This window comes from Rhizobium sp. 01T437, assembly GCF_056398505.1.
This window is the reverse complement of sequence record NZ_JBFTPM010000013.1, coordinates 1-56,749: the sequence shown is the minus strand read 5'-3', so window position 1 is coordinate 56,749 and position 56,749 is coordinate 1. Positions and strand designations below refer to the sequence as shown.

Here is a 56,749-nt window from a genome sequence, read left to right as displayed (position 1 = left end):
AGCGGCTCTGGCAAACTTCCTACCAAATCCGCTCATGCAAGACGGCATCGAATGCCTGGTCGAGGGAAACGAAGGCACAGTGTTCCAGTCGTGCCTGGGCAGCGAGGATGCGATCCCACGGGTCGCGGTGATCCCAGTCAAAACTTGCTGCGAGTTCGGCGTGCAAATCGCTGATGGCAATAGTCTGCATGCCGCTGCTCGTGACGGCCGCCCGCAGTTCTTGAGGTTCGAGATCCAGTTTCTTAAGCCGCATCTTGCTGTTGAGCTCATAGAATGACACGGCGCTGACCAGTACGGTGTTTGCCTTGTCTTCGATCAAGGAGCGTGCAGTAACTGACAGGCGTTCGCTCCCGATTGTCCACCAATAGACAGCGCGACTATCGAGCAGAAGTTTCATTGCGACCGGCCACCGTCGTTCGGCTTGCCTTGCCATATGCCGATATCGTCACTGAAATCGCCGGCATCGATTGCGGCTTGTGCGTCATCGGTTTCGTTGAAGATATTGTCAGGTAGATTGCGGTGACGCAGGAGGCCAAATGGGCGACGGCCGCCCGTGTCGGCGGGGCCGATACGGGCATAGACCTGATTGCCACGCATGATGATGATTTCTTGGCCTTGATTGGCGCGTTCGAGCACCTCGGCGAAATTCTTGCGGGCTTCGCTGATCTTGTACGTCGACTGGGGCATTCAAAGCGCTCCGAAAATCGATCATGATGCCAATATATAGGCGAGATACCCATTAGTACAAACTATTTGTACAAATTTAGTCAGGCTTGCGCCACACGTGTTGTTGTCCGCGATCCTGAAGCTTCCTTCCGGCCCGTCCTCAGTTCACTTGCGCCCTCAAATCCCTCACTATCGATACCTGACTGGGCGAGGGGCGTCTCAAGAGGCTCGATATGTGAGCATGCCGTCAAAGCCGCGACGCTCATGGCCGAGATGAAGTGCTTCGGGTTCATCGCCCGGATAAAGCGCTCTGCGCTTTGTATTTCAAGTTACTAATAGTTCACATTCTGGCGATGGCGAAATAACCCAGTCGCGTGGAACCAGCTCGAACGTATTCACCAAAGTGTGGTCAACGGCCTTCAATGAGCGGGGCCGGACAACGATCTCGACGCGTTTCAACTGTTCGCTTAACAAGAGCAAAGAAATTGCAAAGAGCGTTTGGACGCGGTATCGCATGCCAAACCGCGGTAACTAAAGGCTGACCACATTCCATGAGAGGACGTGGAACGTCAACGGCCAAGCTTGCGTGGTGTTTGCGCCAAACACTATTGCCGGTCCGAGCTTGTTCAGGTTGACGAGGGCAGAACTCGCCGCAATCGAATAGGCTGGTATGAAGAATTCACCGTCGCGCGAGAAGGACCAGATCAGGTTCGTTCCGTCATAGGTGAGGCGCTGCCAGATCGGCTGTGCGGGGTGAGGAAATCCAATGTCCACGATCTCGACATCAGTGACACGCGTGTTCAACCCGATCCCGCCATTCAGAACGAAATAATCGAAACGGTAAGCGCCTTGGCGGCCGCCTATTCCGAATTCGACGCTTCTGTTGTTCGCGACATCCCTGACGGCGATCGATGGAAGGTTGTAATTGGAAATGCTGCCGGTATAGACCCCGAGCATCGTCGCCTGCCAACGTCCTGCAGGCGCATCCATTTCCGCCATCATCGCCGTGCCATTGACGATCGCCGTCGCTGACAGGACCATTCCCCGCGCTGTTGCCGCAATAGCCGCACCTGTCGGCGGAGTCGTCGATGTCCGCAAGGTAAAGTTGGCCGCCGTCGGCTTAACGACCGCTGCGCCATTCAGCCAGTCGGCACCACCACCGCCCAGCGTTCCCGTTGTCGAAATCGTAACGCCGCCCGGGGAGTTGGCAATTGCAATGCCCGCTCCCGCAGTCAGGTTCGCGGCGGCAGGCACGCCTGAGGATCCGATCAGAACCTGACCATTGGTCAGAGGGCCCACGGAGGAAAACCCGCCGCTGCCGTTGTTCAACTGCAGGCTATTGGCCGAACCTCCAGGGGCAACGGCGTTGAGGCAGCCGACGATCGCATTGAAGTCGGCCGTCACCGGCGCACTATCAACGATGCCACCGTTGACGATCTGGTTTGGTACCGTGCAGGCCGCCTCCGCAGCGCCGGTGCTAACCGCAAAGAGAAGCCCGATAGACATCAGAGAAAGGCTCTTGGACATGACAACGCTCCTGCAGCAGGGGTCAGTTCGCGACGAGGTTCCAGGACAGCACATGGTAACCGGAATTCCAGGTTGGATGGGTTGGCTGGTAGAAGGTGACTGAAGGACCGATGGTGCTGAGGTTGGTGAGGTAGTCGGTCGCCGAAATTGTGTAGACCGGTGTGAAATTCTCGCCATCGCGGGAAAATGACCAGGTCAGATTGGTGCCATTGCGTGCCAATCTCACCCAGGCCGGCTCGCTTGGGGTCGAGAAACCCGCATCTTGAATCACCACGTCGCTGACATAGGCATTGAGCCCTATGCCACCCGTCGAACGATTGTAGTCAAATCGGTAGCCGCTACCATTACCGTCGACGGTAAAGGACACGGCCCGGTTCAAGACAGAATCGCGGATCGTTATGCCCGGCGAGATATACGACGAAATCGGCCCGGTATAGACGGCCAGCATGGTCGCCTGCCAATTGCCAGTGGGAAGGGGCACTTCCGCCATCATCGCCCTGTTGTCGGCGATAGTGCCGGCCGACAGCAGCATACCGCGCGTGGTCGCGCTGACGGCGGCGCCCGATGGAGGTGTCGTCGACGTTTGAAGGGTAAACGCCGAGGCGGTTGGCTTGACGACCGCGGCCTTATTGAGCCAGTCGACGCTGGAGCCTGTCCCACTACCGGTTGCCGTGACTGTGATCGAGGCGGGACCGTTGGTGATCGCTATTCCAGCGCCGGCAGTCAGCGAGCCGGCCTGCGGCGGATTGCCCGTCGACCCGATGATAGTCTGACCATCGCCGAGCGCAACGCCACCAAGAGTGCCGCTTCCGGAATTAAATTGAACTGCGTTGGCGGGGCCGGCCGGCGCCTGGTCATCCGCGCAGCCTGCAAGCGCGGAAAAGTTCGCCATCACCTTCGCTGCATCGGCAACGTCCCCGGCGACAAGCTGATTGGGCAGGGTGCATTGCGCGTAGGCCGCAGTGGATCCGGTGCCAAGCAATGCGATGAGGGTAGATGCGGTGAACAAAGCCTTATGCATGGAAAATCCTCGCGTCCGTATGGCGTGCCCGGATCAAAGACTGACGAGCTGCCAGGAGAGAATGTGATAGGCCGATGGCCAGCCCGCCTGAGTGGGCTGTTGGAACAGGGTCGCGGGGCCGACACGATCAAGGTTCGTCAAACTGTCGTTGGCAAGGACGGTAAAGGCGGTGCTGAACACCTCGCCGTCGCGGGAGAAGGACCATGATAAATTGGTCCCGTCATAGGTCAGGCGCGACCATATTGGTTGAGATGGCGGCGGAAGACCGACATCCGTGGTGGTCGTCTGTCCGAGTACGGTATCGAGGCCTTGTCCTCCGATCGTGCGCGTATAGGCGAAGAGGTAGCTTGTCGTACTGGCCCCGCCAATCCCGAATTCGACTGCACGGTGATTGATCGAGTCGCGAACCGCAATGGTCGGCAGGTTGAACGTTGTGAGCGGTCCGGAATAGACCGCAAGCATGGTGGCCTGCCAGCGGCCGGCCGGTGTCGGCGTTTCGCCCATCAAGGACGTGCCGTTCGCATTCGAGCTTGTACGCAGCGCCATTCCGCGGCTGGTTGAAACGAGCGATGCACCAGCCGGGGCAGTCGTTGAGGTGAGAAACGAAAATGCGCTGACGCTGGGGCGAATGACAGCCGCTTCATTCAGCCAATCAACGCTGTTTGCAGAACCACTACTCGTTGCGGTGATCGTTATGTTGCCCGGCCCATCCGTAATGGCGATACCAGGCCCGGCCGTCAGCGCCTTGGCTTGAGGCGCGCCGCCGGTCGTTCCGATCGGTAGCTGCCCGTTAGTGAAAGACAGTCCGCTAAGGCTCCCGGCGGGCGTCTTATACTGCAGCGAGTTCGCCGTGCCGGCGGGTGCTGCTGCGTCCGCGCAGCCGGCAACAGCAGAAAAATCCTGCATCAGCTGGGTCGCGTCGGCGGTCTGACCGTTGGAGAGGACGTTGGGAACAGTGCAGGCGGCGCCGGCCGGCGACGCGCTTAGCCCCAGAACGGCGGCCAGAGCGATACACAGCGCAAAGTTGCATTCCGGGCGCATCGGGTTTTGTCCTTGTCGAGGAGGATGAAAGCAAAACTACAGGCAAAAGCTGCATTTTTCTTTGCACGGTTAAAGCAATCTGGTCAACTGCGGAAACGTAGCATCAGTAACAAAAATTCGTTTCAATGCTGTTGATCTAACGATATAGGGATCAGCACTCCAGAAATCCGAGAATTTCCAGATTTTAACGCGCAATAATGTTTCGAAAACGCCGATTTTTTCGGGTTGTAATTGTATTTATTCTGTGAGAATGCTGACTGCACGCAGAAATACTGAAATGTTGTCGCCCAAAGCAGGGAAGAAAGTCCTCTGCAGTGACCTGTATCGCCGCGGAAGCTAGTACTTGAAACTCAAATACTCAAGATGCAGGTCGGCAGGCAGTAAACAAATTTTCACAGGAATGCCCCCTATGATTGTACGGTTCTCCCTGCAGGTCATTGTAATGTTTGCACTTTTAGCGAGCGCTCTGCCGGCGCTCGCCGATACCAAATCAACGCAGTTCGGTTACGACGCGAATGGGCGGCTGACGACTGGCCGCTACGAGGGTTCCAAATGCGTCCTGTGGGCCTACGACCCTAACGGCAATCGCACCTCCCAGCAGACCGTCACGACAGCGGCATCCCCGCCGATCTGGGGACAGGTCAATTGGGGAGGGGTGAACTGGACCAGCGGTGCGTCGAACGCGATCTGGGGTTCCGGTTCGTGGGGCTGCATTCTTTGGACGCCGCCCTGATCAGGTCTCACCCCTTTTCCTCTGATGCCTTCCGACGTCTCACGAGAGAGCTGATCGATGTCTGTATTCAAATCCGTCACCGTTGGGCTATTTATCGCGGGGTTGATCGCCGCTGGAACCGGGGCGACCGCCGCGCCTTTGTCGTCGATCGCCATGCCGACAATTGCTGGGCTGCATGAGCCGCTGGTCGTCACGAAGGCCACGAGTGCGACGGAAGACACGGCGCTTTCCGCGGCACTGGATGCGTTCAAAAATCGAAGCGATCCGTCCGACCTCTCAAGCCTAACCGAATTTCTTGCGCGATATCCCCACAGTGGCTGGGCGAGCGGCTTATGGACAAATATCGGCTTGTCCTATCTGCACGACGGCTATTTTTCGCGCGCGATCGAGGCCTGGCAAAACGCTTGGACCGAGGGCGCTGATGCCGCTTCACCCGAGGCGCGCGTTTTGGTCGATAGGGCGATCGGCGAGCTTGCAGGACTTGAAGCCAATCTTGGAAAGTCCGATGACCTGACAGCACTCTTCGACCGCTTGGGTCAGAGGAAAGTCTCCGGCCCTGCGACGGAGTCGATCCAGTCCGCACGCGAAATGCTGACGCTCGTGAAGTCCGATCCGCGCCACCTGTTCAATTGCGGCCCGCTCGCGTTGCGGGCATTGATGCTGGCGGTGAATGCGGACCCGAATACGCTGAACTTTTTGCAGTTCTACAATGCCGGCCCGGAAGGAACGACGCTCTCCGAACTCGGCGGTCTCGCAGACCGCCTGAAGCTCAACTATCGTTTCGTCGAGCGCGCGCCGGGTGAGCCCGTCCCTTTCCCGTCCATCGTTCATTGGAAAGTCGGTCACTTTGCCGCGATCGTCGGTAAGGAGAACGGACGCTATCATGTCCGGGACGCTGTCTTCCCGAGTGCCGATATCTGGGTGACGCCGCAAGCGCTGGACGCCGAGGCGAGCGGCTATTTCATGGTGCCCAAGACGGCCGCCTCAGACGCGAGCTGGAAAACGTTGACGTTCGCCGAAGCCGGCACGGTCCGCGGGAAGGGTCCGACAAACGGGACGCGACCCGGCGGTGCCGGCGATCCTGAAGCGGGCGGCGGCGGCCCGAACCCGCCTGATCCTGGTCTACCCGGCAATCCTCCGGGGCCTCCGGCTTTTGGTGGCGGCGCTGGAGGAGGTGCGGGGGGCGTAGGTGGATCTGGCGGCTCGGGTGGAGCCGGCGGGCCGGGTGGCCAATGCCGTGCGCCTCTCTGCGTGGTGAACATCAAGGAGTCGAGCGTCAGCGTAGCGTTGTCGGATCAGCCAGTAGGCTATGTGCCGCCGATTGGCCCTTCGATGAAAGTCAACATCAGCTACAACCAGCGTGAGGACAGCCAGCCGGCGAACTTTGATTACTTCAACATCGGACAGAAGTGGTCGATGAACTGGTCGAGCTACGTCATCGATGATCCGGCCAATCCAGGCGCGAACGTCTCGCGCGTCATGGGTGAGGGCGGCGCGTTCTATTACAGCGGCTATGACGCGGTTCGAAGGACCTTTGCCGCGCAGGACACCGACGGCTCGATCCTCTCCATAGTGTCCCAGTCGCCGGTCCGTTATCGTCGCCAGCTACGCGATGGTGGAATGGAAATCTATGAGCAGGCGGATGCCACCACCGCTTACCCTCGAAAGGTCTTTCTCAGCCAGGTCATAGATCCGCAAGGCAACGCGGCGACGCTTCACTATGACAGCCAGAAGCGGCTGACCTCGATCACCGACGCTGTCGGACGGGAGACGACCTTCAGCTATGAGGTGCCGGGCAGGCCGCTGCTCGTCAGCAAGATCTCCGATCCCTTTAAGCGTAGCGCCACGCTGGCCTACGATGGGATGGGCCGTCTGATCTCGCTCACCGACATCATCGGCCTGACGTCGAGCTTCACCTACGACGCCAATTCGTTGATCGACAGCCTCACCACCCCATATGGCACGACCCGGTTCAGCTATACCGCTCCTGGAACCGCAAGCCCGCCCCGTTTCGTGCAGATCACCGATCCACTCGGCAACAAGGAGCGCGAGGAGTGGCTTGAGCCGGCGCCGATCCCGGCAAGCGATCCAGCCGGGACCGTCCCGGTCGGCATGCCGCTTCCGCTGACGAATGCCTATTTGACTTACCGCAACAGTTTCCATTGGGACAAAAGCGCCTATGTGGCAGCGGGATGCACGGATACAGGCGGCTGCGACTACACGAAGGCCAGAATACGGCATTTCGTCCATATGCCGGGGACGTCGATCAAAGGCACCGCAATTGAGAGCCAGAAATATCCGCTGGAGAACCGGGTCTGGTACACATATCCTGGCCAATCCGGTTCCACGGGAACCCTCTATGGCGGCACCTACGATCGACCGACGGCAATCGGACGGGTTCTGGATAACGGCACGTCGCAGATCAGCACGTTCGACTACGATAGCAGCGGGAATATCACCCGGGCGACAGACCCATACGGTCGCACGACCTACTACGCCTACACAAATGGCATCGATATTGCCGCCGTCAGTCAGGCAAGCGAATTCGGAACTCGGGCGACGCTTGCCCAATATCTCTACAACAAGCAGCATCGACCGATCTACTATGCGGATGCGGCCGGTCGCGCGACGACCTACGCCTATAACAGCGTTGGCCAGATTACATCGCTAACGAACGCTCTCGGCGAGCAGACGACCTATCAATACGACGCAAATGCGAACCCTGCTTCGACGGTCAATGCCAATGGCGCAACGGCCGCAAGCTACACCTATGATGCCTTTGCTCGTGTGAGGACTTACACCGATTCCGAAGGCTGGACCGTCACCTTCGATTATGACGCTGCCGATCGTCTGACGCGGATCACCTATCCCGATGGGACATCGGCGCGCTATACCTATCAGCGCCTGGAGCTTGTTGCGTACAAGGATCGCGAGGGACGCTCCTGGCAATATCAATATGACGCCAATCGACGCCTCATCGCCGTCATCGATCCACTGCGTCAGACCACCAAAACCGGTTATGATCCGTCCGGCAATCTGACGTCGCTCACCGATCCCAAAGGAAATGTGACGTCGTGGTTTTACGACGTCCAGGATCGGCAGACGTCGAAAAAATATGCCGACAACAGCACGGTCACGTACACTTACGAGACGACGACCAGCCGCCTGAAGAGCGCACTCGATGCGCTCGGCCAGACGAAGCAATATTCATATGCCATCGACGACAATTTGAGTGGGCTCACCTACTTCACTGCCGTCAATTCGACGCCGAACGTCACGTTCACCTACGATCCTTATTTCGCGCGGCTTGCGACGATGACCGATGGCGTCGGCGTCACCAGCTACGCTTACAATCCGTCGTTCGTCGACGGTGCTGAGCAGCTTGCCCAGGAGTGCTTCACGGCGAACGGAGCGACAGGTTGCTCGCATACGATCAGCTATGGCTATGATGCCTTGAGGCGTTCGGTGAGCCGGCAGATTTCCGGCAGCGGACCAGAGACCTTTCAGCATGATGCGATTGGACGTGTCACCAACCACTCCAGCGATCTTGGCGCCTTCGAGCTCAGCTATCTTGGACAGACGCAGCAGCTGACGGTTCGTCAGCTACTCCCCGCCACCTCCCCCCTGAAGACGACTTGGAGCTACCTTGATAATGTCCACGACCGGCGGCTTGCGGGGATCGCCAATACCGGCTTAACCGCTGGGCAGTTCACGAATTTCACGTTCGAAACAACACCGGAAAATTTCATCTCAGGTATAACCCAAGCAAGTGACACCGTCGTCGCCGAGCCGAGTCCCCCTGCGCAAAATGTCTCCTTCAACACACTGAATGAGATTACCGAAGTTTCCGGGCAGACGTACAATTACGACCCTAACGGTAATCTGCTGGCTGACAGCGAGCACACTTATTCCTGGGATGCGGATAATCGGCTTGTCGGCATTGAATACGCCTCGCAACCAGGCAGGCAGACGCGCTTTTCGTATGACGGATTTGGCCGTCGCGTTACAATCGAGGACCTTCCGACGACAGGTGGCAACGCGATCACTTCGAAATACGCTTGGTGCGGCAGTGAGCTTTGCCAATCGCGCAACGCCGCTTACGCCGTCACACGGAGCTATGTGGCCGAGGGCGAATATAAGTATGGCACCGTAGATCCCACCCTTTTCTATGGTCTCGACCAGATAGGGTCAGTTCGTCGCGTATTTGAGAGTTCCACGAGCGCTCCGGTGTTTGACTACGATCCTTATGGGGTGCCGCTTCCAAAAGCGGCGCAATTGACGGACTTCGGTTTCGCACACACAATGGACAGCATTGACAGTGGCATTCGGCTAACACTTTTTCGTGCTTACGATCCAAGTGTCGGACGGTGGGTTTCACGCGACCCGGCTGGCGAACTTTATTCTGGCGTCAATCTCTTCGCCTATGTGGAGAATGAACCGCTCAATCGTGTTGATCCTTTCGGCCTCTGCAGTCCGGGTGAGGGACGTTGGGGCCCCCGCTGCGATGGACCCAACTCTACGTGTAAGGACAGCCCAGGTTATCGATTCCAAAGTGGACAATTTCCTGATCCCAAAGCCCCTGGTAGATTCATATGTGCTAACTGCTTCTTCAAAAGCAATGGATATAGGCCAACAGCTGATGACGCCGAGTAATACTCAATTTGACCCGAATGTATTGTTCGCGGATGACGGTGAAGCACCATCACGGGCGTCAGGTCGCTCCGAAGATGAATTTGGGATGATTCGAGACGGGCGGAAGGCGATGGCAGTTTACACCTTCCCATACGCGCAAAAGTTCGAGGGTGAAGAGAAAGAAATATCAAACGCCGCATTATCAATGGGCTTAACGGTGTCGCGAGAGACATTTACAAATCCGCTCGGGCCGCCCAATACAAATCTAATTTTTGTTGCCCGTCCGGAGCAGACTTGGCGGTTTGACGTATATATGAAGCTTCAAAAGGTTCTATACGAATACGGATGGTCTAATGGTGCGGAATACCTAGAAAGTTACATTTTGGGATATTCTGCAGATGAAACTACGGCTTGGATGGAGAGGACAATTGAAAGAAGACTGAGCTGGAAGGGAACAACGACGTATATATTACTTCCTGAAGATTCCATTGATAAAATCGATGCACTTGGCAGGAGAGCCTTTCCTCCGGGCGAAATAGAATACACGCTATTTTTTTCTCGAAGCTATAGAAGATTGAAGAAAGATGCGCTCGGCCGGGTTCCAAGTGGGATGACAGTTGCAAGAGTAGCGTTAGAGAATAAGTTCTTTAATAGGATTTTTCGCAACGCGCTTTCCACCACAGATGACATAGTTTCATGCCGCATCGCTGTCGACGAGGGCAAAATTATTAATGCGAGTGTGGTATCTAAGATTGAAATACTGACTAAAGACCGCTGGCGGTAGAGATGGGTGGTTTCAGGTACGCCATCTCTTGTAGGCGCAACAAGTCACGGCTCGACAGTCACTGCAGGATCTCTGCGGTCGGAGTTGTCGTGGAAACAACTTTGATCAGTCTCTCTGCATTGCGAATACCAGCTGCCAAGTCGAAGAAAGTGAAGAACGCCGGCCCCGGTAACGGGCCAGCTAGGTCTCTTTGAGCAGCTTTTCGCTCAAGAAACCTTCCGGGTCGGATAAAAACGCGCTCATTAACGAGAAATGATCCGTCATCCGGTAGTCAATTTCTGACAAACCTTTATCCGTCATGTGCAACAGCCGTGCATTCGGATATGCCATGATAATAGGTGAGTGGGTCGCGATGATAAACTGCGCTTCGTCGGCCACCTCCGCTTCCTGCAATATTCTCAGAAGTTCTATTTGGCGACGCGGCGATAGGGCGGACTCGGGTTCGTCCAAGATGAAGACTCCTCGCCGCCGGCACCTCTCGTGGAAGAACCTCAAGAAACCTTCGCCATGCGAGTAGGAAAGAAAGTCCGGGCCAACTTCATGGCTCTCCCTTGCCGCTTGATCCAGATAGCGAGCGACAGAGAAGAAGGTCTCGGCCTTGAAGAACCAACCGGCAGAGGTTTTAGGAAGCCAACCGCCCACAAGACTTTCGGCCAGAACGCCGCCTGACGTTTCCGCAGCCATTGAATGATCAACAGGACGATACCCATTGCCTCCTCCCGCGTCATCGAATCCAGCCAAAACAGCGATGCCTTCCAGCAGAGTGGATTTGCCCACTCCGTTCTCTCCGACGATGATCGTAATTTGATGGTCAAATTTGAGGCTGAAATCACCTTGCTTGAACAGGGGAAGCGAGAACGGATATGAACCAAATTCGTTCCATGCGCTTTTCATCGATACGGTTCGAAGGTAGGGCGGCCGAGCGCGGCTCGTGCGAGTCATGAGGTGAGGTCTTTACACATTGGAGGCGACGAACAACAACGTGCGGGGAGAGCGACACGCCAAAATGTTAGTAAAGCGTGTAAAGTGTACAGGATCGATCCGCAATCGGCTTCCAAGGCGTTGCATGACTATGAATCCTCTCATGACATTGTTGTCTGGATAGGAGAAGTAATAAGTCGCATAAAGGGTAATCTCCAGTTAAAAGAAGACTTTCGGGCAGGCCGGATTGCAGGGGTCTTGTGGATTTCATGTTTCCCGTCGTCGTCCCGATTACGTTTTCCGCTTCTGTCTGCTGACTTGTCATAAAGGGTGAAGAGACTGGGCGTTGCTTTGAGTGGCGAGAGTATCGCATTGCGATCCCAGCGGAAGCGTCATCAACGCGTCATACGCACGGTGGTGTGAGAATATTATTTTTGTCTATGGACGCTTCTGTCCTGGGTCACAGGAATAAATGCTGGTCACAGCACGGCGACGCGAAGTGGAAACGCTGGCCGGACGAAAAGTCGTGGGAAAAAGGGCGAGGCAGAGAATCTGTCCGCCCGGATGGCTCTACGCGTTGAGGTTCGACATGAATGATTTAAATTTCAGGAATATATGGAGAGATCGCAAATTAGCGTTGCACCATTTTTTTCGAAATGATCCGCCCCTTGGCTGGCGGATCCGAGGAGCGCACGCGTCCAGGTGGCTTCGGTTCTATGGCCTTCTCGGTGGCGGTCTGCCAGACGCCAAGAGTGCGGAATCTCACATATATTAGATCGGTTTGCGAGACCATCGCAGGCTCTCTACAAGGATCGCGATATCTCAGTGTGCGTCATCGTCGCAACGCTGCGAATAACTGGTCCGAATATGTCGAAAATGTCAGCCAGCCCTCCCGCGGCTTGTCGGAGCGAATGAGTGGCAGGACACCGGCGCGGCGCGCCGCAAGGCCATCCCGCTCTGGCCTGTCCCCAATCAGAACTGTTTGCGCCGGCCCCACGCCAGCGCGTTGCATCAGCATCTGCAAGCCGCGCGGATCCGGCTTCAGGATGCCGACGTCGGGATCGCTTGAGGCCAATACGTAATCGGCCGACAGTGTCATCTTCTGCAACTTCTGGTCGGCGGGATAGTCAGAATAGATTCCGATCGCCTTGTTCTGCCGTCTGAGCGCTGCAAACAGCTCCACCACTCCTTCATACCGGCAGGATGCGATATGGGCGAGCGGACGACGTTCGATCCACTCGCTGACGATTGCCTCTATCCTTTCGGTTGGCTGGCCGGTTCGCGCGACGGTTCGCGCCATCAGGCTCGCCTGAAAATCGTCGATCTCCTCCTCTCCGACGGTTTCGCGCAAGGAGCGGTATGCGCGCAGCACACACAGATTGGTTAGGCTGCCGCTCGCCACCGCATCAGCAATCATTTCGCCGGCCATCCGAAGGCGTAGCCTGCGCTGGTTGTAGAGTGTCCCATCGACGTCGAAGGCGACGAAGCGGATACTGCCCCAGTCGACATTCCCCGCGATCATCGGATGGTAATGTAGTGCTGCTCGGTCAGCGTCACCAGAAGCGGGATATCGACAAGTGTCGTGAAGATGAAGGCCACCACCAGGGCCGCGACGATCGCGATCAGGCCAGGCTCGCGGAACAGCTTTTCCGGTTTCTGCGCCGTAGAACCCGGTTTCGTCGCCATCACGAAATAGGCCGTGAATAGGGCAACGACGAAGGGCAGGACGAGCATATACTCGATGCGATACTTGACCAAGAAGACAGACAGAAAGGCAATCGAAAACAGCGAATAGGCAATGCAGGAGGCGGTTAGCGAGACCTGCGTATATTGGGCGAAACTCGCCCGGTAGCGCGACAGTAGCTCCTTTCCATGCGAAGCGACTATCTCGTCATATTCCGACAAGCGCTTGGCCGCCATCAGGAACGCGCCGCCGAACCAGTATGCCAGTATGATCGATCCCGGCGGGAGGCTCGTGGAGTCGATCATTGACCAGCCGATCACCAGGCGGATCGGATTGTTGATCGATTCCGAGATGACGTCGAGATAGACCTTGTCCTTGCTTCTGATCGGGTCAAGATTGTAGAGGATTCCCTGAATCGCGAACAAGCAGGCGGCGAAGAACAGAAGTTTGCTCGAAAGGATGGCGCAGCCGAGGCCGACGATGAGCAGCAGGGTCCATTCGAGCTGAACCAGTCTGCCGTTCATTGCGCTTTGTACGGCGGACCGCTGCGATTTCGTCGGATGATGTCGGTCAAACTCGCGGTCGAACCACTCGTTAATGCAGTAGTTCGCGGATGCGATGCAGAGCGCGGTCACAAGTCCGAGCAGGATCGAGGGCGCCAGGTCGTCGTTTCTGACCCCTCGGAGAAGATAGGCGAGGATGATGCCGGGAACGATGAAGACATGCTTCGTGCTGTGATCGAGCCGTGCAATGGCGATATAGTCGCGCAAACCCGCTCGGCCTGATGCGGTCACCCTGCGGTCACCCAAGCTTGTGTTCATGCCCGACGCCTCCTTCATCATCAGACGGTCTATTTCCGATCACCGTCCAATAGATACACATCATAGGTTTCGAAATAATTCGCAGGGCCGAATTCGGCGAGCAGCGTTGTCGTGGACAGAAAATCGTCGATCTGCTGACGCGAGGCATGGAAGGTCCAGTTGTAACCCTCCCGGTAGACCTGGTCCGGAACTATTTTCTTCAGCTTGTGCTGCATCAGGATTATCACCGGAGACCCGGTGTCGGCGCGCAGGTCCTGGCTGGTTTTCAGCGTCTCTCCGAGATCCACGTCGAGCTTACCCTTCTTCGTGAAGCGGACGTACGTCCCGAATTTGCGCTCGCGGGTCAGATATAGTGGATTGTCGATGTAATATGGCAGAGCTTCGGCGAGATAGTCCGGCTCGGCAACAATGGTTGCCTTGGCGAGTTCCGGCCGGGAGCCGATGAGACGGGCAAGATCCGCACTGCGGCTCTCGACCCTGCTGCCACCAATTGCATCGGTCACCTTGTTGAACCCTAACGATACCTGCAGCCCCGCCATTATCACCAACAGCCCGCAGCCGAAGCGAACCACCGCATTCGAACGGAGCGCCTGTTCTCCTGAAAAGCAATCCGCGATCCGATCCCAACTAATCCAGTAAAGCGACAGGCAGAAGCAGAACCAAACGAGCGCATGCCTTTCACCGCCGGCCGATGCCAGGTTGGAAAAGAGCGAGAAGACGAGAAGCGAGACAACGGCCCCGACGAAAGCGGCGGGTTTCGCCAGAAGGCCGAGCGTGGCACCGAAGAGGATTAGTGATCCGATCGGGATCGGCACGGCCGGGAATAGGGCGCCCGGTGTCGTGCTTGCTGGGTTTAAGAGCGCACTCACGGCCAGTTCGACTGGTGAAGTCATCGAGAGATCGACAACCGCGGCATCGTTGAACGTCGGCAGGATGGTGATGCCGCAGACCACCAGTCCGGCCGTCGCGATCACCGCATTGACGAAGAAGTTGGTCAATGACGGCAACGAGCGCATGGCGCGGTCTTCGAGGAGGTCTAGGAACCAGAAGAGCAGGAAGCCGCCGGTCATGATGGCGGCAATGACATTGGTGTTGGCGAGGAGAAAGAGCAGCCCGCCGATTAGATATCCTCGCGTCCGCCAGGCCTGGTAATTTGCGGCGATGACGAAGAGCAGCAACGCCGATATGCCGTAGTTCCTGGCCATGACGGAATATTCATAGGCGAAAGCGTCGCTTCCTATGATCAAGACGACCAGAATGAGGGGGAATGGTGAGCGGAAGAGAAGCAAGATCACTGCGGCAGTGGCGACCAGCAGGGCAAGGCCGGGGAGAACCTCTACGCTTCCGAATATCAGATGTGCAACACGCAGAAGCAGATACCAGGCCGCCGGATGACCCTCACCATGGATTGTCCGCAGCATAGCCCATATGCTGTCGCCGGAAAGAGCCAGTGTCAGGGCACGGACCTCATCGCGAAACATCACATGATGGAATACCTGAAGGCCGACCGCGACGAGCCAGACAGCCAGAATGACACACTCGACGATCCGGCGGGACCGGGTTCGCGGCTGCGCAAGGCGCTCCAGCAGGCCGATCGAGTGTGCTGTTTCAGTAGACATGATCCTCGAACTACCATCCAGACGAAACAGGCGGCCTGCCTCGAAACCGATGCTGCCGGCACCTTGCCCGGCAGCGCTCTTCGGAACGTCGTTGCGAGACCTTCCAGAGCACGATCACCTTCTCTAGCGGCTGAATGCTAAGATAAGCTTTAGTGTCGCGTATCTAAAGTTGGTGGCAACTGGTTCGAATCCGGTCAAGGCGTTCATCGGTGAAACTTGCCGTCTCGAAGAAACGAAAGGGCTTGCGCCCACATGACTTTGTTCGATGGAATGAATGTGTGGTTGGCAGCGATCGCGATATGGTCGGCAGCTCCGGCTAGTCGCGTGCTTTCTACCGTTACCTTACCGTCGTTGGTGATTTGATAGCCGATGATCAATGACGAGACGGGATCGATGGTTCGGGTTCCGGCGACGATACCCAGTTCGAAATCCACCTGACCGAAAATATGGGCGAACGTGCTCTGATCGGTGACGAGCTGCTGGCCGGCAGGGCCGAAAGCTGCTTTATACAGCGGCACCTTCTTCAAGAAATCTGCGACCTGACTGCCATTATTTGGAGTGCCGATCATCACCACTCGCCCGAGATTTGATGGTCGGTAGTTCTTCAACATGGCCCTGATGACCAATCCACCCATGGAATGTCCTACCAGGTGAAGACGGCCTTCTCGGTTGCTCTCAGACGCATCTTCGACTTCCTCAGTAACGATCTCCGCCAGCCGTTCAATGGGGTAGCGGGTCGAAGGATAGTTGACGTTGCGCGTAATGTAGCCTTGGGCTTGCAGGTACTTTTCAAACTTGCGCATGGAAGCGCTGGTCCTCCTGATGCCGTGGAGAAGAACAACGGTGTCGGTCATGTCAAATGCCGTCTCTCGGTCAAAAGGAAATCAGGGATTCCCGGGAAGCCGGGTCTGCTTCGTGGCTGGTGTGAGTTCGTGGTTGGCCGCCAAAGGACGGTTCCAAGAAAGCGAACTCTATAGCCGAATGATCATACTCAGCGCTGCCTCGGTTGAAGGCCTGGCAGTGACGATAACCCTTCCACGAACACCACCGCTATCTGCCGGGCAGCATAGTCTCGAGGACCCCATCGCGACGGACGAGCCCGTGAAAAAGCGCCGCCGCAAGATGCATCAACACAAGAGCGAAGAACGCGAAGGCAAGATAGTAATGCGCGCTCCAGAGGAGTGCGTGCAGGGTGTCGCTCTGCGGCAGTATCGGGGGGAGCCTTATGCCGCCATAGAGCACGACTGGGTAAGCGGCGGCGGACAACATCGCCCACCCGATCAAGGGCATCCCTATCATCAGCACGTACAAACCTACGTGGGACAGATGGGCGGCAAGCTTCATCGGTTCCGGAAGGTCTGCGGGCAACGGTGGAGCGCCGGATATGAAGCGAATCACGAGGCGAACCAGGGCAAGGACAAGAATGGCGATCCCGAGCGTCTTGTGCGTCAGCAAGAGCGGCACATACTGACGTCCGATGGTGGAAACCATTCCGACGCCGATGAAGAGCATTGCCAGGATGCCTATCGCCATCAGCCAGTGCAACAAGCGCTGGATGGTTGAGAATCGTGTCTTGATTCCGTCCGTCATGGCCTCGCGCTCGCTCCTGTTCGAGGATAACTGCTCGCTTCCGATGTCCGCAGATCATAGGATTTGGCATAGGCTGCCGAGCGGGCCGCGGGGAACGGATCGTCGGAAACCTTGATTCCGTCAGGCAGGATGGTCGGGTCGAAATTGATGTCACGGCACGGGCCGTCCGCCTCCGGCTCTATTTTCTGCACGACCAGAGTTCCAGCTTCGATAGTACGTCGCCCCGGCGGCCAGGCCTTGGTAGGATCTGATATCGGATCGGAGGGATCGGCCACCGTCAGCAGGAGCGTCCAACGCTGAGGCGACCTCGCAACGCGTTCGGTGATATCTTGCTCAAGATGATTGGCGCCGAGCTTGGCGAAGTCTTCGGCCGTGATCGGCGCGGCCTGCGCCTCCGGACGCAAAGACCAACGAACGGCGTGCTCTGCGCCCGACCCATCCTTGAAAATGAATGCATTGAGGCTGTTGAACGCCACCTCGGCGTAGCTGGCCGTCCAGGGAGCCTTGGTCGCCCACTCGCCGAACGCAGCGAATTCTGGATGCGCTGCCACAAAGCCTTTCATCGCTTCCGGATTCGTGCTCGCGGACGCATTAAGCAAATCGTAGAAACCTTGCGGCGTGGAGACCGCGAAAACAGGCGGATCGATCAGAGCCATCCGCCAGACGTTGCCGTCAGGCGCCGAGATCTGTACGCCAATGCCCCGAACTCGAACTGTCGGATCGGCAGCATTCGGGTCCGGCGTTGCAAGGTTGAAGCGGCCAAGGACGGGGTACTGTCCGGCGGCAAGCATTGACGCCCGTGAAATCGCACTACCGTTCCCGTTCGCTTCGAATGTGCCAGTGAAGCAGACGCCCTTTGCGTGGTTTCTCCGATGTCCGAGAGCAGGTCCGCCAGGAGGCGCCAACGCACTTACTAGCTTCGTCGACGTAAGGCGGTCAGGGCTGAGCCATCCCGCAGTGTAGGCAAACGCGCCGACACCGAAACCTACGACGGCCGCTATCAATACGAAGGATCCTAGGGCGGAACGCTGCGGGCCAGGCATCCAAGACTCTCCCTTCGTGCCAGTTTAACGCGGTGCGGGGGCTTCGATTTCAGTACACAATGAGAAGTAGCCGGGTTCTATGCGCAGGGCGCACAGGGAAGATGCCACCGTCGAGCTGCCAGGTCAAACCCTTGCCGCGAACAGTCCAGGAGCTCGGCCGGCGTGCCGAGGGTTTGCATCAAGATTGCGGTGCATCTTCGGCAACCATTGAGGCTTTCGCGTCGAACTGGCTGCCGACAATGCCTTTCGAACCCCTTGGAGATCGAGATTTGTCCCGTATACAGATGTATCTGGCTGCTGTCGCCAGGATTCGGACAGATTGCCCGCGCCTAACCCAGGAGAACGCGCCCCATATTGTCCAGTCCGTCAATGTCGGGTCCGTACCCGGTGACATCGGGACGGAGTTCGGGGTGGCATGCCATGAGATCACTCGCTCTCCTCCTGTCTCGACTAACGATGAGCCGTTGACGTTCGCCTGCCCACATGCACGGTGCGCAGGAACCATAGACGTTGCGCGACGTTCGCTGCACGTACGCACACACGACGTACAAAGATCCGTATACCAACTTGCCGGGTACGTCATTTTGACGTACACATAGCCACACTGTTGCACCCGAATAGGAGGCGACTATGGTTGCTTTCAAAGACATGACTACCGAAATCGATGAACCAAACGACGCACGTATGGGCTTCCGTATGAAGGCGCGCATCAAGACGGCAATTCAACGCGCTGCTGCGCTGTCGGGTGTAGACGACTCCGCTTTCACGATCAACGCTGCTTATCAAGCCGCCATGACGACGATTGCCGTTCATGAACGGACCCTTTTGCAGCCAGCCGATCATGCTGCGTTTTTTGCTGCACTGGACAACCCGCCAGAGCCGACAGATAGACTTAAGGCTGCTTTCAAGCGTCACAGCGAGACCGTCGTTTCAAAATAATGCCGCAAAACGAAGCGCCAAAGCCAATCATCGAGCCGCTCGATCCCTCAAAACATGATCGGGCGGCTTTTTCGTGCGGCATTGAGCAGGTCGACAATTTCTTTCAGAAGACCGCAAACAAGCTTCAGAAGAGCGACAATCTTCGTGTTTTCGTGATGACGCAAGACGGAGGCCCGGTGATGGGCTTCCACGCCATCAACAGCCACGCTGTTGATTATACGGAGCTTCCGAAAAGGTTCGCCCGCGACCGGCCCGGACATGGGTCAATTCCCGCGGCCTACATCTCAATGATCGGTCGTGACTTGAAATTCGCTGGCAGCGGATACGGCGGCGACCTGCTGATCGATTGCTTGACGCGAATAGCGCGTATCTCGGATGACATAGGTACGGCAATCGTCATGCTCGATGTCCTCGATTGCGGTGATGCAGAGCGGACCGAGAGACGAGTAAAGCTTTACAAGGAATACGGCTTCCAGCCTCTGCCAACAAACGCGATGCGGATATTCATCCCAATCGCGACGATCAAAAAGATGTTCGACTAAACCCTGCCGCTCATGGAGTTCTCGACGGGTCTGTCGTAAGGATTTCGTCATGAGTTTAGAAGGTGAGGTCTCGTCGACTTCAATGTGCAAATCTCCTGCACGAAGCCAAGCCATCCCGGATTGAATAACTCGGTACATGAACCATGGCTGACAGTGCAGCCTTGTTCATCCCGAGCTTGATTTCTAACAGCGTAAACCGCACTTGCGTGGGAGTCGCACCAAATAGAGTCTTCTCCATGCCGGCAACGCTGATTCGTCCGCGCAACGTCTCAAAGTTATGGACAATGCAGGAGAGCAAGAACTTCGGCGGAGCAGCCAGAATATAGCTCGCGTCGTAAGAGCTGGTATTCTCAATATCTTGACAAAATGAGATGTGGTTTTTTGGTTCGTATCCCATCAAGGCCCACCGTTAGATATTGCTTCACTGCAAATGATACCCTCCATGTAGGTACGTTCCTACATGGAGACGTTCTATGACCATCACGAGTTTATCGAGCCGGGAGCTGAACCACGACGTCGGCAGGGCAAAGAAGGCTGCCAAAAACGGACCTGTCGTTATCACAGATCGCGGGAAGCCGTCCCATGTGTTGATGGCCTACAGCGAGTTCGAGCGCCTGACTGGTAAGCGCCGCAATCTGGTCGAAGCTCTTTCAATGCCTGGTTTGTCGTCCATTGATTTCGATCTACCTCGAGCCGAAATCGCGCCTCGCGGGGTCGATCTGTCTTGAAGTATCTGCTGGATACAAATGTCGTCTCAGAGTTGCGCAAAGTTGGCGACGGTAATGCCGATCCGAATGTGACGAAGTGGGTCGGTGCGCAAGATTCCAACGACCTGTTCATTTCCGCGATCACGATCCTAGAACTTGAGCGTGGGATATTAGGCATCCAGCGTCGCACCGCTGACCAGGGTTCTCGTTTGCGGCGATGGATGGATAGCCGGGTTCGCCCTGAATTCGCTGAGCGAGTTCTGCCAATCGATGACGCGGTAGCTACGCGTTGTGCCCACCTACATATTCCAGACCGCCGCAACGAGGCTGATGCTCTGATAGCGGCAACTGCGCTGGTTCATGGTCTAACTGTGGTCACACGGAATGTTCAGGGTTTCGATGGTACAAACTTGATCATAATCGACCCATGGCTAGACTGAAATCGGCGCGGACAGGCGCGAGGGGCTTTCGCAAAGTCCTAGGATTTCTTCAGACTTGTGCTGGATTTAAGGGCTGGCGGTTCGTATCCGTTCAAGACCTCCAACACGCCTCAAACTTTGGCTGAGTCAAATAGATCAGGGAGTGCAGACCTTGCAATGCTTCGCAACCTCACGGCTTCCGCGGCGTCGATCGATCGGTAAGGAAACCGCAGACGTGTCCCCACGGGACCCCAATTGCCGATCGCACTGAGCAATTTGTCGAGAGCAGCGTTCGAAAAACCCATGTTTTGGCGGAAGGGGACAATGTGATTGTCCATGAATGCGCATATGCGTCGCTCGAGATCTAGTGCGGCATCGATATTGCTCCGCATCGATGCCGTCCACATTTGAGCGCCGCGGGGGCTGAGACAAGCAACATTGGAAAACGAGCCTGCCGCTATACCCTCCTTCGTGCCGGTCGCGAGATGATGGCCGGGAACGAAGAGAGACTGGCCTGAAAGGTGGCGACGAGCCTCTTCATACCAGGAGCTGTCGCCGTCGGCGAGCTTGATGCCTGTCACACCAGGCACTGACGCGCAGACCAGGCCGAGGTCCCTGGGCGTCAGTACGCGTTTTGCATGTGGCGGATTGTAAAGAATGAGCGGAATTCCACTGGCCGTTTCCGCAGCACGGTTCAGGAAGTCGATCGCTTCGGCATCGGTTAGCGGCCACCAGTCTGGTAGTATCACCTGAATGGCGGCGGGATCGAGTGCGCTGGCCCGGCGGACGCGGTCGAGCATGATCAGCGGGTCCGGCTGGCAAGCGCCAATTACGAATGGTGTCGAGGATGCGGTGCAACGCTCGGCCAGCAACGCTTGTATCCTGTCGAACTCCTCCTCGGTCTGATTGTGGAACTCGCCGGCGGTCCCGTTCGAATAAATGCCATCGACTTTGGCGTCGATGAGGATATCGATCTCCTCGCCGAGCTTATCGAACTCGATGCTGTCGTCGGGCGCAATCGGCAGCAGCAGGCTCGCCCAATTGCCGCAGATGACTGGATGCTGCTCCTTCGCGTCCATCTATCGTTTTCCCTGAGGTTTCAGTTCAGTTGAGATCGTCGCGAATGCAGGCCTTGAATCGGCCGGGTGCGATTTCCCGCAGTGGGGGAATTGTAGCGGCGCAGGCATCGAGCGCACTCGGACAGCGCGTGCGAAAGACGCAACCGCTCGGTGGGTTGGCCGGACTTGGAATATCGCCTTTCAGAATCTGCCGGTCGCGCCGGGCATCCGGATCCGCCGATGGAATGGCCGAGAGCAGCGCGCGCGTATAAGGATGCTGCGGTCTTGCATAGAGGTCGGCGCTTGGCGCGATCTCCATGATACGGCCGAGATAGAGCACGATCACCCGGTCGCAGATATATTCGACGACGGCAAGGTCGTGCGAGATGAACAGCATGGTCAGGCCGAGCCGCTGCTGCAGTTCGCGCAACAGGTTGATCACTTGCGCCTGGATCGACACGTCGAGCGCGGAGACCGGCTCGTCGGCGACGATGAATTCTGGCGACAAGGTCAAGGCGCGAGCGATGCCGATGCGCTGGCGCTGTCCTCCTGAAAACTCATGCGCGTATCGATTGATCGTGTCGGCCGGCAACTCGACCTGCGCCAGGGCGGCTTGCGCCCGTTCAAGCCTTTCGCGTGCCGATCCGATCCCCTGGATCTTCAAACCTTCCGTGAGGATTTCGCCGATCGTCATACGCGGCGACAGGCTGGCGAAGGGGTCCTGGAAAATATACTGCATGCGCGGCCGTTGTCGTCTGAGCGCCGAGGCGGAAAGCGCGGTGAGCTCATTCCCGTCGAAGCGGATGCTGCCCGAAGAGGGTTCGACGAGGCGAAGGACGGAACGCCCGATCGTGGTCTTTCCGCTGCCGGATTCGCCGACGAGCCCGACGACTTCACCCTTGCCGATATCAAAGGAGATACCCTGAAGTATATTCAGCCGCGTACCGCGAGAAGTGTAATGTTTCGAAAGGTCGCGGACGGAGAGCAGTGGTGCGCTCATCTAGATCTCCTGCCATCTGATGCAGCGGCTGCGATGCTGCGAATTGATCTCTTCAAGCGCGGGAACCGCGGCGCGACAGGCATCGATCGCGAATTTGCAGCGCGGGGAAAAGGCGCAGCCGCTCGGCATGTTCATCAGGCTCGGAACCATGCCGGGAATGGCGGAGAGCTTTTCACCGGCCTGTTTCATCCGCGACGCGTCGCCAAGGCGCGGCATGGAGGCGAGCAGGCCCATCGTATAGGGATGCTTCGGATTGCGGAAAACCTCACCGACCGGCCCTTCTTCGACGATCCTTCCAGCATACATCACCGCCACGCGATGGGCGATTTCGGCGACTACACCAAGATTATGGGTGACGAAAAGCATCGCCATGCCGCGCTCGCGCTGCAGCTTGAGAAGCAGATCGAGGATCTGCGCCTGGATTGTCACGTCGAGTGCCGTGGTCGGCTCGTCGGCAATCAACAGTGCCGGATCGCAGGCCAGCGCCATGGCGATCGTGGCGCGTTGCCGCATGCCGCCAGAAAGTTCGTGCGGATATTGGCCGGCGCGGCGCCTGGCGTCCGGTATGCCGACGCTTTCAAGCAGCGCGACGGCAGCATCCATCGCGGCCTTGCGCTTCGCACCGCGATGGATGCGGATCGGTTCGGCAATCTGGTCGCCGATCGTGAAAACGGGATTGAGGCTCGACATCGGCTCCTGGAAGACCATGCCGATGTCGTCGCCCCTGATCCTGCGCATGCTCTCTTCGTCGAGGGAGACGAGATCGCGGACCGCACCGCCCCTCGTAGCAAGGCGGACGCTGCCTGCCGCGATTACGCCGATGTTACGAGTGAGCAGCCGCATGACCGACAGGCTGGTGACCGACTTGCCGGAGCCGGATTCGCCGACGAGCGCAAGCGTCTCGCCGGCGGCAACGGTAAGGTCGATATCGTTGACCGCCGTGATCTCGCAGCCACGGACGCGGAAGATCGTTCGCAATCCCTTGATGTCGAGTACGGGTTCGGCGGTCTGTTCCATCGGCCGACTCAGTTCAGCAGGCCGGTTGCACGCAAGATCTCGTCGATCCGTGCCGTTTCCGCATCGTTTAAGAAGGCACGCGGCCGTGGCATGACGGCGGAATCGATGATGCCGAGGCTGCGCATGGCAGTCTTGAAGGCGCCGATGCCCGATGCGCCTCCGCTGACACGGCCCTGTGCGACCCAAACGATTTCGAACAGGCGGCAGAGGCGCTCCTGCTCTTTCTTCGCGGCGACCCAGTCGCCGCGCTGTGCGGCATCCCAAAGGCGCACATAGCCGTGCGGATCGACATTGGCGATACCGGGAACGACGCCGTGGGCGCCCATCAGCAGGGCGTTGTCGACGACGATCTCGGAGCCGGTCATCAGGAAGACGTCCTTGTGTTCGGCAAGGTCGAGGAGCGCATAGCGGAAATTACCGTCGTCACCGCTGGAATCCTTGAGGCCGATGATGGCGCCTTCCCTGGCAAGGGTGACGACGGTCTGGCGCTGCAGCTTGATGTGAACGCAGACGGGAATGTCGTAGGCAACCAGCGGAACGTCCACCGCGTCGCGAATATAACGGAAGTGATCGAGGATCTCGGACTGGCTGGTGACGGTATAGAAGGGTGCAGTCACCACCACCGCATCCGCGCCGGCCGCCTTTGCCACTTTCGAATGAGCGATGACGCGATCGGTGGTCGGATCGATGACGCCGACGATCAGCGGCACTCGGCCATTCACCACCTTGGCCGAATGCTCGATGATTTCCCGCCGGGTCTTTTCGTCATGGAAGACCACCTCGCTCGTCGAGCCGAGCACGAATACGCCATGGCAACCGGCATCGATCAGGTGCTCGAGCACCCGCGTATAGGAGGGATAGTCGACGGTGAAATCCGGATTGAGCGGTGTTACGACGGGAGGGACAACACCCTTGAATTTGGTCATTTTCGCTTCTTTCGATTGTCAGTTCAGTTCGGCACGCGGGTCGAAGGCATCTCTGAGGCCATCGCCAATGAAGTTGATTGCAAGTACGGCAAGGATGAGCGCGGCGCCGGGGAAGAGCCACTGCCACGGATATTGCTCGAGCACGGCGGTCGAGCGTGCCGCATTCAGCATATTGCCCCAACTGGCCGCCGGCGGCGCGATGCCGAGACCGAGGAAGGACAGGCCCGCCTCGAGCAGGATGGCATTGGCGATCTGGAGCGTCGCATAGACCACGAGGATATCGATCGAGTTCGGCAGTCCGTGGCGAAAGAGCAGATGTCCTATGCCGGCGCCCATGCCGCGGGCTGCCATGACGAAGTCGCGCTCACGCAATTCCAAAAGCCGGGAGCGGATCATGCGTGCAAGCAGCGGCCAGGAAAGCAGCGAGATGACGAGCACGGTCGGCCAGATACCGGTACCGGCAATCGAGGCAAGCACGAGTAGAAAGATGACGGGCGGGAGGGTCATAACCAGATCGACGAAACGCATCGAGACCGCGTCGGTCCAACGTCCTGCCAACGCCGAGATGGCCCCGAAGAGAAAGCCGATAACAGCGGAAAGGGCGGTCGATGCGACGGCGACCAGGAGCGAAATGCGGCCGCCTTCGAGCACGCGCGCAAAGACATCGCGGCCGACGCCGTCGGTTCCGAACCAGTGCGTTGCGGTCGGGCCACTATTCATCGCCAGAAGATCGATGTCGTTCGGCTGGAAAGCCCACCACAGCGGATAGGAAAGGATCAGCAGTAGCATCGGAACGGCAATGCAGACGCCGGCAACGGCTGCGCGGTTGAGCAGGAAGCGGCCGAAGGCGCGGGCAAGTGGCCCTGGGCTGCGGCGTTCAGGGGAGCGTGCGAGCATGCTCAGCCCACCTTGATGCGCGGATCGACGACCGCATAGGTGATGTCGGTCAAGAGATTGATGACGATAACGCAGGTGCCGATGACGAGCGTCGCTCCCATGATGACGGGGTAGTCGCGGGTCTGCACGGCATCAACGAGCAACAGACCCATGCCCGGCCAGTTGAAGACGCTCTCGATGAAGATGGCGCCGCCGATTGCAAGACCGATGGTGGAGCCGATCAGGGTGACAATCGGAAGAAGCGCATTACGCAACGCGTGCTTGGATATGACCCAGAATTCGAGAACGCCCTTGGCGCGGGCCGTGCGTACGTAATCCTGGTTCAGGACTTCGAGCAACGAAGCGCGCATATAGCGCATGATCAATGCGGCTTGCGCGACAGACAGAAGTGCGGCCGGCAGGATCAGATGATGGAGGAGGTCGCCCACCGAGAATTCCTCGCCCGGCGTCAGCATGCCACCGGATGGCATCCAGTGCAGGCGGACGGAAAAAACATAAAGGCCGATCAGTGCGCTGAGGAATGCCGGGCTCGAAATGCCGGCAAGCGCAGCCACCGATAAGGAGAGATCGGCAAGTGAATTGCGGCGAACCGCGCCGATCACCCCGCAGGCGATGCCGAAGACGATGGCGAAGACAAGAGCGGTGCCCATTAACAGCACTGTCGGGCCGATCCGTGACAGCACCAGACCGAGAACCGGCTGGTCGAGACGCTTGATCGAATAGCCGAGATTGCCCATTACCGCCTGCTGCAGCCAGCCCAGATACTGGATGGGCAGGGGCTGGTCGAGCCCGAGCTTTCTGCGCAGATCGGCGAGATCTGACGGTGACATCGGCAGGTTCGGATCGATATAGGCATCGATCGGATCGCCGGGTGTCAGGCGCAGCAGCAGGAAGATCAGCATGCTCAGGGCGACGAGCATGCCTATTCCTATGATCAGGCGTCTAAGACTGTATCGGAGCATCGTCAATCCGTCTTGTCAGGGTGGCCGAGGCCACCCTCAAGGCTTTGCGGAAAACGCCTATTCGGCGATCGACCATTTCTGCGGATCGGCCTGGTACGGGCCACCGCCCGGTGCCGGCGTCCAGACGAAATCCTTCACCTTGGTCGAGACGATGCCGTAGCGGTTTGCCACCCAGAGCGTCCCCCAGGGCAGGTTTGTGTTCATCACCTTGCAGACGTCCTGGTAGGCTGCATCCCGCTTGGCACTATCCGGCTCGGCAAGCGCGCTATCGAGTGCCTTGGTCAGATCAGGCATGCGAACCCTGGCGACGTTCGGGCCGGCCGGAGGGATCTGTTTCTCGTTGAGGCCGACATTGATGCTTCCGGCATCCGGACCATTCTGCAGCCCGGCATAGACCATCTGGAACTGGGCAATATCCGGCGTCGCATTGAGCACGATGCTGTTATAGGTCGGCGCATCGACGGCGCGCGGGACGACATTGATGCCGACCTGGGCAAGCATCGCCTGGACCGCGGCAAGGACGTTGGTCGCAAGTGGCGTGGTATAATAGGTCAGAAGCGTGATCGGCTTGCCGCCGTTGATCTGGTCCCAGCCGGCTTCCGTCAGTAGTTGTTTCGCCTTTTCCGGATCGTAGGCATAGGTGTCGATGCCCTGCGGTACCAGCTGTTCGGCGACATAGGCACAGTTGGCGGGCTTGGCCGCGCCGCCATAAAGGGTTTTGATGATGGCCTCACGATTGATCGCGTACATCACCGCCTTGCGGACGCGCGCATCCTTCCAGATCGGGGAATCGTGGTTGAAGCCCAGATAGTTGACGACGAAAGAGTCACCTTCGATGACCTTGAAGTCCTTGTTGTCCTTGAAGGTCGGCACGTCGTTGGAATCGACATAGGTGAACTGGATTTCGCCGGATCTCAGCGCCGCGATCGCTGCCGCCGGATTGGCGAAATAGCGATTGATGACGCGTTCCAGGGCGGGCTTACCGCCGCGATAATCGGTGTTTGCGGCAAGTTCGACATACTGATCCGAGACGTATTTGGTGAACTTGAACGGACCGGTGCCGATCGGGGCGGTAGACCACCATGTGCTCTTCGCCAGCTGATCGGCCGGTATCGAGGAGAGTGCATGCTCGGGCAACATCATCACCTTGGTCATCGTGTCGAGAAAACTGCTGCTGGGTGCGCTGAGCTTGATGACGACGGTCTGATCGTTCGGTGCCTCGATGGACGATATACCCTTCAGCCGGGCAGCGAGTACCGAACCGGTTTTCGCATCCATCGCAAGGCCCATGGTGAACTTCGCGTCCTTGGCGGTGAACGGCTTGCCGTCATGCCATTTGGCGTCCGCCAGCTTGAGCGTGTAGGTCATCTGGTCCGGGCTGACCTCGTAGGAGCTTGCCAGCGCGCCAACGACCTTCTGCAGCTTCTCGTCATAGGTGACCAGCGGTTCGTAGTAGACGCTGAGCCAGGTGAAACCGGCAGTCGCGGCAAGCGGATTGAAATTGCCCTGGAAGCCGCCGGGGCCGACATCGAAGCCGCCGGACAGAGTGGCAGCCTGCGCCTCTGTCGCAACGCCCGAAGCGACAAGAGCCGGCACGGCAACCGTCGACAGCATGGCGCCAAGGGCGATAACGGATAATCTAGACAGTCTTTTCATGTGTTCCTCCCACGTTTGAACTTGTCTTGTTGTTGGCAATCACCCGGGCAATGCCCTCGTAGTGACGATCCAGGCGCCTGCGCGCCTCCTCCAGATCCTTTGCTTCGATTGCATCGACGATCGCGGCGTGATCGCGCCAGGTTGCCATCGGATCGACATTTTCGAGGTTGACGAAATCCGATGCCTTGTAGAAGGCGAGCCAGAAGACATCGATCAGCCGCACGAGCGTTTCATTGTCCTGGCAGCGAAACAGCAGCCGGTGGAACAGCTGGTCGTCCTTGGCAAAGGTTTCGCCGCGCTCTGCATGGGTGCGCATACGATTGACGGTGGCGCGCAGCTCGGCGATGTCTTCCTCACTGATCACCTCGATCGTCTTGCCGATCAATCCCACCTCAAGAGTCCGGCGGATTTCGATGACTTCTTCGATCTGCCGCAGGGCGCCGCCAAGGCCGTAAGCGAGGTTGTCGAGAAGCGGCTCGAACGAAAAGGCCTTCACGAAGATGCCGACACCGCGCCGCGTCTCCAACACGCCGAGCGATTCCAGCGCCTTGATGCCTTCCCGCAGCGAATTGCGGCTGACGCCGAGTTGGGTGGCGAGCTCTCCCTCGGCCGGCAGCAGAGTTCCCGGCGCGAGGTCGTTCTCATCGATATAAGCACGCAGGCTTTCCTGCACGGATACATGCAGCAGCGGGGCGCGTGTCAGCGGCTTCATCGATTTCATTGCCATACCCGATCTTCTTCTCACATCGCCATAAGCGTGAAAACTTACATATCCACTTGTAGGATATCTGTCAAATGGGCAGGTTTGATTTCTCGGTGCTGGCTGCCTGCCGTCGAGGCAATTGCCCTTTCACTCTAATACCAGTATAGATCCAGACGTGCCCCGCGGAAAAAAATCGAGGTACCGCGAACGGTTCGGGGAGAATTCATGGCGACGGATGAGCTGATCGACGTGATCGGTAAGGAATTGCAGGCATCGGCGTCCGGCCTGCCGCTATACAAGCAACTGAAAACAGCGATCGAAACCGCAATCCTTTCGAATGCGCTGAAGGCTGGTGCCGTTCTGCCGGGGGAACGCGTGCTTGCCGAGACGCTGTCGCTCTCCCGGGTGACCGTGCGCAAGGCGCTTGCGTTGCTCGATGAAGAGGGCCTCCTCAATCGCCGTCACGGCTTCAAGACCGAAGTCGGATCACGTGTCGAAAAGTCCCTCTCCACGCTCACCAGCTTTTCGGAGGACATTCTCGCACGTGGGCTCGTTCCGGGATGTGTATGGCTTTCCAAGCAGATAAGTCGCCCCTCTCCAACCGAGATGATGGCGCTCGGCGTTGCCGGAAACAGCAACATCCTGCGCATGAAGCGTATCCGAACGGCCGATGGCGTGGCGATTGCTGTCGAGACCTCAAGCGTGCCGGTTCGATTCATCCCTTCGGCGGACATGGTTGGCGACTCACTCTACCAGGCGCTGGAGGCGCGTGGCTTCCTGCCGCAACGCGCCGTCCAGCGCATGCGCTCGCGCCCGGCCTCCGCGGAGGATGCGCAGCATCTCCATTGTGAGGCAGGAGCGCCGCTGCTGATGACGGAGCGCCGCTGTTTCCTTGGCGATGGCCAGATCGTCGAATACTGCGAGAGCCGTTACAAGGGCGACGTCTATGACTTCGTGTTTGAACTGACGAGATGATACCAGTTATAAACTGGTTGTAATCTGGTACTTTCCCATTATCGTGATGCCGAAATGGAGTGTCACGATTGCAGCGCGACGACATCAAGAAGAGTCTTATCGTTTCCTGTCAGCCGGTTCCCGGCGGGCCAACGGACACGGCCGAATTCGTGACCGGGTTCGCAAGAGCCGCCATCGATGCCGGCGCAACGGCGTTGCGGATCGAATCCATCGCCTATGTAAAAGCCGTTCGTCCTGCCGTGAGCGTACCGATCATCGGCATCGTCAAGCGCGATCTCGATGACAGTCCGGTGCGGATCACACCATTCGTTGCCGATGCCGAAGCGCTGATGGATGCCGGCGCCGACATCGTCGCCTTCGACGCCACGGATCGTGTGCGCCCGGCTCCCGTCGGGGCGCTTGTGACGGCGGTCAAGGCGCGGGGCAAGCTGACGATGGCCGACTGCTCGAGCCTCGAAGACGCGAGGAGCGCATTGGCGGCCGGGGTCGATTTCGTCGGCACCACGCTCTCCGGTTATGTCGGCGGCCCCGAGCCGGTCGATCCGGATATTTCCCTGATCACGGCCATGCGTGCGCTCACCCCTTATGTCATCGCCGAGGGGCGCATCCGCACGCCGGAGCAGGCTGCAGGCGCAGCCAAGGCTGGGGCTTTTGCTGTTGTCGTGGGCTCGGCGATCACGCGGACCGAACACGTGACATCGTGGTTTCGCGATGCCGTCACCTTGGCCTACGAGGCCGACAGTCCGCAGACAGCGCTTGCCATCGATATCGGCGGCACGAAGACGATGGCCGCGCTGGTCAGAGGCAGCGAAGTGCTGGACGAAATAACAGTGCCGACGGCGCGGGAAGTAGGTCCTGATGCGTGGCTTGCCGCCATCGCCGACTCTGTTCGTTCATGGATGGATCGCTATTCCCGCGTCGGCATCGCGGTAACGGGGTTCATTCAGGACGGATGCTGGTCGGCGCTCAATCCGGCAACGCTCGGCATTCCCGACCGATACCCGTTGGTCGACAAGGCAACCGCGGTGTTCGGCAAACCGACGTTGGCCATCAACGATGCGCAAGCTGCAGCCTGGGGCGAGTACAGGTTCGGCGCCGGCGATGGCGGGGATCTGGTGTTCCTCACCATCTCGACCGGCATCGGTGGCGGCATCATCGTCAATGGTCGTCCTCTTGGAGGGCTCGCCGGTCATTTCGGGCTGATCCGCGGGCCGTCTTCAGGGCAGTCGCCTCTGGAAGATCAGACATCGGGCCGTTGGATGGCCGCCGAAGCCGCCAAGGCTGGGCATCCGGCAACGGCCGCCGAGGTGTTCGGGCATGCCAATAGAGGCGAGGCCTGGGCTGCGGCCCTCGTCTCGCAATCGGCATTCCGCGCGGCCACGCTCTGCCGCGACATCCAGATGATGCTCGACCCGAAGCATATCGTCATCGGCGGCGGGATCGGTCTTGCCGCGGGCTATCTCGATCGGATGCGCGATTGCCTCGCAGGTGTCGATAGCAGGCTGGCGCCCGTTCTCCTGCCCGCCAAGCTCGGCAGCCGTGCCGGTATTATCGGTGTGGCCAGCCTTGCAGTTCAACGTGACTGACTACTCCAGAAGACATGCATCCAGACCTAACAATAAAAGAAAGGGAACTACGATGACATTGAACAGGACGTCCTTATCCGCTCTTGCCTTGCTTCTCGCAAGCGTTGCGCTGCCGGGTACCTCGAATGCGACCGTCACCGTTCTCGGCTGGCCGGGCGGGTCGGAAGAAACGGCGCTCCGCGCGACCGTCGAAGCTTATAACGCAACATCCGGTATCAGCGATGCCGACAAGGTCGAGCTTTTGTTCTTCAACCGGGAGGGTTTCTACGACAAGCTGCAGGCCGACATGGCAGCAGGCTCGACGGCCTTCGACATCAACCTCGTCGCCACCTACTCGATTGGCCGTTACGCGCCTTACATGCAGCCGATCGATCTCGACAGCGCTGCGGTAAAGACCTACGGCGAATCTGTGCTGAAGACCATGCAGTTCGACGGCAAGCAGTACGGCGTGCCGACGGATCTGTCGCTCCACTTCATGTATTACCGCAAGGATCTGATCGATGCGCTGATGAAGGATGATGCGGCCAAGAAGAAATATGCCGAAATCTCCAAGCGGTATCTCGGCAAGGAATTGCAGCCGAAGGACCCGGACAGCTGGACTTGGGACGACTGGGCAGCAACGGCTCTCTATTTCTCCAAGCAGGTGAATTCTGAAAGCCCCGTGCGTTACGGCACCGTCCTGCAGATGAAGAACCTGCTTTTCAACATGATGGTATTTCAGTCCTTGCCGCGCTCCTATGGCGGCGACTGGACCGACAAGGAGGGCAATGTCACCGTCGATTCCGACGCCTACAAGACTGGCCTCGAACTCTACAAGAAGCTTTATGACGCAGGCGCCTCGCCCAAGGATTCGCTGAGCTACGAATATGCCGAGACCAATGCCGCCTTCGGTTCCGGGCAGGCCGCAACGGCGCTGCAGTGGAATGCCGCTGCCGCAGATCTCACCAGTGCCGAGAAAACCCCCGCCGTTGCCGAAGTCACCGGCATCGTGGCGCCACCGGCCGGGCCGGATGGTCGCGCTGACCATATTCACGGCCTGGGTCTTGGCCTCAACAAGAACGCCAAGAACAAGGACGGCGCCGTCAAATTCCTGAAATGGCTGGCGACCGAGGATGCCGCCTTGCTTTATGCCCGAAAAGGCGGTTCTCCAGCCCTTTCACCTGACGTGGTCGCGAAAGTCGCCAAGGAACGTCCTGATCTCGTCAAGCTCGGCGAGTTCGCCAGCAAGTATGGGTACGTCATGAACGGGGCGACTTCCGCCAACGCACTCTCCGTCTATGAATTGCAGGCGAAAGAGTTCACCGGCTACTGGTCGGGCCAGCAGAACCTCGACGATGCGCTGGCCCATACCAAGGCCGGGATGCAGGACCTCCTGAAGAAGTGATACCCGCCGGACGCCCTGCTTCCATGCAAGGCGTCCGGCCCATCCGGCGGATCGAAATGGCTATCATAAAACGTGCCGAGGGAAGGGCCTATCTCACGCCGCTCGTGGGGTTCCTGCTGTTGTTTCTCGGCTTTCCCGCAGTCATCAACCTTATCTATTCGGTCTCGACCGTCGACTTCCAGACCCTGCGAAGTCCGGCGCTGAGTGGCTTCGGCAATTACCTTGCCGTGCTTGCCGATCGCGATTTCTGGCGCGCCACCTTCTTTTCCCTGCGTTTCGGCATTCTGACGGCGCTCATCGAGTGCCTGCTTGGGCTGTTTCTGGCGATCTTTCTGGCGCCTCTATTGTCGAAGCGCTCGGCGCTGATGGCACTTCTTATGCTGCCGCTGATGGTGGCGCCCGCCATGATCGGTCTGATGTACCGGCTTGTACTGCACGAGTTTGCCGGGCCGGTGCCCTACTATCTTTTCGAGTGGTTCGGCGACAGCCCGGCTTTTCTCGATGTCGCTCACGCGTTCTGGACGCTGACGGTGGTCGAAACGCTGCAATGGACGCCCTTTGCCTTTCTATTGTTCTACATGGCCTATGTCGCCGTGCCGCTCGACGTGCGCGAGGCGGCTGGGCTCGACGGCGCGTCGGCCGTCAAGCTTCTGTGGTACATAGAGCTCCCGCTGATGCTGCCGACGTTGGTGATCGCCTTCTTCATCCGCTTCATCGACGGATTTCGAGTCTTCGACAACGTCTACGCGCTCACCGGCAGCGGTGCAGGCGGCTCGACGACATCGCTGTCGATCTACATCTATCAGGCGTTTTTCAAGGAGGGTGCGATCGGCAAGGCAGTGGCGGCGTCCGTCATCCTCTTCCTCGCTTCGCTGAGTGTGCTCTACGGCCTCAACTGGCTGGCCGGCCGCAGGAGGAGATCGGCATGATCAATGCGCTCCGCTGGCTCGTCTTTGCCGCAGCCGCTCTAGCAATGAATTTCCCCGTTATCGTCACGCTCGTCACCTCGTTCAAGAGTGCGCGTGAACTTTCGACCAATCCTGGTTTGTGGATCAGCCAGCCAACGCTGGAAAACTACCTGAGGGTTTTGACGCAGACCGACCGCTTCAACATATATTCCTATCTCTGGAACAGCACCGTCGCCTCGTTGATCGGGACTGGGCTTGCAATCGTGCTCGCTTTTCCGGCCGCCTATGCGATTGCAAGGAGCGAGGCAGGTAAACACACGTTGCTGCCGATCGTCGTCAATCTACGCGCCGTGCCGCTCATCATTTTCGCGATCCCGCTCTACATGATGTATCAGTGGCTCGGCCTTCTCGATACCCAGCTCGGCCTCGGCCTGATCTTGACAATCGTTAACACGCCGCTGGCGCTCGTCATTCTCGTCAATGCGATTTCCGACGTCCCGCTGGAGCTGGACGAGGCCGCAAGGGTTGACGGCGCGAGTTCGTGGCGGATCATGATCAGCATCATTCGGCCGGTCGTGCGACCCGCGTTGGTAACGACCTTCATCTTCGGTTTCATCACCGCCTGGAACGAGTTCCTCTTCGGGCTGATGCTGACGACGAACAGGGCGGTTCCGACCACGGTCGGTGCGTCGTTCTTTTTTGCGGCAAGTGGCGGCGGTGTCCAATGGGGCACAGCATCCGCGGTCATGGTCCTCGGCGCACTGCCTCCGGTCTTCCTTGGCCTGCTGATGTATCGGCAGATTTCCGGCTCGATGACGACAGGGGCTATCAAAGGCTAGGCGAGACATCGAGACGACAAACGCGAGGACTTGCGAGCCTTCCATGAATGTTGCCCGACTTGAGTGAATCCACCTAAAATCCAATGCGTGTTCGGAGTTCGAACAACTTCAATACCGGCATGGCATCCCAGCGCCTTGCCACCTGGATTGCCCTAACGACCGGGCGACGTAAGTCCCTCTCCTGCGTTATTGTCGTTCGGGTTGATGGTCCCTAACCTTCAGCGGGTCGTCAGTTCGTATCCCTTCAGGGCGGTCATAGCCGGTGCGCAGGGTGAAGATCCTGTCGAACTGTTGTCGCAAAGCCGGAATTGTCTGCGGGGAGGGTTTCTGCCTGGGTTACGGGCAAGTACCTTCTCCAGTCGGCGATGGAACATGGGTTACATCGCCTTCAGGACGGTTGTGAATTGCCTTACCAGCCATAGTTGAAGGTAGCGCCACTGCCACTATCCCCATCTTGCACCACGTCGGTTTCAGTATTTCGCCCATACTGGAAAATGCCATAGGCATTGTTAGTAGCAAGTCTGCCAGTCAAGCGGGACCGGCTGAGGAGCCGGGCGACGGAAGACGCCGCGCTCAAGACGCTCCAGCCACCCGCTGTCGATGTATTTGCGGGTGAGAAAGCGGCTGACGCCTTGAGTCTCAAGCCAGCTTGCATCGATGGCTTAAAAAGAGTACCTGCAAGGCACAAATATCAATTTTTTCAAAGAGCTGAATTTCAGTCGATTGGGTCAATTCCGCAGTTTTGCGATCTAAAACAATGACCATAAGGCTGACCGGACCGTTACAACCCGCAATCTGTTATTGGCATTTTTATGAAGTATATCGCTACATCGGTATTGGTTGTAAGTGCGTTCCTCTTTGCCTACGACTGGTTCGATATTAACGTCAAATATCTGGTTTATATGCTTGTCCTGATCTTTGCGTGTATTTTTGGCGCCCTCGTCGCTCACGCCTGGCGAGAAGAGGAGGACCCATAAATGATTTGCATCATCTAGGGAATCTCGACTGTGAACAAAGCGTTTTCAAACGCAAAAAGCTCTGCGATACCCCCCGTACCCGTCGGCATACATAGCCCTCCCCCAATTACGCTCCGTCGACGGCTTGCGGGCTGGCCTAGGCAAAATTGATCGTCCGTTCGCGCAAAGGGCAAAGTGAACCCGCACCATAGCGGCATTCTAAAATTTTATAGGCGCGGCAATGACATACGAGTTCTCACTTTCATCCTCTCCGGCGCGCCAGACGCCCGCGGAGAGGTTTGCAGAGTGTGTTGCAGCGATCAGTTGAACCCACCGCCCATTGCGTGTTTCATTCTGCCAGTCTCAATGGCGATGTACCATTGCGTGATGCGTCAGTAGAGTAAACGCGTTCTGATCGTTCCCGGGATCTCGCGTAGTGCCTGACTGATATCGTCGGCTGCGTGGGACACGTCTTCGACTTCGATAACTACATAACCCGTATCGCCATGGGTCTGTAGGAACTCGGCGACGATATTCAGTCCACGCGACGAGAAGATCTCGTTCAACTGGATGAGCATGCCGGGGCGGTTTTGGTGAACATGGATGAAGCGTGTACCAGTCGGGCGTTCAGGCAATTGAACCTGCGGAAAGTTGACGGCGCCCATCGTTGAGCCGATGTCGGAATATTCGACCAGCTTTCTGGAGACTTCCCCGCCGATGCGCTCCTGGGCCTCTTCTGTCGAGCCGCCGATATGCGGTGTCAGAATGACATTGCTCAAGCCCTGCAGTGGCGTCTCGAAACGCTCCTTGTTCGATGCCGGTTCCTTGGGAAATACATCGACCGCCGCACCTGCCAGATGGCCCTCTTTCAAGACCTTTGCGAGAGCGTCGAGATCGACCACCGTGCCGCGGGAATTGTTGATGAATATGGCGCCTTTCTTCATGCGGCGCAGTTCGGTTTCGGTGATCATATTGTGCGTCGATGCCGTTTCCGGAACGTGCATCGTCACATAATCAGAGATTTCGAGAAGCTCGCCGAGCGAAGCCATCGATTCCGAATTGCCGCGGCGCAGCCTGTCGGAGAGATCGAAATAACGCACCAACATGCCCATGCTTTCCGCAAGAGCACTCAGCTGCGAGCCGATATTGCCGTAGCCGACGATGCCGAGGGTTTTTCCGCGGACTTCGCGGCTGCCGACAGCAGATTTCTCCCATCCGCCCTGATGTGCAGACGCCGAGCGTGGGAAGATCTGCCGCGTCAGCATGATGATCTCGCCGATCACGAGTTCGGCCACCGAGCGCGTGTTCGAATAAGGCGCGTTAAACACCGGAATCCCGCGGCGGCGTGCCGCTTCCAGATCGACCTGGTTCGTGCCGACGGAAAAACAGCCGACGGCAATCAGCTTCTTGGCGGATTCAAAAATCTCGTCTGTCAGCTGCGTTCGTGAACGAATGCCGATGATATGAGCATCAGCGATATGGCCTTTGAGATCCTTGTCATCGAGCGCCTTAGGCAGATGCACGAGGTTGGTGTATCCGCAAGACGAAAAATAGTCCACGGCACTCTGGCTGATGCCTTCAAGCAGAAGCACGGAAATTCGGTCACGTGGGAGGGAAAGCTGGAGAGGCATAGAAAGACTTTCGTTTTCCGAATTTAAACAAGTCGATGTCGTTTGCGGCCTTGCGGCGCATTACAACATGGCTTTGCGACTATCCGACAAGCAGTGCAAGCACAAATCCCAATATACTCTGCTTCCACTGAACGCGCCTCGGCGATTGATCCCGAATTGCGCTAGTCAACCTGCGATGTCTGCAAGCGGCTTGCTCGAGCCCTTCAACCTGTTGCGGCCAAAGCCGGTGCTTGGTCTCCCGCTCACATCATACGGTTGGAACGACCGCAATTGGCGCTACGGTGACGTTGGCGGGCCTCTCCAAAGAAGGATCGACGGTTCACATCCATTCAAGGCGGCGACGCTGTCTTAAGTTTTCCGAATACACGACGGCCCTCCGGCGTGTCTGGCATCAGACTAGTTGTGCGCGATTTTCGGCGTTCTGCTTGAGGGCAGATCGTATCTTCCCAAATGTCACCAGGCCGAAGTGAACGCAGCATACGAGCATCAACGTGGAGACAAGGTGGGGAGGGTTAAACGCGTAGATGAGTCCCCATCCCGCCGCAACGAACACAAGATAACGGTACAGTGGCGTGAAAACGGACCTTGTTGAGGTGGCTGCTTCCTCTCTGGGGGAGGATCGTTGCCCCGGCTGCGACACCTTTCCTTCGAGCGGATTTGGTCCGTCCAATTTTAGGGGCGTTGAGCTGAAACGCATGCCAAGCCCGGCGAAGAGGTGCCGGAGTTCTTCCGATTTTTCGGGATCTTCGTCCTCCAAGATTCGAGCCGCCCGAAGTCCGAATGGGGGCACTAGCGCCTCAGGTAAAGTCCAGGGAAGATCAGAAGCCTTATGGGTGCGCGCAAACTCGCGGAGCGCTTCAGCCTCTTGAAGGGTCGCATCGTCAACCTCGTCCCCGTCCCCGGGCTCCTGCCCGCGACAAAGGATCTCCGACCGGCGGTAAAAGCCCGCGTTGACGCGGTCTATCAGCCGCTTGACCGTCTCGGCTGCGGGACGATAGCGTCGGCAGTAGTTCGGCGCGCAAAGATGCGATCCACCTTTCAGCACCCTCCTCGGAATACGTATTTCCGGTTCGCGGGGATCGACGCTCGCCTCTCACTCGCCGCCTCGGGGATTCTGGGGAATGCAGCATGATTTCGCCGCAAGCTCCGAATGGCGGGGCGACCAGAAATCCGACGTCCATTCCCAGACGTTGCCGATCATGTCGTGGATGCCGTAGCCGTTCGCTGGGAAGGATCCGACAGGTGATGTTCTATCCGCTCCTATGGGCTTTGTGCTCACTGTGGGAAAGGCACCCTGCCAGATGTTGGCCATGAGCTTTCCGTTGGGGGTCAATTCGTCGCCCCATGCGAATTCGGCGTCCTCGAGACCTCCCCGAGCGGCCAGCTCCCATTCGGCCTCGGTCGGCAGGTCTTTCCCGGCCCAGTGGGCATACGCTCGGGCGTCGCTATAGGCAACATGGACGACCGGATGGTCGAGCTTCCCGCAGATATCGCTGCGGCCGCCATAAGGATGCCGCCAGTCGGCGCCGAACTTGAACGACCACCACTGTCTGATGTCGGGGGCGACGACGGTTTTCGGCTAAGTGAATACGAGTGATCCGGCGCGCAGCATCCTGGGAATCGCACCGGGATAGTCGGAAACCTTTGGAGCCTTTTCTGCGATGGTGACATGTCCGGTGGCTTTGACGAACGCGGCGAACTGACGGTTGGTCACGGGCGTCACGTCGATCCAGAAGCCGTCAACCTTTACCGGATGGGCGGGGGCTTCTTCAGGATAATGCCTGTTCGATCCCATGGTGAACGTTCGGGCAGGCACCCAGGCGAAGCCTTCAAATTCCGTTTCATGTGCGTCCAATGCACTCATGGTCCTGCCCATCGCTAGAACCTCCCCCTGCGAGCATCTTATGACACGCGGTCGCGGTTGCTGCCTATTGTCCTTTAGGGAGGTCTCGATGCGGGGCGCGGGAAATCCGGCGCGGACGGCTTCCATAACTGGCAACTCTTAGCCCCGACGGATTCCCCAAAGGGCAATATCTGCTCCCGCCAATACAATGTAGAAAATGGATGGAAGAGTAGAAATCCCTCTTCCGCAAGTCGAGGGTCACCGTGCGGGCCGAGGGGCCGCGTCTTTACCGAAAAGATCTGGTCCAATTTGCTGGTCAGTAAACTTGGACGTCGCCGACAAGCCCTCTTTTGCTCTGACTTGTCTTTCAACTAACCTTGGCCGCCAATGCGGCCCCGTGAGGGAGGCATTAGAAATGAGACGGACTACGAAGTTCTTCACAGCAGCAATGGCGGTCGCCGCCAGCCTGCTATCGAGTACCGCTACGATGCACGCCCAGGAGACCAGAAAGCCGAACATCCTGTTCATCATGGGTGATGACATCGGCTGGATGCAGCCGAGCATCTATCACCAAGGTCTCGCGGTCGGTGAAACGCCCAATATCGACCGCATCGGCCGGGAAGGGGCGAAGTTCATGACCTACTATGCCGAGCAGAGCTGCACGGCAGGGCGGACCGCGTTCATCACCGGCATGCAGCCGGTGCGCGTCGGTATGGTTCTGCCGGAGATTCCCGGAAGCCCGTCCTACCTGCGGGCCGGCACGCCTCACCTCGCCAAGTTCCTGTATGATCTCGGCTACTCGACAGGGGAGTTCGGCAAAAACCATCTCGGAGATACCACTGAATCCCTGCCGACGGCACACGGGTTCCAGGAATTTTGGGGCTACCTCTATCACCTCGACGCCATGCAGGGGGTGAGCTTCCCCGACATCAACAAGACCCCAACCGAGCAGGGGATTGCACCACCATGCAGGAACACGCCAATTCCCGGGATAGCGGAAGACCCGGCGGCGGTGGACCCAAAAACCACGACCTGCCTTACGCCGCCGCGACCGATGCTCGCATGCACATCCTCCGATGGATCGCCTGCCAACCAGACATGCAAGGATGAAGGGCCACTGACGCTCGAGCGCTCCAAGACGATTGACGAGGAGATCTCGGCTAAGGTTATCGATTTCCTCGACAGGAACGATCCCGAGAAGACCAAGAAGCCGTTCTTCGTCTGGTACAACCCTGCCCGTATGCACATCACCACCGTGCTGCCGGACAAGTACCTGAACATGGTAGGTGAGCCGGGCGGCAAGGACTGGGGCGTCAACGAAGCAGGCATGAAGCAGATGGACGACAACATCGGCTACGTTTTGAAAAGGCTCGAGGAGATGGGAGAACTCGACAACACCATCGTCGTCTTCACGACCGATAATGGCGCCGAGACAATCACCTTCCCAGATGGCGGCACGACGCCGTTCAAGGGCGGAAAGCTCAGCACCTGGGAAGGAGGCATGCGTGCGCCGCTTGTGGTTCGCTGGCCGGGGCACATCGAGCCCGGCACGGTCAAGAACGACATCTTCTCGGCGCTCGACTGGCTGCCGACGTTTGTGAACATCGCAGGCGGTCCGAAGGGCGACGGGCTGAAGAAAGAAATCGAGGCGGGTTCGTATCCCGGGATCGTCAAGACCACGCTCGACGGGATCGATCAGCGCGACTTCCTGGAAGGCAAGTCTCCATCCGCGCGTGATTCTTTCTTGTACTATTCCGGCAAGGAGCCGTCAGCTGTCCGCTACAAGAACTGGAAGATGTACTTCGCCATGGTGTCCGACGACCCGGCCGGCTTCATCTCGGGCGTGCAGCCCTATTCCTGGACGCAGGTCGTCAACATCAAGCGTGATCCGTTCGAAACTTCGGTCGGTCAGCAGATCAAAACACTGTTTGGCATGGGCGGATCGATCGCCTCACCGTCCACCGCCTATGTCTATGACTGGAACATCCTGCCCATCGGCCAGCAGTTGTGGCTGAAGCATCTCGAGACTTACGTCGACTTCCCGCCGCTTCAGAGCCCTGCAAGCTATAATCTGGAGCAAGTGATGCAACAGGTCCGGGAGATGAAGACAGGTCACGATTGACGCTGGCGGTAGCGTAACGACGTCGGAGCGGACACCCTTAGGAGACCGCTCCGCGCTTCACCTGGCAGGTCCTTGGCTCCCCGATCGCCTCTATGCCACAGGTACGCAACGGATTAGGAGTCTCTGCGAGACTGATGAAAACGATGCCGCCCGAACTTGGCTCGGGGAGTTAAGGAACGAGAACTTCTCTTGAACAGTGCGTTTGCACCTGTCTGTTCTGGCCGGAATTGGCGTCACGGTTCTGCTGCTGTTTGGCTTCGGTGTCGCATTCCTGGGATACCGCCACGAACCGGGAGCCGCCGTGCTGTTCATGGGCGGTTCTCTGTTTCTTGGGGCGTCGCTCTTCCGGCTCCTGCGGGACATTAGGCTTTCACAGAGCGAGCGCGACGTTCACCGGCAAGGTGACAAGCCAGTGCCACTGCTGCCTGCAGCGGCGCTAGAAGTGGAAGGATACCCCTATGATCGGGCCTTGCTGGACGACGTCGAAGACAAACCCGTCGTTCTCGTAATTGACGCCCAACGCCCGGTATCCGGCCACTGCCGAGATGGTGTCGTTGAACTTGTAGCCGAGACCGAGGCCCACGTCCCAGTCGATGTCGGCGCCGCCACCGCCCACCAGACCCCATCCAGTGGCATAGATTTCCGGGGTGAAGAAGTAGTTCCCCCGCAGGCCGACGACCGCGTCCACCCACGTCGCGCTGTCTTCCCGCTCGACTCCGCCCAGAAGCCCGCCATTGAACGAAAGGTCCGTATCGACCGACCACACTTTCGCACCGCCGACCACGTCAAGGTGACCGTTCTGATCCTCTAGCACAGCGTAACCCACGCCAAGAAGTCCCGCGAAGGTCTCCGATGTTACGTCGACACTGCCGGCGAGGATACCATCCGGCGTATGTGCATCCGCGCCAAGCTTGGTGTAGATCACGTCACCGACGATGCTGTAGCGATCATACCTTGCTTCCGCCGTTGCCATGAAGGCGAAGTCCAGATTACTGAGTATATCGCTGAAATCGGAGTCAATGCTGACCGTCGGAAGCCCGAATTGTCTTATGTCGCCAGAAATTCCAGCAGCCCAGAAGTATGGCGCGACCGCGAATTCCCAGCCGCTTCGCGTCTCGACCGTCTTCGCCTCCGGCGCGAGTGGCGTCAGATCGGCCGCATTGCCGATCGACGCGGCTGAGACGCCGGCCAGCAAAACAATCGCCTGCAAGTGAATGGCCCTCATGAGAATCTCCCCCATCTCGTTCGTCGCCCCAGCCTGCTTCCGTGCAGGGACCCTGCAAGAGGAAGTGGATTCCGGCAAGCGGAAACACCTATTTCGAGTGGCCGGCTAAGCAGAATTGCCGTGATATGTGGCCCGGCGGCCTCAATTATGCCTGTTCTCTAATGTTCGGGGGAAGGTCACGCCGCGTGGCGGCGTGACGCGGATGGGAAGTTCAATAGCAAGGCGGAAAAGGATAGTAGCCGCATTGCTGGTTGTCGTAGTAGGAATTGTAGTAGTAGGGGCGAGTTGCTGCCGCTCCAATAGCTGCGCCGGCCACCACGCCCGCAGCAACGGGGGCGCCGCGATACCAGGCGCCGTGGTAGACAGGCGCATGCCAGTAGGTGCCTCCCACACGGTTGATGTTCGTGTCGCCGATATGGACGTCGTCTCCGCGGAAGCCGCCGCGGAGGTCACCTCCCGCGAAGTCTCCGCCACGGAAACCGCCCCCGGCGAAGCTGCCGCCGCCCAAACCGCCTCCATGGAAGCCACCGAAACCACCTCCGCCGAAACTACCACCGAAGTGATCGATGAAGACGGCCGCCGGTCCGGTCGCCCCGCTTAGGCTTCCCTCCAAAACGGCGATGTCGAAGGTCAGTGTCGTGCCGTCAAGTTTCGGAGTCTTCAGCGTGACGACGGCATCACTGACGTCCGATCCATCGCCGCCCAGCACCGACACAGTCGCATTGGGAGGATCGACAGCGAAGTTGTCCTTGCCGACGTCCCATTGCATGATGAATTGTTCGGTCGCGACATGGCCAGCCGCCCGCACCGGCCGGTCGGCAAAGACGATCGAGTTGGCCGAGACGCCGGTCAAAACGAGCTTCCCGTTTTCGATTTTGGCGCCAGCCGAATTGATCACGGCCAATGACGGCACCGGACCTGTTGGCGTGACTTGGCCAATAGCCTTTTCGAGCGGTACATGCGGCTTCTTCGAGGCGTCCTGCGCAAAGACAGCGGGGGCCAGCGCGAAACTTCCGACGAAGATGAGCGTAGTAAGACGGTCGACTTTCATGGCAAATATCCTCCCAGTTGGAACGGGCAGGGAGCCCGTCACCTTGATGCATTTGCTTAAGTCTGATGCCCCAGGCGTTAGGCAGGCCCCGGCCGAGGCGCGCGCAGTCCTAATCCTTGAAGATCTGCTTCCAGTCGGATTTCATGTCGATGACGGTCCAGCCGGTGATCGCGGCCGCATCGAGCGCCTTGTCGAGGCGGCCGAACTCGGTCTTGCGGTCGTAGGCGTATTCGCGCTCCGCGTCCGTGTGGTGGACGAGCATGCCCAGCCGCGCAGGCGCGCCCGCCATCGTCGCCCACTGCAGCATTTCCAGATCGCCGTCGGAATTGCCGAACGCTGCAATCGGTCGACGGCCGATCTGTTCGTTGATCCCGACCGGCTTGCCTGCCTTGTCGTCGATGAAGTTGACTTCCGGCAGACGGTAAAGGATCGGCGTGTCGTCCTGCATCTTGAACTGGGTCTTGATCGAGGAACCCAGGACCTGCTCCGGAGGAACGCCGTAGACCTTCTCCGTCCATGGCCGCATGAATTCCACGCCGCCGCCGGAGACGATGAAGGTCTTGAAGCCGTTGGCGCGCAGGTAGGAAAGCAGCTCGACCATGGGCTGGTACACGAGTTCGGTGTAGGGTCGCTTGAACCGAGGATCGCGTGCCGTGGAAAGCCAGTCGTTCACGACCTTCTGGAAATCCTCCGTCGTCATTCCCGCATGGGTGACCATGATGAGTTCCACGATGCCTTTTTCGCCTGATGCGGCGAGTGTTTTCATATCGCCTTCGAGCACCGCCTTGAACGGCTGTATGTTCTTCCATTCCGGATGTTGCGGGGCGAGCGTCCTCACGCGGTCCAGGGCGAAGGCAAGCTGGGTGTACATGGGATGCTCGACCCACAGCGTGCCGTCGTTGTCGAACACGGCAATGCGCTCCGGTTGCGGGACGAAGTCGGGCGAGCCCTGTTTGGTCACCCTCTCGACGAACGAGACGATAGCTGTCTTGGGCTCGGTATCGTTCCATGAGGGCAGGGGATCGCTCTGTGCAAGCGTCATTGTTGGCGTAGCAAGGATGAGGGAAACGGCAATCATCAAGACGCCGTCTCGCGCCCATCCAAGGAATTTACGGCGAAAAGCGAGCATTCGGGAATCCTCCGGAAGCTGGCCCGTGCGACGGCGCTAGCGCCGTAAGGGTGTCATCCAATTCAACTCTACCGAATGCGTTTGCCACGCGATATTGCACTTTGGGGAATCCACGTTCGACAATCTTTAGTAGTACCTTTGCTCAGATGACGCAGAAGCTCGAAACTGGTATTATCGCCGCCGCCATAAGGGGGGCGGCTGATGAGCTGGGGATGCAGGTGCGCAGCTATTTTTCCCCGACCCGCTCTGATGACGGTTGTCCTGGCGACCGTCTGGGGAAGCTTTGCTGATGCCTCTGACACGTCGGTTCCGATCACCGACCGGGTTCCCCGCGTGCTTATTCTTTACCCCTACGATGAAAGGATCGCCGCAACGACGGCCGCCGGAGAAGCGTTGCGCAGTCGCCTGCTGGAAGCGACAGATGGCAAGGTCGACCTGTTTTCAGAGTTCCTTGATCTGTCGAGGTTCCCGGAGGCGATCCATGTCGCACGCATGGGGCGGTACCTGGCGGAGAAGTACGCGGCCCGCCGCCCCGATGTGGTCGTCGCACTCGGCAAGGAGTCGGCAAACTTCGTAACAACGTACCGCATCACGATCGCTCCCGATGCGAAGATAGTTGCTGCGGGCTTCGGAAACTCCACCGCGGAGAACATCGATCTACCTGATGACGTGATCGGTGCCTTCACGATATTCGACATTCTGAAGACAGCCGAACTCGCACGCAGACTGCAGCCCAATGCCCGTCACCTCTACATCATCGGCGGATCGTCGGAGTTCGATCGAGGATGGTTGACGACAGCGCGCGCCGATCTCGAAGAGTTCTCCAAGTCATACGAAACGACATACCTCGAAGATCTGACGATCGACGAGCTCATCGAACGCGTATCTCATGTCCCATCCGACAGCATCATCCTGGCATTGACGGTCTTCAAGGATCGGGCAGGGCAGAATTTCATCCCGCGTGAGGCGATAAGGCAGATCGCGGCAGCCGCTAGCGCACCCGTCTATGGCCCCTATCAGACCTACATCGACTACGGCGTCGTCGGCGGCAATACCGTCACCTTTGACATTTTGGGCCGGACCGTCGGAAATCTTGTTATCGATGTTATAGCGGGCCGACCCGTTTCCGACATCCAGGCACCGCAGACAAACATCGTGGATGCTCGACAGCTCCGGCGTTGGGGGCTTGCGGAGGGAAACCTTCCGCCGGGTACCGTGATGATGCACAAAGAGAAGAGCCTGTGGGAAGAACATTGGCTGGCGGCAACAGGGGCGCTCTTTGTTGTTCTGATGCAGGCAGGCATCATCGCAGCGCTGCTGCTCGAACGACGCCGTCGCCAGGATGCGGAGAGCCGATCTCGCCTTCACCTGCTCGAAGCTGTCCACCTCAACCAGTCCGCAACGGCCGGCGCCCTGTCTTCATCGGTTGCCCACGAACTGAACCAGCCCCTGTCGGCCATTCAAAACAATGCCGAGGCTGCATCCGAGCTGCTTCGAAGCGGACGCCCGAATCTTGAGTTGATCCAGCAGATCCTTCTCGACATCCAGGCCGACGACCAGCGTGCGGGCGACATCATTCGCCGGATGCGAGGATTGCTGAAGAAGAGAAGCGAGATCGATTGGCAGGAGTTCGACCTGAACGACGTCACTTCGAGCGCAATCCATATCATTCACGGCGAGGCTGAACGCAGGGGGATTACGCTCGATACAAATCGACCGACGACCGAGCTGCCGGTGCGGGCAGACAAGGTTCATGTGCAACAGGTCGTCCTCAATCTGGCGACCAATGCGATGGACGCCATGACGGACGCCGAACCTGCCAGGAGGATCCTGACGTTCGCGACAGGACTTGAGAAGGAGAAGGCTGAACTCTGCGTGGCCGACACGGGCAGCGGAATACCGCAAGAGCGGCTGTGCAGCATCTTCGAGCCGTTCTACACCACCAAGCAGGCCGGGACAGGGTTGGGTCTTTCCATAGCGCGGGCCATTGTCGAAACATACGGCGGCACGATCTCCGCTGGCAACCGGCCCGAAGGCGGCGCCATCTTTCGCGTGGCCCTGCCTCTGGCTCGACGGGAGGAGAGAGGTTGATGAAACCTGTCGTCCATATCGTCGATGACGACGAATCCTACCGAACGGCGACTGCTCGGCTGCTCTCCGCCTATGGCCTCAAGGTCGAAGCCTATGAGTCAGGAGATCAGTTTCTAGCCCGCCTCCCAGGCTGCGAGCCTGGCTGCGTTCTCCTTGACCTGCAGATGCCGGGCCAGTCTGGCCTGCAGCTACAGCACCAGCTATGCACGCTAGCGCCACTCCTTCCGATCGTATTCCTCACGGGGGAAGGGGACATAAAGGCCGGCGTCGACGCCATGAAGGCGGGTGCACAGGACTTCCTGGAGAAGCCGAGTTCGGTGACGGTCCTGATGGAAACGATCGAGCGCGCGTTGGCTCAGTATGAAAGGCGCCGCGCCGAGCACGAGCGCGTGCAGGAGCTGAGGACATTGGTGGGGAGCTTGAGCGCGCGCGAAGCCGAAGTCTTCAGCCTGATTATCCGTGGCCAGCTCAACAAGCAGATTGCCTATGCCCTTGGCATTTCGGAGCGGACGGTGAAGGTGCACCGCCATCAGGTCATGGAAAAGCTCGGAGCAAGGTCGCTGGCTGAGGCTGTCTCGATCGCCGCAGAAATCGGTCTCGACCGCGGACGCGGTTCCGCCGCCGAGTGAGAGGCGACTTTCCCCTTAGGGCAATATCAAGCAACCGCCGAAACGCCTAAAGTGACACCCAACTGCGTATCTCGCATATGTCACGGATGGGGGCACGAGGTGGGAAAGCTACGCCACACGGTCGCCGTTGTCGATGATGATCCAAGCCTGCGTCGAAGTGTCGGGCGGCTCCTCAGGGCCTATGGGTTTCCAGCCATCGAGTATGAATCCGCGGAAGCTTTTCTCGGCCGCGATCCAAACACCGCGCTCGACTGTCTCGTGCTGGACATCGACCTGGGGGGCATGTCCGGCGTCGAATTGCAGCGCAGGCTGAAAGAGACTGGATCGGGCCTGCCGATCATCTTTATCACCGCCCTCGAAGACGCTCGCCTGAAAACCGAGGCAGAGCAGGCAGGGTGCATCGCATATCTGCGGAAGCCGTTCACAGGGTCCGTACTCATCGATGCGGTCAAGCGGGTACTCGCATGACACCTTCCGACATCGAGAGACCACCACGACCGAGGGTGAAAAGGGACCAGATAGTCACCATTGGCAAGGAGGAAGAGCATGGAATGGGTTAGGCATTGGAAGCCGATGACCGAAGCACTGACGATCGCATCGTGCCTCGCTGTGCATCTGTTTTCAGTCGGGACGGCATCTGCGCAGCAAGCAAAGCCAAACATCCTGTTCATTCTCGGCGACAATATCGGCTACGGTGACATCGGAGTTTACGGAGGCGGGGAGTTGCGTGGATCGCCGACGCCCCGCATCGACCAGCTCGCCTTTGAGGGATTGCGGTTGACGCAGTTTCTGGTCGAGCCATCCTGTACGCCCTCGCGCGCCGCGTTAATGACAGGGCGCTATTCTATTCGGTCCGGACTGTCGCTGGTTGCCGTTGCAGGCACCCCTTTCTCACTGCCGGCGAACGAAATCACTAGGGCTGAGATGCTGCATGATGCCGGCTACGCGACTGCGATCTTGGAGGGCATTCGCGCCGTGGACATCGACCGCATCGTCGACGAAGCCAACGTCGATGGCGATCGCTGAATGATGTTTCCGATACGCAAGCCATCGCCGTCTTCCGCGAGTGCGGTTACACTTTAATCCCGTGTCGCCAGGTATACCTTTTCGACTGCCGTGCCGATCTTCCTGTTATCGGCCGCGCGGAAGCTTTCCCGATTTGATAAACCTACGAATTCGGATGGAAATGGATGGACAAAGGGAGTTCTGCTTGTATTAATTGGTGGTCAACGGAAGGTTGAACGGCATGTCTCTCGATATCTCAACGCTGCGTATTACGCCGGAAGTTCTTAGCTGCAAGTGGGCGCGCGCGGACAGTTGGGAAGAGTTCTGATTACCGCACGACGGCAACGGGAAAGCCATCCGGGCGACATCCGGCAGGCTTTCTCGTCTACGCCGTCGTCCGGCTTCTCGATCGGGGCTGAAAGTGCAACCGCTCAGGCTTGATTGCCATCGCGCAGGTGTTGGCAGGAGGTTTAAGAGATACCCGGACACAGCTCCATCCTAGGAAAACAAGCCGGAGCGAATATCCCTGTGAAGCCATGACTTCTTGCAGCGAGCCGAGGACCTGGCCGCTCCGGGTTCAGAGTCTGTTGATTTCCGCTGGGAGCTGACACGACGTTTCCGCCGAGATTTGGCTCTTAGGCCGATTTGCTGAAGGATGATCCCTACATTGCGCCGATCAACCGTGCCTGCAGCAGATCGAGTTTTGCTCGTCCGTAAATCTGGCGCTTGATGAGCTTCAGGCGGGTGATCTGGTCGAAGAATGTGATCGCGGAATTGACGTCGGCCGCTTCGTCGGAGCCGCCGGCGATCGTCCACCCGTTCTAGAAATCCCCGTTCAAAATATCAGTTCGCAAAGCCGGAATTGTCTGCGGGGAGGGTTTCTGCCGGGGTTACGGGAAGTACCTTCTCCAGTCGGCGATGGAACATGGGTTACATCGCCTTCAGGACGGTTGTGAACTGCCTTACCAGCCATAGCTGAAGGTAGCGCCACTGCCACTATCCCCATCTTGCACCACGTCGGTTTCAGTATTTCGCCCATACTGGAAAATGCCATAGGCATTGTTATTGCCGTTCTGCTGCAAGGTCGCGGAATGACCATTGCCCCTTTGCTGAATGAAGCCGATGTTGCCACGGCCAGCCTGAGCGATGCCAGCAGCGTTACCCCGGCCCAACTGCCGGATGTCGGCGTCTTTCAGGTCGCGGTAGAACGAGTAGACGCGCAGTCCGGTTGAGAACAGGTCCGCATCCCTGGCATTATCCGGCGCGAGGTTGAACGAGATCCGGCCGCCGGCATAGGCTGGCACAGACAAGGCTACTTGCCCCAGGCTCCCGGCAAGAAGAGTGACAGTAAGGATCTTAAATACACTGCGGGTCATCCTGATCTCCATTTGCCGGCTGCCTCAGCCGATGATTAACTTTCGCATCTTGCAGCTGAACCCAGTCGGAATTGCCCGTTCAGTTGTCGTTCAGTCGTTTCAGCCTGCGAAAGCAAAAGGGCGCCGGAAGCCGGCGCCCTTTTTAGGGGATTCACAGAGTGTGGGGGCCGATTAGTTGCCGCCGATCTGCTTCGTGCAGCTGAAACTCTTGTCCCCGATCACGACATCCAGTGTGGCTTTGTATTCGGTTCCTTTGGAGTCGAGCGAGACGGAGCTGAGGATTGCCGCATGTCCCGCTATGGCATCAAAATCGCCACTCTGGCGGATCGTGGAGCTTCCACCGTCTCCTGATTTCTCGACATGGAAGGTGTAAGTCCCGCCGACATGCTTGTCGGCGTGGACGAGCGCATCCAGTCTGACCATACCCGCTCCAGGCGTTGCTTTGATTTCGCAAAGCTGCGCCTCGTCAGATTGGTTGGCAGTCGCCATGGCCGCAACCGCACCGACCGGAAGCAGGACCAGCGCAAGAATGGCCATCAGGCGGCGTGGATGTTTGATGCTATTTGACATGGGTCGTCTCCCCTAATGGTCTGCCGTTGCGATCTTGACCTCTTTCACGTCATCCCGCAGCTGCTTACGGACAGGCCTGGACGAAGGCCGCCACATTGCCGTTGCCGCCCTGGCTGACATTGGCGTTGCAGCCGTGGCCGACCTGGACGCCAGCCGCGATGTTGCCGTTGCCGTCCTGGGTAAGGATCGTCGTGTGGTTGGAGCCAAACTGGCCGATGCCGGCAACGTTGCGGTCGCCGTTCTGATAGGTGGCGCCATAATTGTCATTGCCCTCCTGACCGACAGCCGAAAGGTTATGACGACCATATTGACGACCGACAATCCGGTTGTAGCTACCGTTCTGGTAGGTTCTGATCCGGTTTCCGTACCCTTCCTGCGCGCCACCGGCAGAGTTCGACCAGCCATATTGTTCGATACGCACATCGTTGGCCATGGCGGGGGCTGCGGTGGTGACGCCAACGACAACGACGAGTGCGATTGCAGCGAAAGACGTACGGATCATGACTGAGTCTCCTGAGGCGGATATGACCGCGGTTGAACGTCTTTCTTTTAGGCGCTCCCTTTGGAACAGAAGCTGAAGGTATCATTCAGTCGGGGTTCATTCGCAGAGATCGGCGCCCGCGTCCCCGCTTTCAAACGGGGCCTGTTCAAATTCGGAGCATATGTTCCCCTTTCCGCCGGCATGGCGGCGACCGTGGAAATCAAGGCTGGCAGCCGCCGGATCATCGAGTAGCTGTTTTCGCCTCTTTTAGAAGTGCACAACGAGGCGATGAAGGAGCGTTAACGCGCGAAATTTTCCACTCGGAGCAGGGAGTTAGCGGCAGTGATAGCTTCGCGGGGTTTTCGATAGATGAAGGAAAAAGTCACGCCCACTTTCCATAGGCAGTGAGGAGTGGAAACCTTCAATCAGCAACAGCACAATCGATATTCATCTTCTTCACTCGTACTCGCAATGCTCATTGAGGCATGCTGCATGTCGAGGGAAGGCGAGCTTGCCGCCTTCCCCCGTATTTACTGACGCTTCTTGCGCCAGGGCGCATTCTTTTGCCAGTCGCCGGCCATGATGCTCCCGTAGGGGATCACCTCGTCGACCACTTCGGCCAAGCCATAGTGCTCGATCTGCGACCGCACGTTCGCAGCACTCTTGTAGGCACTCGGCAGTTCCGACACATCCGCGAAACCGGAGAAGAATCGCGCGTCGAGACCGCTTGTTTCCTTCTCCAGAATAGCCGCGATGTTGTTCGGGCTGAGACCTCGCGAATCCGCCCCATACTCCGCGGACAACTGCCTCATATGCGCGCTGCGCGAAAAGTTGCGACCGGCGCCATGCGGCGAGAAGCCAAGACCATGGGCGGCATTCGAGCCCCGAACGATCAGAATCGGTTCCGCCATATTGAGCGGAATGATGGTCAGATCGGTCGCGTCATGCGCCCAGTTGTCGAAGGCAGGCGTCGCACCCTTTCCGTGGTAGAACAGCCCGTCCGACTTCCGGAAGACGAAGTTGTGTTCGTTCCAGAAACGATCCGCGACCTTGGCCGAAAGCTTTTCTGCCGCCATGTCGTGAAGGACATAGTGGTTTTCCTTCGTCCACTGGCGAATGGTGTGCAGCGCTGACCAGTAGAAGTCACCTTCCTCTGTATCGGCCGGAATCCAGGCGTTTTCCCTATGCGTCTCGGGCGAGATCAGCTCGCGAAACCTGTTCGCGACCTTCATGCCCCTGTCGTAGAGCCGCGCACCCGGTGCTCGCGATCCATGATGGGTGACAAGCGCGGTTTCGCCGGTCGACTTCATCGTTCCGACATAGGCGAAATGATTTCCGTCGCCCTGGGTCGCGAAATGCTCGATGCCAACGCTCAGCGCACCCTCGCGCAGATAAGGATTCTGCTCGAAGGCCGAAAGCGTCGCCGCAGAAGGCTTGAGCTGAGCACCGCGCGGACGGCCGCCGGGACCGAAATGCGTCACGGCATGCACGGCATCCAGGAGCGACTTCGGGTCCGTGCCTGGAAAGATCGAGATCGCCATCGAGCAGCAGATATCGGCCGAATGCATGCCCGGATGGATTGCTTCGGAGGCGACTACGCCGCCGACCGGGATCGTTCCGACCGGACCGGCCGGGCAGGCGTCCGGCATGATCGCCGCGGCCCGGACGACCGGCGTGCGTACGAGTGCGCGCATCGTCGCATTGACCTTCTCGACATTGTCCTGTTCGAAGGCGTTCTCGGCGCGGATGTTGGAATAGATCTCGATATCGTTGTCCGCCCTCAAGGCAAGCGTCGGCCCGGGCTGGAAGGCCCCTGCCGCTTCCAGAGCATCGGCCACCGAGCCACCCTTCTCCAAGACTGCGTTGGCCGCATCGAGAGCCGGGCGGAACCACTTCCCCTGGCTCATGCCGGCATCGATCAAATCCTGTCCGCTCATTACCGCTATCATTGTCTTTTCTGCGTCTGCAGTCCTTCTTCTTCAATTCTCTTTCTATGCGCTGCTTGGGCGACGAACTGTACCGGAGGCCGTGACGGTAGCTCTCGATCGGTTCGTGCCAGATACGTTTCAAGTGGCGTGCCAACTGGGAGAAATGAGCGTGAAGAATAGGAAAAACTCTCTTATCTATCTGTTTTAATGGGATAAAAATTTCTGTCGTCGTCACAGAAAACTGTAGTTGCAGTTTTTGCAACTCAGCGAATATTATTCATTCTTATAGTATCTTATAATTTTGGATAAGACATGAAACGACGTGTGGCTATCAGCATATTGGGCACCACCCTGGATGCGGGGAAATGGGAAAATCGCTGGAGCCGCTGGCGTCCCAATGTCGCGCTCTGCCAGCAACCCGGGCTCTTCATCGATCGACTGGAATTGATTCACGACAATCATGCGCAGCCGCTGTGTCATCGGATCATCAGTGACATCGGGACAGTTTCGCCGGCGACAGAGGTGCGCAGCCATGTCATCAATTTCCGCGATCCCTGGGACTTTTCGGAGGTCTATACGAAGCTCAGGGACTTTGCCCGCAACTACAGCTTCGACCCTGACATGGAAGACTATCTCGTCAACATCACCACAGGCACCCATGTGGCGCAGATCTGCTGGTTCCTGCTGACCGAAGCCCGCATCATTCCTGGCCAACTGTTGCAGCTCTCGCCGCCCCGCGACCGGGAGCCAGAACAGGATTTCGCCGGCACGCATCGGGTTATCGACCTCGACCTTTCCCGCTATGACGAGATCGCCAAACGCTTCGCTTCCGAGCGGGAAGACGCCGCCTCTTTCCTGAAATCGGGGATTTCGACCCGCAGTACCACCTTCAACAGAATGATCGACGAGATCGAAAGGGTGGTGATCCGCTCGACAGCGCCCGTTCTCCTGACCGGGCCGACCGGTGCCGGCAAGTCGCAACTCGCTCGCCGGATCTACGAACTGAAAAAGAGCCAGCGCAAGGTCAGCGGACCGTTTGTCGAGGTCAATTGTGCGACCTTGCGCGGCGACCAGGCTATGTCCACCTTGTTCGGCCATGTGAAAGGCGCGTTCACCGGTGCTGCCGGCGAGCGCGCCGGCCTGCTCAAGTCCGCCGACAAGGGCGTGCTGTTTCTCGACGAGATCGGCGAACTCGGCCTCGATGAACAGGCTATGTGCCTGCGCGCGATCGAGGAGAAGAGGTTTCTGCCGATGGGTGCCGACCGGGAGGCGTCCGCAGACTTCCAACTGCTTGCCGGCACCAATCGCGATCTTGGCGAGGATGTCCACAAAGGCAGGTTCCGCGAAGATCTCTATGCCCGCCTGAACCTCTGGACGTTCCAGCTACCGGCCCTCCGCGAGCGCAAGGAAGACATAGAGCCCAATCTCGACTTCGAGCTCAAGCGCTATCTGGAACGTGAAGGCGAAAACGTCACCTTCAACAAGGAAGCGCGCGAACGCTATCTTGCCTTTGCGACCGGCCCGCAAGCCGTCTGGAGCGCCAACTTCCGTGATCTGTCGGCCTCGGTGACGCGCATGGCGACACTCGCGCCGCATGGGCGCATCACGACCGACGTTGTTGATGACGAAGTCCGAAGACTGAAGGCCTTTTGGCGCACCGCAAATGATGACCAAGCAGCCGACGCAATCATCATTGAATTGCTGGGCGCCGAAGTTGCCGCTCGCCTCGATCGTTTTGACACAGCGCAACTTGCCACTGTCCTTCACACCTGCCGAGAACACCCGACGGCAAGCGCTGCCGGCAGAGCCCTATTCGCAAACTCGCGACTGGAGAAGAAGAGCAGCAATGATGCAGATCGTCTGACGAAGTATCTCGCGCGCTTCGATCTACGGTTCGAGGACGTCAAGAAGTGATATCCTGGACGGAAATAAGCGGGTCGGTGGTTCGAACCCACTTAAGAGCGTTGTGAATTGCGCGCCCTCCCGAGCGAGCGCTGCCAGCGCTGTGAGCTATGGCTGCTTTGCGCCTCCGTTTCGGTCATAGACCTCAGCCTAGCGCCGCCGCGACAGCGGACATTCGGCGAATAGGTGAGCCGGAATGTTTTGCCAAATATATGTCCGCGGCTAACTCTGCGAAGGCGATCCATTGCGCAGCGCCTCAGCGGTCACAAGTCCAGCTATTTTTTCAGATAGAGTCTGATCGGACACTGCGCGCGCCAGCGTCGCCCCACCGGCAAACAGTGCAAGCAACAGCAATGCCCGGTCTTCCGTTGAGTACACCGAGCCGCCATCCTCCAAGCCGGAGGCGATTTCAGTCGCCAGACGCTTTAGTTCTTCGGTGTAGCAACGCCGCGTCTCGTCATCCGCTCGCATGACATCGGGGGAGAGGGTTGGCAAGGCGCAACTCTCTCCAAGTTCGCAAGTGCGCTTGTATCCGAGATAGTAGCCAGCGAAGGCTTTGAGCCAGCCACGTGGTTGTTCCAGCTTCAATGCTGCAATTCCCTGACGGAGTTCTTCCATTCCCGCAATAACCGCGGCACGGAAAGCTTCTCCTTTGGATTTGAAGTGGCCGTAGAATGCGCCGTTGGTAACGCCTGCCGCTTTCGTCAGCGCATCGATACCAGCTCCGCCATAGCCTTCTTTTCGAAATGCCTGTCCGGCGGCCAGAACGACCTTTGCTCGCGTCTGCTCTTTGTGCTCGGTGTTATAGCGCATGCTAAAATCCTTATTGAGAGTGAGTGCTCTTTATGTCTTGCATAGAGAGCAATCGATGTGTATCGATAGAGAGCGATCAGTATATATGATTTGCACCGATCATCAAACAAGGAGAGAACCATGCCCATCACACTTACTATCACGGAAGGCCTGCTGTCGGACGAAGCCCAGGCAGACGCGTTTGCCGGACTGACTGACGCACTTCTTGAGGTTTCGGAACTGAGCGGAAATCCGTTTATGACCGCCAATGTGGTCGGCTCGATACACAATTTGCCGACAGGACACGTGCTTGCTGCTGGTAAGCCGGTCGATGCCGCATTCGTCGAGCTGAAATTACCAATGGTCGCCTTAACGACACCAGAGGCAAAGCGCGCCTTCTTGGGAAAGGCAACCGACATCGTCGAAAAGCTGCCGGCGGACGGCTCAAGCGAGAGCATATCTGGTCGAACATCGTCTATGCGCCAGAGGGAGGTTGGGGCATTGCAGGTGAGAGCTATAGCAATGCAGATCTTGGTCAAGCGATCGCAGCCAGCGCCGCCGCATAAGGCAGACGTGCTAGCATAAACGCGGAAAATCCGGGGCCGGGCACGGAATTTGCCCGGTCCAGAGAAGAGGGCTACTCCATGCAACTTGCCAATTATCTATTCTTCACCACCGAATGCGAGGCCGCACTTTCCTTTTATACCGACTGTGGCCTTGGCCGGGTAACAACATTGATGCGTCACGGAGACCATGGCATTCCAGCCGTGAACGAAACCATGATTGGGAAGGTAATGCACGCACGCTTCGAAGGTGCAGGCGTCCTGTTCTTCGCGTCGGACAATCATGACGCTGAACCCATGCGCGGCTCGTCTCACATTCTCATTATGGACGATCGTCGCAAAACTCTAAGTCTGTTTGAAAAACTGTCTGAGGGGGGCAGGGTGACTACGCCTCTGGCGGTGCAGCCATGGGGCACATTTTACGGGAAGCTGACCGACAAATTCGGCGTTCAATGGATGCTCGACTGTTTGGAATAAGACAAAGCCGCCGTCGCCCGTATCCATGTCCGGCACTCCGCGAAAAGGGCACTGGAATCGGGCGGACGGTGCGTGGCCGCATCGAGTCTGAAAAGGCGAAAGTCGCAGCGATACGTAAAGAACAGCGTGAAAGACGGGGAAAGGCTAACTCGAAAACTACCCCATAGACCTCATACGTCTTTGAACGTCAGTTTACGTCACTTAGCCTCTGAAACCCGACAGTCCCCTCCCGTGAAGAGTTTCGGGCGCCGGCAGGCGTACGAAAGTCCCCGAGGAAGGAACCCGCGGGCCACAGTCGGAGGCTATGGGGATTTCGATCTGCGGCTGATGTCGGCGATGGCGCGACCGCCGTCAGGAAGTGGGGTGATGGATGCGGAC

The 56,749-nt window shown here is 58.2% G+C and carries 51 protein-coding genes and 3 pseudogenes; 21 read left to right on the top strand and 33 right to left on the bottom strand.

The genetic code is table 11. From position 1 onward, the window contains the following. Positions 1-19 precede the first annotated feature (19 nt). The 5 genes from AC1DM5_RS24530 to AC1DM5_RS24510 form a co-directional block, all read right to left on the bottom strand. Positions 20-397 (bottom strand): type II toxin-antitoxin system VapC family toxin, encoded by a 378-nt coding sequence (locus AC1DM5_RS24530; RefSeq protein WP_477823820.1) that lies wholly within the window; start codon positions 395-397, stop codon positions 20-22. Then, positions 394-687 (bottom strand): type II toxin-antitoxin system Phd/YefM family antitoxin, encoded by a 294-nt coding sequence (locus AC1DM5_RS24525; RefSeq protein WP_477823819.1) that lies wholly within the window; start codon positions 685-687, stop codon positions 394-396. Before AC1DM5_RS24525 ends, AC1DM5_RS24530 begins: the two co-directional genes overlap by 4 nt. A gap of 510 nt (positions 688-1,197) precedes the next feature. Continuing rightward, a complete protein-coding gene (locus AC1DM5_RS24520; protein WP_477823818.1) occupies positions 1,198-2,193 on the bottom strand; it encodes a hypothetical protein in 996 nt (331 codons plus the stop codon). Positions 2,194-2,215: 22 nt separating this feature from the next. Next, positions 2,216-3,214, bottom strand: a complete 999-nt coding sequence (locus AC1DM5_RS24515; RefSeq protein ID WP_477975896.1) for a hypothetical protein — start codon at positions 3,212-3,214, stop codon at positions 2,216-2,218. Between the two features lie 33 nt (positions 3,215-3,247). Next, the gene (locus AC1DM5_RS24510) at positions 3,248-4,255 is read right to left on the bottom strand and encodes a hypothetical protein (protein WP_477975894.1); all 1,008 of its coding nucleotides are present in this window, start codon (positions 4,253-4,255) and stop codon (positions 3,248-3,250) included. 442 nt (positions 4,256-4,697) lie between these two features. On the opposite strand from AC1DM5_RS24510, the gene AC1DM5_RS24505 reads away from it, so the two are divergent. The 3 genes from AC1DM5_RS24505 (at position 4,698) to AC1DM5_RS24495 (ending at position 10,404) form a co-directional block, all read left to right on the top strand. After that, positions 4,698-4,988, top strand: a complete 291-nt coding sequence (locus tag AC1DM5_RS24505) for an RHS repeat domain-containing protein (protein WP_477823815.1) — start codon at positions 4,698-4,700, stop codon at positions 4,986-4,988. A gap of 138 nt (positions 4,989-5,126) precedes the next feature. After that, positions 5,127-9,641: an RHS repeat-associated core domain-containing protein gene (locus tag AC1DM5_RS24500; RefSeq protein WP_477975892.1), complete on the top strand. Its 4,515-nt coding sequence runs from the start codon at positions 5,127-5,129 to the stop codon at positions 9,639-9,641. Beyond that, entirely contained in the window at positions 9,628-10,404 is a 777-nt protein-coding gene (locus tag AC1DM5_RS24495) for a hypothetical protein (protein ID WP_477823813.1), read from the top strand. Before AC1DM5_RS24500 ends, AC1DM5_RS24495 begins: the two co-directional genes overlap by 14 nt. 180 nt (positions 10,405-10,584) lie before the next feature. Here the strand turns inward: AC1DM5_RS24495 and AC1DM5_RS24490 are convergent, their stop codons facing one another. The 7 genes from AC1DM5_RS24490 to AC1DM5_RS24460 form a co-directional block, all read right to left on the bottom strand. Beyond that, entirely contained in the window at positions 10,585-11,346 is a 762-nt protein-coding gene (locus tag AC1DM5_RS24490) for an AAA family ATPase (protein ID WP_477823812.1), read from the bottom strand. An 811-nt stretch (positions 11,347-12,157) separates the two neighbouring features. Beyond that, entirely contained in the window at positions 12,158-12,847 is a 690-nt protein-coding gene (locus tag AC1DM5_RS24485) for an HAD family hydrolase (RefSeq protein ID WP_477823811.1), read from the bottom strand. Continuing rightward, positions 12,844-13,830, bottom strand: a complete 987-nt coding sequence (locus AC1DM5_RS24480) for a UbiA prenyltransferase family protein (RefSeq protein WP_477975890.1) — start codon at positions 13,828-13,830, stop codon at positions 12,844-12,846. Before AC1DM5_RS24480 ends, AC1DM5_RS24485 begins: the two co-directional genes overlap by 4 nt. Positions 13,831-13,859: 29 nt before the next feature. Continuing rightward, entirely contained in the window at positions 13,860-15,449 is a 1,590-nt protein-coding gene (locus AC1DM5_RS24475) for a hypothetical protein (protein WP_477975888.1), read from the bottom strand. A 203-nt stretch (positions 15,450-15,652) separates the two neighbouring features. After that, positions 15,653-16,303 carry an esterase/lipase family protein gene (locus AC1DM5_RS24470; protein WP_477823808.1) on the bottom strand — a complete coding sequence of 217 codons (651 nt, stop codon included), beginning with the start codon at positions 16,301-16,303 and terminating at the stop codon, positions 15,653-15,655. A 196-nt stretch (positions 16,304-16,499) separates the two neighbouring features. Then, positions 16,500-17,039, bottom strand: a complete 540-nt coding sequence (locus tag AC1DM5_RS24465; RefSeq protein WP_477975886.1) for a cytochrome b — start codon at positions 17,037-17,039, stop codon at positions 16,500-16,502. Next, positions 17,036-18,082, bottom strand: coding sequence for a catalase family peroxidase (locus AC1DM5_RS24460; RefSeq protein WP_477975884.1), 1,047 nt, complete (start codon positions 18,080-18,082; stop codon positions 17,036-17,038). The genes AC1DM5_RS24465 and AC1DM5_RS24460 overlap by 4 nt, the downstream gene beginning before the upstream one ends. A 630-nt stretch (positions 18,083-18,712) precedes the next feature. Between AC1DM5_RS24460 and AC1DM5_RS24455 the strand changes: the two genes are divergently transcribed. Both AC1DM5_RS24455 and AC1DM5_RS24450 read left to right on the top strand, forming a co-directional pair. Then, entirely contained in the window at positions 18,713-19,021 is a 309-nt protein-coding gene (locus AC1DM5_RS24455) for a type II toxin-antitoxin system TacA family antitoxin (protein WP_477975882.1), read from the top strand. Then, positions 19,021-19,563, top strand: coding sequence for a GNAT family N-acetyltransferase (locus tag AC1DM5_RS24450; RefSeq protein ID WP_477975880.1), 543 nt, complete (start codon positions 19,021-19,023; stop codon positions 19,561-19,563). Before AC1DM5_RS24455 ends, AC1DM5_RS24450 begins: the two co-directional genes overlap by 1 nt. Positions 19,564-19,642: 79 nt before the next feature. Here AC1DM5_RS24450 and AC1DM5_RS24445 read toward each other — a convergent pair whose 3' ends face one another. Further along, positions 19,643-19,960, bottom strand: a complete 318-nt coding sequence (locus AC1DM5_RS24445) for a hypothetical protein (protein WP_477975878.1) — start codon at positions 19,958-19,960, stop codon at positions 19,643-19,645. Between the two features lie 76 nt (positions 19,961-20,036). Between AC1DM5_RS24445 and AC1DM5_RS24440 the strand changes: the two genes are divergently transcribed. Both AC1DM5_RS24440 and AC1DM5_RS24435 read left to right on the top strand, forming a co-directional pair. Further along, on the top strand, positions 20,037-20,291 hold the full coding sequence (locus AC1DM5_RS24440) for a type II toxin-antitoxin system Phd/YefM family antitoxin (protein WP_477975876.1): 255 nt from the start codon (positions 20,037-20,039) through the stop codon (positions 20,289-20,291). Next, the gene (locus AC1DM5_RS24435; RefSeq protein ID WP_477975874.1) at positions 20,288-20,710 is read left to right on the top strand and encodes a PIN domain-containing protein; all 423 of its coding nucleotides are present in this window, start codon (positions 20,288-20,290) and stop codon (positions 20,708-20,710) included. The genes AC1DM5_RS24440 and AC1DM5_RS24435 overlap by 4 nt, the downstream gene beginning before the upstream one ends. Positions 20,711-20,820: 110 nt before the next feature. Here AC1DM5_RS24435 and AC1DM5_RS24430 read toward each other — a convergent pair whose 3' ends face one another. Genes AC1DM5_RS24430 through AC1DM5_RS24395 form a run of 8 tightly spaced genes read right to left on the bottom strand, consistent with a single transcriptional unit; the run spans position 20,821 to position 28,932 of the window. After that, positions 20,821-21,768: a dihydrodipicolinate synthase family protein gene (locus tag AC1DM5_RS24430; RefSeq protein WP_477975872.1), complete on the bottom strand. Its 948-nt coding sequence runs from the start codon at positions 21,766-21,768 to the stop codon at positions 20,821-20,823. Positions 21,769-21,793: 25 nt separating this feature from the next. After that, positions 21,794-22,747 carry an ABC transporter ATP-binding protein gene (locus AC1DM5_RS24425; RefSeq protein WP_477975870.1) on the bottom strand — a complete coding sequence of 318 codons (954 nt, stop codon included), beginning with the start codon at positions 22,745-22,747 and terminating at the stop codon, positions 21,794-21,796. Next, positions 22,748-23,764 (bottom strand): ABC transporter ATP-binding protein, encoded by a 1,017-nt coding sequence (locus AC1DM5_RS24420; RefSeq protein WP_477975868.1) that lies wholly within the window; start codon positions 23,762-23,764, stop codon positions 22,748-22,750. It lies immediately after the preceding gene. A gap of 8 nt (positions 23,765-23,772) precedes the next feature. Beyond that, a complete protein-coding gene (locus AC1DM5_RS24415; protein WP_477823802.1) occupies positions 23,773-24,690 on the bottom strand; it encodes a dihydrodipicolinate synthase family protein in 918 nt (305 codons plus the stop codon). 18 nt (positions 24,691-24,708) lie between these two features. Beyond that, positions 24,709-25,587, bottom strand: a complete 879-nt coding sequence (locus AC1DM5_RS24410) for an ABC transporter permease (RefSeq protein WP_477975866.1) — start codon at positions 25,585-25,587, stop codon at positions 24,709-24,711. Between the two features lie 2 nt (positions 25,588-25,589). Further along, the gene (locus AC1DM5_RS24405) at positions 25,590-26,549 is read right to left on the bottom strand and encodes an ABC transporter permease (protein ID WP_477975864.1); all 960 of its coding nucleotides are present in this window, start codon (positions 26,547-26,549) and stop codon (positions 25,590-25,592) included. A 57-nt stretch (positions 26,550-26,606) separates the two neighbouring features. Further along, positions 26,607-28,205 carry an ABC transporter substrate-binding protein gene (locus AC1DM5_RS24400; RefSeq protein ID WP_477975862.1) on the bottom strand — a complete coding sequence of 533 codons (1,599 nt, stop codon included), beginning with the start codon at positions 28,203-28,205 and terminating at the stop codon, positions 26,607-26,609. After that, on the bottom strand, positions 28,189-28,932 hold the full coding sequence (locus tag AC1DM5_RS24395) for a FadR/GntR family transcriptional regulator (RefSeq protein ID WP_477975860.1): 744 nt from the start codon (positions 28,930-28,932) through the stop codon (positions 28,189-28,191). Before AC1DM5_RS24395 ends, AC1DM5_RS24400 begins: the two co-directional genes overlap by 17 nt. A 201-nt stretch (positions 28,933-29,133) precedes the next feature. Here AC1DM5_RS24395 and AC1DM5_RS24390 point away from each other — a divergent pair, with 201 nt between their 5' ends. The 5 genes from AC1DM5_RS24390 (at position 29,134) to AC1DM5_RS24370 (ending at position 34,600) form a co-directional block, all read left to right on the top strand. Then, complete coding sequence (locus tag AC1DM5_RS24390) at positions 29,134-29,883, top strand: GntR family transcriptional regulator (protein ID WP_477823797.1); 750 nt, start codon at positions 29,134-29,136, stop codon at positions 29,881-29,883. Between the two features lie 68 nt (positions 29,884-29,951). Next, positions 29,952-31,469 carry a putative N-acetylmannosamine-6-phosphate 2-epimerase gene (locus AC1DM5_RS24385; RefSeq protein ID WP_477975858.1) on the top strand — a complete coding sequence of 506 codons (1,518 nt, stop codon included), beginning with the start codon at positions 29,952-29,954 and terminating at the stop codon, positions 31,467-31,469. Positions 31,470-31,521: 52 nt separating this feature from the next. Then, positions 31,522-32,853, top strand: coding sequence for an ABC transporter substrate-binding protein (locus tag AC1DM5_RS24380; RefSeq protein ID WP_477975856.1), 1,332 nt, complete (start codon positions 31,522-31,524; stop codon positions 32,851-32,853). A 56-nt stretch (positions 32,854-32,909) separates the two neighbouring features. Beyond that, complete coding sequence (locus AC1DM5_RS24375) at positions 32,910-33,782, top strand: carbohydrate ABC transporter permease (protein ID WP_477975854.1); 873 nt, start codon at positions 32,910-32,912, stop codon at positions 33,780-33,782. Further along, positions 33,779-34,600: a carbohydrate ABC transporter permease gene (locus AC1DM5_RS24370; protein WP_477823793.1), complete on the top strand. Its 822-nt coding sequence runs from the start codon at positions 33,779-33,781 to the stop codon at positions 34,598-34,600. Before AC1DM5_RS24375 ends, AC1DM5_RS24370 begins: the two co-directional genes overlap by 4 nt. A gap of 409 nt (positions 34,601-35,009) precedes the next feature. On the opposite strand, the pseudogene AC1DM5_RS24365 reads toward AC1DM5_RS24370, so the two are convergent. The 4 genes and pseudogenes from AC1DM5_RS24365 to AC1DM5_RS24350 all read right to left on the bottom strand — a co-directional run. Further along, positions 35,010-35,111, bottom strand: a pseudogene (locus AC1DM5_RS24365) (curlin); the annotation flags it as partial. Beyond that, positions 35,110-35,259, bottom strand: a complete 150-nt coding sequence (locus AC1DM5_RS24360) for an AbiEi antitoxin N-terminal domain-containing protein (RefSeq protein WP_477975920.1) — start codon at positions 35,257-35,259, stop codon at positions 35,110-35,112. The gene AC1DM5_RS24360 and the pseudogene AC1DM5_RS24365, both read right to left, overlap by 2 nt. Positions 35,260-35,948: 689 nt before the next feature. Beyond that, positions 35,949-37,187: a phosphoglycerate dehydrogenase gene (gene serA, locus AC1DM5_RS24355; RefSeq protein ID WP_477824237.1), complete on the bottom strand. Its 1,239-nt coding sequence runs from the start codon at positions 37,185-37,187 to the stop codon at positions 35,949-35,951. A gap of 982 nt (positions 37,188-38,169) precedes the next feature. Then, positions 38,170-39,051 (bottom strand): annotated as a pseudogene (locus tag AC1DM5_RS24350) (formylglycine-generating enzyme family protein); the annotation flags it as partial. Positions 39,052-39,478: 427 nt separating this feature from the next. Here AC1DM5_RS24350 and AC1DM5_RS24345 point away from each other — a divergent pair. Next, positions 39,479-41,152 carry an arylsulfatase gene (locus AC1DM5_RS24345; RefSeq protein ID WP_477975852.1) on the top strand — a complete coding sequence of 558 codons (1,674 nt, stop codon included), beginning with the start codon at positions 39,479-39,481 and terminating at the stop codon, positions 41,150-41,152. Between the two features lie 436 nt (positions 41,153-41,588). Here AC1DM5_RS24345 and AC1DM5_RS24340 read toward each other — a convergent pair whose 3' ends face one another. The 3 genes from AC1DM5_RS24340 to AC1DM5_RS24330 form a co-directional block, all read right to left on the bottom strand. Continuing rightward, entirely contained in the window at positions 41,589-42,377 is a 789-nt protein-coding gene (locus tag AC1DM5_RS24340) for a hypothetical protein (protein WP_477975850.1), read from the bottom strand. Between the two features lie 211 nt (positions 42,378-42,588). Beyond that, positions 42,589-43,428: a hypothetical protein gene (locus AC1DM5_RS24335; RefSeq protein ID WP_477824240.1), complete on the bottom strand. Its 840-nt coding sequence runs from the start codon at positions 43,426-43,428 to the stop codon at positions 42,589-42,591. A gap of 109 nt (positions 43,429-43,537) precedes the next feature. Continuing rightward, positions 43,538-44,506 carry an HAD family hydrolase gene (locus AC1DM5_RS24330; protein ID WP_477975918.1) on the bottom strand — a complete coding sequence of 323 codons (969 nt, stop codon included), beginning with the start codon at positions 44,504-44,506 and terminating at the stop codon, positions 43,538-43,540. A 300-nt stretch (positions 44,507-44,806) separates the two neighbouring features. Between AC1DM5_RS24330 and AC1DM5_RS24325 the strand changes: the two genes are divergently transcribed. From AC1DM5_RS24325 to AC1DM5_RS24310, 4 genes are all read left to right on the top strand, one after another. Continuing rightward, positions 44,807-46,648, top strand: coding sequence for a sensor histidine kinase (locus AC1DM5_RS24325; RefSeq protein WP_477975848.1), 1,842 nt, complete (start codon positions 44,807-44,809; stop codon positions 46,646-46,648). After that, the gene (locus AC1DM5_RS24320; protein WP_477824242.1) at positions 46,648-47,277 is read left to right on the top strand and encodes a response regulator transcription factor; all 630 of its coding nucleotides are present in this window, start codon (positions 46,648-46,650) and stop codon (positions 47,275-47,277) included. The genes AC1DM5_RS24325 and AC1DM5_RS24320 overlap by 1 nt, the downstream gene beginning before the upstream one ends. A 99-nt stretch (positions 47,278-47,376) precedes the next feature. Next, complete coding sequence (locus tag AC1DM5_RS24315; protein WP_477824243.1) at positions 47,377-47,745, top strand: response regulator transcription factor; 369 nt, start codon at positions 47,377-47,379, stop codon at positions 47,743-47,745. 105 nt (positions 47,746-47,850) lie between these two features. Then, positions 47,851-48,303 (top strand): sulfatase-like hydrolase/transferase, encoded by a 453-nt coding sequence (locus AC1DM5_RS24310; RefSeq protein WP_477824244.1) that lies wholly within the window; start codon positions 47,851-47,853, stop codon positions 48,301-48,303. 941 nt (positions 48,304-49,244) lie between these two features. Here the strand turns inward: AC1DM5_RS24310 and AC1DM5_RS24305 are convergent. The 3 genes from AC1DM5_RS24305 to AC1DM5_RS24295 all read right to left on the bottom strand — a co-directional run bounded on the left by AC1DM5_RS24305 (position 49,245) and on the right by AC1DM5_RS24295 (position 50,730). Then, positions 49,245-49,658 (bottom strand): curlin, encoded by a 414-nt coding sequence (locus tag AC1DM5_RS24305; RefSeq protein ID WP_477824334.1) that lies wholly within the window; start codon positions 49,656-49,658, stop codon positions 49,245-49,247. 171 nt (positions 49,659-49,829) lie between these two features. Beyond that, positions 49,830-50,228, bottom strand: coding sequence for a curli-like amyloid fiber formation chaperone CsgH (csgH, locus tag AC1DM5_RS24300; RefSeq protein WP_477824333.1), 399 nt, complete (start codon positions 50,226-50,228; stop codon positions 49,830-49,832). Positions 50,229-50,292: 64 nt separating this feature from the next. Next, complete coding sequence (locus tag AC1DM5_RS24295; RefSeq protein ID WP_477824332.1) at positions 50,293-50,730, bottom strand: curlin; 438 nt, start codon at positions 50,728-50,730, stop codon at positions 50,293-50,295. 60 nt (positions 50,731-50,790) lie between these two features. Between AC1DM5_RS24295 and AC1DM5_RS24290 the strand changes: the two genes are divergently transcribed. Next, on the top strand, positions 50,791-50,961 hold the full coding sequence (locus AC1DM5_RS24290; protein ID WP_477824331.1) for a hypothetical protein: 171 nt from the start codon (positions 50,791-50,793) through the stop codon (positions 50,959-50,961). A 278-nt stretch (positions 50,962-51,239) separates the two neighbouring features. On the opposite strand, the gene AC1DM5_RS24285 is transcribed toward AC1DM5_RS24290, so the two are convergent. After that, a complete protein-coding gene (locus tag AC1DM5_RS24285) occupies positions 51,240-52,646 on the bottom strand; it encodes an RtcB family protein (protein WP_477824330.1) in 1,407 nt (468 codons plus the stop codon). 303 nt (positions 52,647-52,949) lie between these two features. On the opposite strand from AC1DM5_RS24285, the gene rtcR reads away from it, so the two are divergent. After that, on the top strand, positions 52,950-54,551 hold the full coding sequence (rtcR, locus tag AC1DM5_RS24280) for an RNA repair transcriptional activator RtcR (RefSeq protein ID WP_477824329.1): 1,602 nt from the start codon (positions 52,950-52,952) through the stop codon (positions 54,549-54,551). Positions 54,552-54,761: 210 nt separating this feature from the next. On the opposite strand, the gene AC1DM5_RS24275 is transcribed toward rtcR, so the two are convergent. Next, positions 54,762-55,352, bottom strand: coding sequence for a TetR/AcrR family transcriptional regulator (locus AC1DM5_RS24275; RefSeq protein WP_477975846.1), 591 nt, complete (start codon positions 55,350-55,352; stop codon positions 54,762-54,764). 120 nt (positions 55,353-55,472) lie between these two features. Between AC1DM5_RS24275 and AC1DM5_RS24270 the strand changes: the two are divergent. Both AC1DM5_RS24270 and AC1DM5_RS24265 read left to right on the top strand, forming a co-directional pair. Continuing rightward, positions 55,473-55,897, top strand: a pseudogene (locus AC1DM5_RS24270) (tautomerase family protein). A gap of 78 nt (positions 55,898-55,975) precedes the next feature. Beyond that, on the top strand, positions 55,976-56,371 hold the full coding sequence (locus AC1DM5_RS24265) for a VOC family protein (protein ID WP_477824326.1): 396 nt from the start codon (positions 55,976-55,978) through the stop codon (positions 56,369-56,371). Positions 56,372-56,749: the final 378 nt, after the last annotated feature.

What these genes read in the sequence shown, in the direction of transcription:
- AC1DM5_RS24530 (WP_477823820.1), bottom strand. Translation starts at nt 397, where the DNA reads ATGAAACTTCTGCTCGATAGTCGCGCTGTCTATTGGTGGACAATCGGG.
- AC1DM5_RS24525 (WP_477823819.1), bottom strand. Translation starts at nt 687, where the DNA reads ATGCCCCAGTCGACGTACAAGATCAGCGAAGCCCGCAAGAATTTCGCC.
- AC1DM5_RS24520 (WP_477823818.1), bottom strand. Translation starts at nt 2,193, where the DNA reads ATGTCCAAGAGCCTTTCTCTGATGTCTATCGGGCTTCTCTTTGCGGTT.
- AC1DM5_RS24515 (WP_477975896.1), bottom strand. Translation starts at nt 3,214, where the DNA reads ATGCATAAGGCTTTGTTCACCGCATCTACCCTCATCGCATTGCTTGGC.
- AC1DM5_RS24510 (WP_477975894.1), bottom strand. Translation starts at nt 4,255, where the DNA reads ATGCGCCCGGAATGCAACTTTGCGCTGTGTATCGCTCTGGCCGCCGTT.
- AC1DM5_RS24505 (WP_477823815.1), top strand. Translation starts at nt 4,698, where the DNA reads ATGTTTGCACTTTTAGCGAGCGCTCTGCCGGCGCTCGCCGATACCAAA.
- AC1DM5_RS24495 (WP_477823813.1), top strand. Translation starts at nt 9,628, where the DNA reads ATGACGCCGAGTAATACTCAATTTGACCCGAATGTATTGTTCGCGGAT.
- AC1DM5_RS24490 (WP_477823812.1), bottom strand. Translation starts at nt 11,346, where the DNA reads ATGACTCGCACGAGCCGCGCTCGGCCGCCCTACCTTCGAACCGTATCG.
- AC1DM5_RS24485 (WP_477823811.1), bottom strand. Translation starts at nt 12,847, where the DNA reads ATGATCGCGGGGAATGTCGACTGGGGCAGTATCCGCTTCGTCGCCTTC.
- AC1DM5_RS24480 (WP_477975890.1), bottom strand. Translation starts at nt 13,830, where the DNA reads ATGAACACAAGCTTGGGTGACCGCAGGGTGACCGCATCAGGCCGAGCG.
- AC1DM5_RS24475 (WP_477975888.1), bottom strand. Translation starts at nt 15,449, where the DNA reads ATGTCTACTGAAACAGCACACTCGATCGGCCTGCTGGAGCGCCTTGCG.
- AC1DM5_RS24470 (WP_477823808.1), bottom strand. Translation starts at nt 16,303, where the DNA reads ATGACCGACACCGTTGTTCTTCTCCACGGCATCAGGAGGACCAGCGCT.
- AC1DM5_RS24465 (WP_477975886.1), bottom strand. Translation starts at nt 17,039, where the DNA reads ATGACGGACGGAATCAAGACACGATTCTCAACCATCCAGCGCTTGTTG.
- AC1DM5_RS24460 (WP_477975884.1), bottom strand. Translation starts at nt 18,082, where the DNA reads ATGCCTGGCCCGCAGCGTTCCGCCCTAGGATCCTTCGTATTGATAGCG.
- AC1DM5_RS24455 (WP_477975882.1), top strand. Translation starts at nt 18,713, where the DNA reads ATGGTTGCTTTCAAAGACATGACTACCGAAATCGATGAACCAAACGAC.
- AC1DM5_RS24450 (WP_477975880.1), top strand. Translation starts at nt 19,021, where the DNA reads ATGCCGCAAAACGAAGCGCCAAAGCCAATCATCGAGCCGCTCGATCCC.
- AC1DM5_RS24445 (WP_477975878.1), bottom strand. Translation starts at nt 19,960, where the DNA reads ATGGGATACGAACCAAAAAACCACATCTCATTTTGTCAAGATATTGAG.
- AC1DM5_RS24440 (WP_477975876.1), top strand. Translation starts at nt 20,037, where the DNA reads ATGACCATCACGAGTTTATCGAGCCGGGAGCTGAACCACGACGTCGGC.
- AC1DM5_RS24430 (WP_477975872.1), bottom strand. Translation starts at nt 21,768, where the DNA reads ATGGACGCGAAGGAGCAGCATCCAGTCATCTGCGGCAATTGGGCGAGC.
- AC1DM5_RS24425 (WP_477975870.1), bottom strand. Translation starts at nt 22,747, where the DNA reads ATGAGCGCACCACTGCTCTCCGTCCGCGACCTTTCGAAACATTACACT.
- AC1DM5_RS24420 (WP_477975868.1), bottom strand. Translation starts at nt 23,764, where the DNA reads ATGGAACAGACCGCCGAACCCGTACTCGACATCAAGGGATTGCGAACG.
- AC1DM5_RS24415 (WP_477823802.1), bottom strand. Translation starts at nt 24,690, where the DNA reads ATGACCAAATTCAAGGGTGTTGTCCCTCCCGTCGTAACACCGCTCAAT.
- AC1DM5_RS24410 (WP_477975866.1), bottom strand. Translation starts at nt 25,587, where the DNA reads ATGCTCGCACGCTCCCCTGAACGCCGCAGCCCAGGGCCACTTGCCCGC.
- AC1DM5_RS24405 (WP_477975864.1), bottom strand. Translation starts at nt 26,549, where the DNA reads ATGCTCCGATACAGTCTTAGACGCCTGATCATAGGAATAGGCATGCTC.
- AC1DM5_RS24400 (WP_477975862.1), bottom strand. Translation starts at nt 28,205, where the DNA reads ATGAAAAGACTGTCTAGATTATCCGTTATCGCCCTTGGCGCCATGCTG.
- AC1DM5_RS24395 (WP_477975860.1), bottom strand. Translation starts at nt 28,932, where the DNA reads ATGGCAATGAAATCGATGAAGCCGCTGACACGCGCCCCGCTGCTGCAT.
- AC1DM5_RS24390 (WP_477823797.1), top strand. Translation starts at nt 29,134, where the DNA reads ATGGCGACGGATGAGCTGATCGACGTGATCGGTAAGGAATTGCAGGCA.
- AC1DM5_RS24380 (WP_477975856.1), top strand. Translation starts at nt 31,522, where the DNA reads ATGACATTGAACAGGACGTCCTTATCCGCTCTTGCCTTGCTTCTCGCA.
- AC1DM5_RS24375 (WP_477975854.1), top strand. Translation starts at nt 32,910, where the DNA reads ATGGCTATCATAAAACGTGCCGAGGGAAGGGCCTATCTCACGCCGCTC.
- AC1DM5_RS24370 (WP_477823793.1), top strand. Translation starts at nt 33,779, where the DNA reads ATGATCAATGCGCTCCGCTGGCTCGTCTTTGCCGCAGCCGCTCTAGCA.
- serA (WP_477824237.1), bottom strand. Translation starts at nt 37,187, where the DNA reads ATGCCTCTCCAGCTTTCCCTCCCACGTGACCGAATTTCCGTGCTTCTG.
- AC1DM5_RS24345 (WP_477975852.1), top strand. Translation starts at nt 39,479, where the DNA reads ATGGCGGTCGCCGCCAGCCTGCTATCGAGTACCGCTACGATGCACGCC.
- AC1DM5_RS24340 (WP_477975850.1), bottom strand. Translation starts at nt 42,377, where the DNA reads ATGAGGGCCATTCACTTGCAGGCGATTGTTTTGCTGGCCGGCGTCTCA.
- AC1DM5_RS24335 (WP_477824240.1), bottom strand. Translation starts at nt 43,428, where the DNA reads ATGAAAGTCGACCGTCTTACTACGCTCATCTTCGTCGGAAGTTTCGCG.
- AC1DM5_RS24330 (WP_477975918.1), bottom strand. Translation starts at nt 44,506, where the DNA reads ATGATTGCCGTTTCCCTCATCCTTGCTACGCCAACAATGACGCTTGCA.
- AC1DM5_RS24325 (WP_477975848.1), top strand. Translation starts at nt 44,807, where the DNA reads ATGACGGTTGTCCTGGCGACCGTCTGGGGAAGCTTTGCTGATGCCTCT.
- AC1DM5_RS24320 (WP_477824242.1), top strand. Translation starts at nt 46,648, where the DNA reads ATGAAACCTGTCGTCCATATCGTCGATGACGACGAATCCTACCGAACG.
- AC1DM5_RS24310 (WP_477824244.1), top strand. Translation starts at nt 47,851, where the DNA reads ATGACCGAAGCACTGACGATCGCATCGTGCCTCGCTGTGCATCTGTTT.
- AC1DM5_RS24305 (WP_477824334.1), bottom strand. Translation starts at nt 49,658, where the DNA reads ATGACCCGCAGTGTATTTAAGATCCTTACTGTCACTCTTCTTGCCGGG.
- csgH (WP_477824333.1), bottom strand. Translation starts at nt 50,228, where the DNA reads ATGTCAAATAGCATCAAACATCCACGCCGCCTGATGGCCATTCTTGCG.
- AC1DM5_RS24295 (WP_477824332.1), bottom strand. Translation starts at nt 50,730, where the DNA reads ATGATCCGTACGTCTTTCGCTGCAATCGCACTCGTCGTTGTCGTTGGC.
- AC1DM5_RS24285 (WP_477824330.1), bottom strand. Translation starts at nt 52,646, where the DNA reads ATGAGCGGACAGGATTTGATCGATGCCGGCATGAGCCAGGGGAAGTGG.
- rtcR (WP_477824329.1), top strand. Translation starts at nt 52,950, where the DNA reads ATGAAACGACGTGTGGCTATCAGCATATTGGGCACCACCCTGGATGCG.
- AC1DM5_RS24275 (WP_477975846.1), bottom strand. Translation starts at nt 55,352, where the DNA reads ATGCGCTATAACACCGAGCACAAAGAGCAGACGCGAGCAAAGGTCGTT.
- AC1DM5_RS24265 (WP_477824326.1), top strand. Translation starts at nt 55,976, where the DNA reads ATGCAACTTGCCAATTATCTATTCTTCACCACCGAATGCGAGGCCGCA.